Source organism: Kribbella sp. NPDC050241 (assembly GCF_044459685.1).
Taxonomy (GTDB): Bacteria; Actinomycetota; Actinomycetes; order Propionibacteriales; family Kribbellaceae; genus Kribbella.
In genome coordinates this window covers 55,274-110,609 of sequence record NZ_JBITJE010000006.1, presented here as the reverse complement: position 1 = coordinate 110,609, position 55,336 = coordinate 55,274, and the positions used below count along the sequence as shown (strand labels likewise).

Genomic DNA, 55,336 nt, shown 5'->3' with positions numbered 1-55,336 from the left:
CCGAGCGCGCCGGCCATCACGAACGCGGCGGTCGCGTGACCGGACGGGTACGAGAAGCCCGCGGCGTCGGCCAGCATCGGCACCGGCCGAGGCCGCTCGACCAGCGCCCTGAAGACCTGGACCAGCACCAGTTCGGCGACGGCGGAGGTCAGCAGCCAGACCGTGAGCAGGCGAGCCCGGCGGTGCCAGAGGTACGCCGCCACGACCACGAGCACTGCCCGCGAGGTCCACGGCAGAACCACCGCACCGACCACCTGCCAGACGTCCACCATGCTCTCGTGGGCGGCGCCATACGCGGCGGCCCGGGCGGCGGTGGATTCGTCCCAGCGCTGCAGTGGCGGCCAGCCACCGGCCACCAGCAGGGTGATCACGGTGAACGGGAGCGCACCCAGGACGACCGTCAGCGCACGGCCGACGGTAGTGGGTGGATGGTGGCTCATGACCCGCTCAAATCCCCCTCGATGATCACGTGTTGCCACCACATCATCCCGAATACACTTCGCCGGTTCTGACACGCCCCGATACCCTCGTCGTGTGATTGACGCGAAACTGCTCCGTGAGAACCCCGATGTCGTGCGCGCGGCCCTGACCAAGCGCGGTGAGAGTGCTGACCTGGTCGACCAGATTCTGGTCGCCGACAGTGAGCGTCGATCGTCCATTTCCGCCTTCGAGGCGCTCCGGGCCGAGCAGAAGGGCCTCGGCAAGCAGGTTGCCCAGGCCAAGGGCGACGAGCGGGCCGCGCTGCTGGAGCGCACCAAGACGCTGGCCGCCGAGGTGAAGGCGAACGAGGCCGCCGCGAACGAGGCCGGGAACCGCTTCGACGAGCTCGCCCGCGCCCTGCCGAACCTGGTCTCCGACGAGGCCCCGGTCGGCGGGGAGGACGACTTCGTCCTGGTCGAGGAGGTCGGCAAGCCGCGCGACTTCGCCGCCGAGGGCTTCGAGCCCCGCGACCATCTCGAGCTGGGCGAGTTGCTCGGCGCGATCGACATGGAACGCGGCGCGAAGATCTCCGGCTCGCGGTTCTACTTCCTCAAGGGCGCCGGCATGCTGCTCCAGCTCGGCATGCTGCAGCTGGCCATCCAGCAGGCGGTCGAGTACGGGTTCACCCCGATGATCACGCCGACGCTGGTCAAGCCCGAGGTGATGGGCGGCACCGGCTACCTGTCGGCGCACGACGACGTCTACCGGCTCGACGAGCCGGAGCTGTACCTGACCGGTACGTCGGAGGTCGCGCTGGCCGGGTACCACATGGACGAGATCATCGACCTGTCGAACGGTCCGGTCCGGTACGCCGGCTGGTCGTCGTGCTACCGCAAGGAAGCCGGGTCGCACGGGAAGGACACCCGCGGGATCATCCGTGTCCACCAGTTCGACAAGGTCGAGATGTTCTCCTACTGCAGCCTGGACGAGGCCGCCGACGAGCACCAGCGGCTGCTCGGCTGGGAGAAGGAGATGCTCGACAAGATGGAACTGTGCTACCGGGTGATCGACACCGCGACCGGTGACCTCGGCATCTCGGCGTACCGGAAGTTCGACTGCGAGGCGTGGGTGCCGACGCAGGGCCGGTACCGGGAGCTGACCTCGACGTCGAACTGCACCGACTTCCAGGCGCGCCGGTTGAACATCCGGCACCGCGACGCCGACGGCAAGACGCAGCCGGTCGCGACGCTGAACGGGACGCTGGCCACCACCCGCTGGATCGTCGCCATCCTGGAGACGCACCAGCTGGCCGACGGCTCGGTCCGGGTGCCGACCGCCCTGCGCCCGTTCCTGGGTGGCCGTGAGGTCCTCGAACCGGTGGGCAGATGACAAACGGCCCGCGGCCCGTGGCCGCCGCGCCGACAGTAGTTGCTCTGGACATCGATGGGACGTTGATCGACCACGACGAACAGCTGTCCGAGGCGGTTGTCGATGCGGTCCGGCGGACGGCCGCCCAGGTTCCGGTGATCCTGGCGACCGGCCGGGCCTGGTCGACCACCCGTCCGGTGGCCGAGCGGTTCGGTCTGCCCACCGGCGGATTCGTTGTCTGTAGCAACGGTGCGCGCACACTCGAGTACCCGGACGGCCGCGTGGTGGACGAGCGGACTTTCGACCCGACGACGGTGATCGCGTCGGTGCGCAAGTACGCGCCGAACGCCCGGATGGCCGTCGAGGAGCACGACGGCAGCTACCTGGTCACCGCGCCGTTCCCGGACGGCGACCTCGGGATCGGCGCGCAGATCCGCGTGGTCGGCGCCGACGAGCTGGCGCCGGAGCCCGTGACCCGGTTGATCATCCGCGACCCGGAGCAGTCCGAGGCGGACTTCGTCCAGCTCGCCGAACGGCTCGGTCTGCACGGCGTCAGCTACTTCGTCGGCTGGACCGCGTGGCTCGACATCGCGCCGGAAGGCGTGGACAAGTCGACCGGGCTGAAGGTGGCGCTGGCGCAGCTCGGGCTGGAGCCGGACGGCCTGCTTGCGATCGGGGACGGACGCAACGACATCGAGATGCTGACGTACGCCGGCCGCGGGATCGCGATGGGGTCATCGCCGGACGAGGTGAAGGTGGCCGCCGACGAGGTGACCAAGTCGGTGCAGGACGACGGCGTCGCCGCGATCCTCAACCGCTGGTTCTGACCCTTTCGACCAGCATCGAAAGGCTTGGCAGGCGCAACTTGCTCTCAGCAACCGAAAGGCCCGGAAACCCTCTGTACACAGGGTTTCCGGGCCTTCGCGTTCAGTGTCCGATCGTCCGCTGGCGGGCCGAAGACCGGATCAGGCGACGCGGCTACCGCCGGTCCGGCGCGGCTGGAGCTGCTGGTCGACCACCGTGTCGAAGGCGTCGAGCACGGCGCTGACCTGCGGGCGCGGGCGCGGCGTCTTGGCGGCCGGGCTCTGGCCGCGGCGGGCGCGGCGCAGGTGGCGCTTGACAGTCGACAGCGAACATCCCAGCCGCATGGCCAGCGACTCCAGGCTGTCGTTGGGGTACTGCGTGCGCAGCCGCAGCACCTCTTCGTGGCTGACCGGCCGGCGGGTGCCGCGGGCCCCGGCGAGCTGGTCGAAGTCGTCGGCCTGCACCTCGACGTCGAGCAGGTTCCGGATCGAACGGCGTTGTGCAGCAGTGGTTCCGGCGACGAAACCGCTCACGTCGTGTTCGGCAACTGCGCTGTACAAGCAGTCGGTGAACAGCGGGCACGAGGCACAGAGGGTCTTGGCCTCGCGGACGAGCTGTTCGTACCGCTCGCGGGTGCGGCGGGTGGCGGATGCGGGCGGCGGCTCTTCCATCAAGCGGTGCTGGAAGATGTCCGACCGGGCGATGCATCCGGTCGTTGCCCCTTCCGTGGTGGAAGATATGTCCACAGCCGCTCGGGCGCTAGTGCCCCCCGGCCCGGCTAGATTGGCGCTGTTGACGGTCATCGTGGCTCCCCAAGTCATCAGGACCCGAATGAACGAGCGATGAATGCCGCCCGATCACGTGGATCCACTAACTGATGGACCGACGAACTGTTTGCCGATCCACCGTGTCGTCCCGTAAAGGACGTACCGATCCATAACTGTTGACGCCGCCGCTGTGGTTTTGGTTGCAGCCAATTCCGCAACGGTTTCCCGGCGTTTGTGTGCTTCAGGGTCGGTGGGCGGCATCAGTCGCGCTGATCCAGAACAGACGTACGACGCGGCCGAATCGCCCCCGGTTCCCCGCCAGACACCGCATGAAATCACGCGTCCTCGGGGCTGCGCAGGGGAACTTGCTGCCTTTGCAGCATCCTGCCGTAACGGTCTGGTGACGTTGTCAAAAGCTCAATCAGATTGGTCAGAAACCTCTGAAACCGACGTCCATTCGCTTGCGCAGAACGCGGTCGGAGGAGTAATGAGGCCACCGGATACGGTGGGTCGGGTGACGGCATCCCAGCATCTCCGCCTGCCCCGGCTGATCGCCACCGACCTCGACGGAACGTTGGCGCGCAGTGACGGAACGATCTCCGACCGGACCCGGTCGGCGGTGCTCGCGGCACAGCAGGCCGGAAGTGTTTTCGTGATGGTCACCGCCCGGCCACCTCGCTGGCTGCACGACCTGTCCGACCTGGTCGGCGATCACGGAGTCGCAATAGTTGCCAACGGCGCCATTCTGTACGACGTCGTGCGGCGCACGGCGATCCGGACCCGGTTGATCGATCCGGGCGTCGCACTCGAGGTGGCGCAGGCGATCCGGGCCGAGATTCCCGAAGTGGAGTTCGCGATTGAGCGATCGGACCGTTACGGACAGGAGCCGAACTACGTCAATCGCTGGCCGGTGCCCGACGATGCGCTCGTGGCGGCCGTCGAGGTGTTGCTGTCCGAGCCGGCCGCGAAGCTGCTCGTCCGTCATCCGAGCTGGCACTCCGACGAACTGCTCGCGCGGGTCGCGCCGGTGGTCGGCACTCGCGTCACCGCCAGCCACAGCGGCGGCACCAACCTGGTGGAGATCTCCGCGAGCGGCGTGTCGAAGGCCGCGATGCTGGCCGATTTCGCTGCTGTGCAAGGGATTTCGGCCGCCGAGTCGATCGCTTTCGGTGACTCGCTCAACGATCTGCCGATGCTTGCGTGGGCCGGTACGTCGTACGGGGTGGCCAACGCGCATCCCGACGTACTGGCGGTGGTGGACAAGGTGTGCCCCGCAAACGACGAGGACGGCGTCGCCGCCGTCCTCGAAGAATTGTTCCGGTCTTGAGTTGTTTCACCCTTTGACACAAGGGACTACAGGTACATCCCGCCGCTGCCGGGTCCGTCGGTGCTGCCTGCCTGTGGTGCACCGGGGAAGCCGGGCGCCTCTTCGGCGGGAAGCTGCTGTCCGCCGGGCAGTGCGCGACGCATGCCCTCCAGCTGCTGCCGGGCTGCCATCTGCTGCGCGAACAAGGCGGTCTGGATGCCGTGGAACAGACCCTCGAGCCAGCCGACCAGCTGGGCCTGCGCGATCCGCAGCTCGGCCTCGGTCGGCACGGTGTCGTCGGTGAAGTCGAGGCTGAGCCGCTCCAGCTCCTCGACCAGCTCCGGCGCCAGTCCGCTCTCGAGCTCCTTGATGGAGGCCTCGTGGATCGACTTCAGCCGTTGCCGGGACGCTTCGTCCAGCGGTGCGGACTTCACCTCCTCGAGCAGGTTGCGGATCATGTTCGCGACCCGCATCACCTTGGCCGGCTGCTCGACCAGTTCGGTCACCGACCGCGGTTCGTCGTGGTCGCTGTCGGAGCGCGGCGGCCCCTCGACGGCCATGCCGTCCGGCCCGACGATCAGCACCTTGCCGTCCTCGGTCCGTGCCCCGGCCATCGGAACTTCCTGGCCCTCGCTGCTGTCGGTCATTTCCCCATCCTAGATCGGCCGGTCCGGGGCCGACGCGCGCCTGACGATCCGAGTGCTGGATGCCGAGGACACGCGGCGCTGCCTAGGACGCACGGGCGCGATGCCGGCGGACCGCGTCCCGGTTCGCGCAGGCGGGGCTGCAGTAGCGTTGCCGGCCGGTCCGCGACAGGTCGGCGTACACGTTTTCGCATCCGTCGGTTGCACAGCGTCCCAGGCGACTGATCCCGCGGCCCGCCAGGTGGAGCGCCGTACCCGTGCTGATCAGGGTCGCGACGAGGCGTCCCACCGGCACCTTGTCAGGCCGGTAGTGCACGTGCCAGCCGTCGCCTGCGTGGTTGGTGAGCCGCGGATGCTCGGTGTATTTGGCCAGCATCGCGTTGACCAGACCGACGCGACTCTGCTCGTCCGTCGCGTCCACGACCTCCAGCCACTCGTCCAGGGCGATCCGGACGGCGGCCAGGTCGGCGGCGGTGACGCGGCGCTCGCGAACCAATCGGTTCTCGACACCGCTCTCCTCGCAGCGCTCGGCCAGTTCCTCGGGTGTGGTCGCCGGCCGGGTGACGAGGTTGACCGCCAGCAGGACCGCATCGGCGCCGTAAGGGTTGAGATGCATAATGGCATTACATCACGATGGACGCATGACGACCAGAATCGATGTCCATCGCCACCACTGGAGCGTGGTGTCCTCCCATCAGGTCAGCGACGGCCTGGTGGTCTACCAGCGGTGTGCTTGCGGCCGATGGAGGGTCACAAGCACACCGCCGTCCCCCGTTGCGTGCGCCTAGCGCAGGGCACTAGTCGATCCGGCTGACCATGGGGAGGCGCGAACGCGTCATCAGCCAGGCGAGCAACCCGGCGAACAGCGGTACGACGATCACGATGCCGCCGAGTTCCGCCCAGGGCACCATGAAGTGCGGTGCACCGAACGCAGCGTGTGCCGTGTAGCCGTAGAGCGCGCCGACGCCGACACCCAGCAGGCAGCCGAGCTGTCCGAGCACCCAGGCCTGTGCTGCCGCCAGGTTCCGCCGTCGGCGCGGCTGTGCTCCGATCGCGGCCAGCGTGGCCAGGTCCGCCCGTCCTTCGGCAGCGGACAGCGACACCGAGATCGCTACTCCAAGCAGGGTCACCACAGTCGCGGCTCCGAGGATGCCGAGCAGAAGGAGCCGTGCGGGGCTCTGGTAGCCGCGCTCGACCTGCAGGATCTCGTCGCTGCCCAGGAACCTCGCGACTGCGCCCAGTTCGTCCTTCGTGGGCTCGCGGGTCAGCTCGTAGTGGACCTGGTACACCGAGATCTTGCCCAGCTTGCGGGCCGCGTCCTGGCTGATCAGGGCGCTCTGCTGCAGGTAGCTGACCCTTGGCGGGTTCGCGGCGTACGCCGCGACCAGGGTGCCGACGATCTGCTCCTGCCCGGACTCGCCTTCGCCGCTCACCTCGGTCTTCTGTCCAGGACCGAGCGTGCCGAGCGGGAGGATCACCTTCCCGGCCCGCAGTTCTGCGGCGGCCTTGGCGCCGTACTCGCCGAAGCGGGCGATGTACGCCGGGTCGACCGCGAGCAGGCCGTACGACGTGGATCCCTCGGTCTGCCCGCTGGCGGCGAAGAGTTGCGGGATGTAGCCGTACTCGTTGGCCTTTGCCTCGGGCAACGAAACCGTGCCGAGCTCGTACTGGTGTCGTACCGGCAGCAGTGCACCGACGCGCTCTGCCGTGCTGCTGGAGTACTGCACCGAGTCCGTGCCGCCGGTGCCGAAGCGGATCGACGCGTCGCCGTTGTGTGCGTCCGCCGTGTAGGTCTTCGCCTCGGCCGCGATCGCGTTGGATCCTGCGAAGGCGACGGCCGCTGTTCCAGCCACGGCCATCATGATCGCGGCCGTGGCCGGACCAGTGCGGTGGCGGTGCCTGGCGGCGTCCCGGACCGCGAGCCGTGCGCTGAGCGGCAGCACGCGTGCGAGCCGCGAGAACTTCCCGACCAGACTCGGCAGCATCCAAACCAGTGCGGCGATGGTCGCGGTGATCCCCAGCAGCACCAGAGCGATCGGACCGGTCGGTGTGACCGTTGCCCGGTACGGGTCCTCCGGTGTCACGGCTCGCTGCGCTTCCTGCAATGCCGCGGCGATCAGGGCACTGCCGATGAACACGCACGCGATACCGGCCACCAGCAGCACGACCGCAGGCTTCCGGATCCGCGCTTGCTTCGCACTCACGGCGAACCGCCCGGCAAGCGCCGAGACCGGCGACTGCCGGCTAGCACTCCGCGCCGGTACGACGGCCGCCGCCAGACCGGCCACCAGACCGAGCAGTGCGATCAGTCCGACGTTCAGCCACGGGACCTGCCAGGCGGTGAACACCGCTCCGGTCAGCTTCTCCCACAGTGGTTCGCCGGCGAGGACCAGCACGGCCGCGGTGACGAGTCCGCCAACCACACCGACCAGACCGGCGAACAGTCCTTGCATCAGTACGATCCGCCGGACGTCGCGCGGAGTACCGCCGGTCGCCATCACCAGTCCGAGTTCCCGGGTCTGCCGGCGGGCTCCGACGGCGAACGCCGTACCTGCGAGAAGAACGATCTCGAGCACGCCGAAGCCGATGATCAGGGCCATCGCGGCGTAGGGGCCGATGTCCGTGCTGCCCGTGCCGTACGGGTTCGGCGGCGGGTCGACGATGTTTGCTCTCGGCAACAACAGCATGCCGTGGTCGATGAGCTGTGGCACGAGCGCGTCCGGGTCGGCGCCGGCGGGCAGCTTGACCAGGTAGCTCACGGAGATGGTCGGATCAGGCCTGGCCAGGCTGGTGTCGGGGGTGGCGAAGATCGTCTCGGCGCCCTGGAGCGTCATCCTGCGCGCGATCCCGACCACGGTGAAGCTCTGACCGCTCGCGCTCACCACCGTGCCGGTCGGGCCACTGATTCCGAGGCGGTCGGCGAGTGCCGGCGAGATCGCGATCTCGTCCGCGGTCGCGGGCAGCCGGCCCTGATCGACCTTCACGGTGCCCTGGGTCAGCGGGCTCTTGCCGTCACCGGTGACCACGCTGACGGAGGTCTTCGAGTCGCGGCCGTGGATCTCCGCGGTGCCGCTGTCGGTGAACTGGCGGGCCAGCGTGGTCCCAGGCGGCAGCAGTCGCAGCGGATCGAACTTGCCGGGCGTCCTGACCGGTTCCTCCGCGCCGGCGGCCGGCGGCGGCTCGCCCATCTCCAGCAAGGGCGAGCCCGGTAGCTTTGTGAGCTTGGCGTACTGAGTCACGGTGAGTTGCGCATCGGCTTGGCCGAGGGTGATGTTGGCGAGCGTTTCGCCTTCCGGGCTGGACGTCTTGAAGATCACGCCCATCCAGGTCGCCGCGAGCACCGGCAGACCGATCAGCGCCGCGACCAGGAACGTCCGGCCGAGCGACTTCCTGGCAGTACGGCGAGCGATGCGCAGCGGCGGGCGCCAGCCGCCCATCAGTGGCTCTCCTGCAGCAGCGCGTCGGCGTCGGACAGCGGCCCGGACTGGCCTACCAGCACGCCATCGCGCAGGTAAACGACGCGGTCGGCCCAGGCGGCGTGGCGGGCGTCGTGGGTGACCAGGACGCCGGCGATGCCGTGCTGGTCGCAACGGTCACGGAGGAGCTGGAGGACCGCTTCGCCGGTCTCGGAGTCCAGGGCGCCGGTGGGTTCGTCGGCGAGCAGGAGGCGGCGTTCGCCGACGATCGCGCGGGCGATCGCGACGCGCTGGCGCTGGCCACCGGACATGTCGTCGGGAAATCGGTCGGCCAGGTCACCGATGGCCACCTCCGCGAGGGCTGCTTCGGCGTACTTGTGGGCAGTGCGGGAGCGGGTGCCGTCGAGTTCGAGTGGGAGAGCGACGTTCTCGGCGGCGGTGAGGGCGGGGATCAGGTTGAAGTCCTGGAAGACGTAGCCGATCCGGCGGCGGCGCAGGGCGGCGACGGCGTTGCGGCTCAGGGTGGCGAGATCGTTGCCGTCGACAAGGACTTCGCCGGAGGTGGGTTGGTCGAGGCCGCCGGCGCACGTGAGTAGCGACGACTTGCCCGAGCCGGACGGACCCATGACCGCGACGAGCTCTCCGGCCGGCACGGCCAGGTCGACACCGCGCAGTGCGTGGACGGCCTGCTCGCCCTGGCCATGGGTTCTGGTGAGATTCCGGATGTCGAGAATGACGTTCATTTCTTGGCCCCCGTGTGGTGTTCCTGTTGGTCCGGTACGTCGGTGGTGTTCGGCTTCGCGGCCCGCGTCGTACCGGCGGCCCGGTGGCGCAACAGCATCGCCTCGCAGTGGTCGAGCCAGCGGATCTCCGCCTCAGCGCCGAAGATCATCGACTCCAGGACCAGCAGCCAGGAGATCTCACCGCCGCCGCGCTTCAGCCGCGTCAGCTCCTGCAGCGACTGCATGGTCGACATGCGTTGTCGCTGGACGACGGCACTGACGTCCACGCCCGGCACCGAGAGTGCGAGCGCCAGCTTGATGGCCAGTTCGTCGCGTGGCCGCGACTCCCGTGTCACTGGGGTCTCGAACCACTTGGCCAGCTCGGCCTGACCGGCGTCGGTGATCTCGTACATCGACCGGCCGTCCACCTCGGCCTCGCCGGACGCGGCGCGGACGAGCCCGTCGCGCTCCAGCCGGGTGAGGGTCGTGTAGACCTGCCCGATGTTCAGCGGCCACGTCGCACCGGTCGCTGCTTCGAACTCCCCGCGCAACTGGTACCCGTACTTCGGCCCCTCGCGGAGCAAGGCCAGCAAACCGTGCTTGATCGACATGGATACTGAGTATGCATACTCGGTATCCTCCGGTCAACTGGCCTGGCCCCGCCGACCGGCTGGCTCCTCGGAGCGGCGCCCTCAGTCCGCCGGCCGGCTCCTGTGAGTGGCCCACTCAGTCCGCGCGGATCAGGCGGCGGACTAGTCGGGTGGTGACGGCGTCGACGTCGTACGGGCGGCCTGTTCCCGGGGTCAGGTGGTCCAGTGCGAGGCCCTCGATGGCGAAGTGGAGTAGGCGGACCTCCTCGGCGCCGCCGGGCAGTCCGGCGTTGACATGGAACGAGACGTCGGCGTCGAAGCCCTGCCTCAGCGTGCGGGACAGGATCTCGTGCAGTCCTGGCCGACGGGCTGCTTCGAGGCGGAGTTCGAACAGGGCCAATGTGAGTTCGGGTCGGCCGAGGAGGCGCTCGACGATGTACCGGAAGTAGTCGACGACCAGGTCGATCGTCGGCTCGCGCTTCGCCAGCGGTTCGAGTACTGCTTCGTCCGGCGCGAGTCGCTCGAAGATCCGCTCGCCGAGGGCGCCGAGCAACGCATCACGGGTCCGGAAGTAGTTGGACGCCGTACCGGCAGGGAGTCCGGCCGCGGCGTCGACGGCTCGGTGGGTCAGGCCGCGGGCGCCGGCCTCCGCGAGGACGGCGAGGCCCGCGTCGGCGAGCTGAGTACGGCGTTCCGGGTTCCGGGGCATGGTTGACAGGTTAGCAGGTATCCACTACAACTGTCGTACATAACAACAACAACTGTAGTAGTCAGGAGAGCGTATGCAACCCGCGGCATTCGGCGCGACCGTGGTCACCGACCGTCCGGCGGAGGTCGCCGCCTTCTATCAGCAGTACTTCGACCTGCAGATCGCGATCGACCTCGGCTGGTTCATCACCGTGCGCCGGGGTGAGGCGGACTGGGAGCTTGCCATCTGTCAGCGCGGCCACACGACGGTCCCTGCGGCCGTGTCCGCTCTGACCGAGAGCACGAATGTCTTCGGGTTTGTCGTCGATGACGCCGACAAGGTTGCCGCTGCGCTCACGGAGGCAGGCGTTCCGCTCGAGACGCAGCCCGTGACAGAGGTGTTCGGCCAGCGACACTTCTTCGTGCGGGACCCCGAAGGCAGCTGGCTCGACGTCATCCAACTGGTCGCCCCCGACCCCGACTGGCTGGCCGCCAACCTCCCGACCACCTAACCCACCACGGCGACCGACCACCTAACCCACCACGGCGACCGACCACCTAACCCACCACGGCGACCGACCGCCTCTGGTGGGTTAGCCAGGCAGATCGTGGGTTAGCCAGCGGCGTGCCGTGGGCCAACCCACCGTCCGATGGGTCAGCCAGCCAGATGGGGAGGGGGTCAGGTGGTGAGGAGAATCTTGCCGAGTTGGGTGGAGTCTTCGAGGTCCTGGTGGGCTTGGGCCACCTGCGCCAGGGGATAGGTGGTGTGGATGATCGGGCGCACCTTCTTCTCGGCGATCAAGGGCCAGACGTGGCCGACGACGTCCGCGATGATGCGGCCCTTGTCGGCGACCGAGCGGGGACGGAGGCCGGCTGCCATGACTTGCGCGCGGCGGCTCATCAGGCGGCCCAGGTCGAGCTCGCCCTTCGCACCGCCCTGCATGCCGATCACCACGAGGCGGCCGTCGTACGCGAGGGACTTCACGTTGTCGGTCAGGTACTTCGCGCCGATGATGTCGAGGATGACGTCCGCGCCGGCGCCCGCCGTCGCTTCCTTCACCACCGACGCCCACTCGGCTTCCTTGTAGTTGATCGCGACGTCCGCGCCGAGCCGGGTGCAGAACTCCATCTTGTCCACGCTGCCGACCGTGGTCAGTACGCGCGCGCCGTGCGCCACCCCGAGCTGGATCGCCATCGTGCCGATGCCGGACGCGCCGCCATGGACGAGCAGCGTCTCGCCGTCCTTCAGGTGCGCGGTCATGAACACGTTGGACCACACCGTCGCGACCACCTCGGGCAGTGCGGCCGCGCTGATCAGGTCGAGTCCGTCGGGAATCGGCATCACCTGCGGCGCCGGTACGACGACCTTCTCGGCGTACCCGCCACCCGCGAGCAACGCGCAGCACTCGTCGCCGACGGACCAACCTTCGACCTCGGACCCGACCTCGGAGATCGTCCCGGACACCTCGAGCCCGATCGTCCCGGGTGCGCCCGGCGGCGGTGGATAGAACCCCTGCCGCTGCAGGAGGTCGGCCCGGTTCACGCCCGCGGCGACGACGTCGATGACGACCTCGTCGACGGCCGGGGTCGGATCCGGAATCTCGCCAACCGTCAGAACCTCGATCCCACCGGCACCTTCACACACGACAGCTCGCATGCCCCACACCGTACCCGCGCAACCACCCCAACCCCCGCCCCCGTCCGCGCCCAGCCCCAGCCCCCGGTCCCGTCCGCGCCCAGCCCCCGCCCCGTCCGCGGTCAGCTTCGACCACGTCCGCGTTCAGGTGCCGACCGAGTCCGCGTTCAGCTACCGACCACGCCCACGGTCAAGGAGGTGAGCACGTACTCGGTCAGCTGTCAGGTGGGGCTGTCAGGTGGTGACGAGTTCGGCGAGGTCGGCGGCGATGCTGTTCAGGTGAGTGGTCTCGCCTATTGAGGCGAACCAGTCCCAGAGCTCGAGCGAGTGGTAGATGCGATACAGCAGCACGCGTTCCTGCCAGTCGTCCGGCAGCGGGCCGTACCCGTCGACCAGGCCGGCGAGCTTGTCCGCGTCGTCGTGGATCGAGTACGACACGGTCTTCGCGAGATCGATCAACGGATCGGCAGCGATCGCGTTCTCCACGTCGATGAACCCCGTCACCCGCCAGGTCACCGGATCCACAAGCACGTTGCCCTCGTGGAAATCGTTGTGGCACAACGTCGCCGCCTGATTCGCCGCGAACAGTCCGGACCGCTCGTCGACATACCCGCGGATCTTCTCCCGCAACGCCGTATCCCCGCCGAGCTCCTCGAACTCCCCGAGCTTCTTGGCGAACTGACGCCGCATGTACTGATCGTTGTCCGGCAACGGATCAAGGATCCGGTCGGTCAAATACCCGTACGCCGGCTGCGGAGTCCGATGCACCCGCGCCGCCAACTGTCCGAGCTGCTCGTACGTCGCCCGCCAGTCCGGCGGCTTCAGCTCCGACAGTGGTACGCCGTCCAGCTTGGTCAGCACCGTGAACGCGTCCAACTCCCCGGCCGGCTCGGCGTGGACGACACGCGGGATCGACCCGTCGAGCTCCGCGGCGAGCAGGCCGTACACATGTACTTCCTTGGCCTGCTTCCACGCCCACTCGGGCGCGTAGACCTTGACGATCACCGGATCGTCGTCGGTCCGCCGCACCTCGAAGACCGTGCTCAGTTGTCCGCCGGTTCGCTGGACCACCTCGGCAATCTGACTGTCCGGGCAGGCTCTCGCGACCATCGCAACAACATCCACAGCCTCACAGTAGAAGTGCTGTCGAACGTTTTTCAGTCGTCGAAGTCAGCCCAGGTGTCGACGTCGTCGCCGGCCCGAGTCGGGTCGGACCACACCAGGTCCAGCTCGGCCACCAGCCGCCGTACCGACTTGTCCCGCGGATCGCCGATCCGCCGAATCGCCTCGGCCAACGCGGTACGCCGGTACGCCGTCGCGAGCTGCTGGACACGACCGTCGGTATCCCGGAGCCCGTGGCCGTCATGGTCCCCGAGACCGTCGACGAGACGCGCGACGTCGGCCTTCGTCAGCCACGGCAAGTCACAGCTCAGCACCAGGACGACCGCAGCGGAGCCGTGGGCGAGTCCGGCCGCGATCCCTGCCACCGGGCCGCCGGACGGTGGATCCTCGACCGTCCAGCCAACCTCTCGGCAGGTCGTGCGGACCGGGCCGACCACCACGGTCGACACGGCGGCATCAGTTGCCGTCAGCACCCGGTCCAGCAGCGTCACGCCGTCGAGCACCAGCATCGCCTTGTCCACTCCACCGAACCGGGTCGAACCACCCCCAGCGAGCACCAGCGCGTCGAAGTCCACGGAAGCAGTGTCGCCGGGTCAGTCCTTCGGCATCAACTCCTCTCGGTTCCTTCGCAGTACCTCGCGCTCCTCGGGCGTCAGCGCGGCGATCGCCTCCTTCCGCTCCTCGGCCAATGCCTCCAACTCGGCAGCGGTCAGGTCGGCCACGGCTCGGAGCCGGCTCTGCGCCAGCTCCTGGAATTCCTCGCGTGTCAGTGCACGGGACATCGCAGTCATCACCTCGATCAGTTCCAGAAGTGCCTGGGCCGACGGCTCGTCGGCCCGCTCCAATCCACCGAGGACCCCGAGCAGCTTGCGTTTCACCTCGGACGCGGCGGCGAGCTGCTCCTCGACGACCTCGAGCTGTTTGCGGATCAGCTCCCGCGGATCCGTCAGTTCCCCGTCGAGGATCTGCCCCACCTCGGCGAGCGTCAGCCCGAACCCGCGCAGCGCGACCACCCGGTGCAGGCGGCGGACGTCGTCGGCGTCGTACCGACGGTGGCCGGACGCGCTCCGATCGCTCGGGCACAGCAGGCCGATCTCGTCGTAGTGATGCAGGGTGCGGACGCTGAGGCCGGTGACTTCCGCCAGCTCGCCGACCCGCCAGGTCCTCTCGTCGGTGTCCATGTCGTCGACCGTAGGTCCTCACGTGGCGTGAGGTTCAAGTCCGGATCTTCTGCGGCACCATGGAGGGGTGAAGATCGCCGTGGTGCAGACCGCCAGCAGCTACGACAAGGCCGCCAACCGCGACCTGGTGACGCGCGTCGTCGCCGATGCGGCGCGGGAGCAGCCGGACGTGGTCGTGCTGCCTGAGGCGATCATGGCCGACTTCGCCGTCGAGGGCGGATCGGTCGGGGAGGCTGCCGAGGCGCTCGACGGCGAGTTCGTGGACACACTGCGCAAATGCGCGCAGGAGCACCGCGTGGCGATCGTCGCAGGGATGTTCGAGCGCAGCTGCGACCAGCACCGGCCGTACAACACGCTCCTGGCGGTAGGCGCCGACGGCTCGCTGCTGGGCGCCTACCGGAAGATCCACCTGTACGACGCCTTCGGCTACAAGGAGTCGGACCAGCTGACTCCCGGCGATGTCGCACCGGTCGTGGTGAAGGTCGCTGGGCGCTCGCTGGGCCTGATGACGTGCTACGACCTGCGCTTCCCCGAGCTGTCCCGCGCACTGGTCGACGCCGGCGCCGAGGTCCTCGTCGTACCGGCCGCGTGGGTTCGCGGACCGCTCAAGGAGCACCACTGGACTACTCTGCTCACGGCCAGGGCTGTGGAAAACACCTGCTACGTGGCAGCCGCCGCTCAGAACGGCAAGAAGTACTGCGGCCTCAGCCAGGTCATCGACCCGCAGGGCATCGCGCTCACCGCAGTAGGAGAGGCAGACGGGTACGCGGTGGCTGAGGTGTCCGCCGACCGCTTGACCGACGTGCGGCGGCGCAACCCGTCGCTGCTGAACCGTCGCTACACCGTGAGCCCTCGCTGACGCCCGGTGCGCGGACTGCCCGGCCGGAATCGCTGCGAGCGGGTTAGCCTCCTGGGGTGGCGGATGGGTTCGATCTGGATCATCACGGGGACCTCGAGGTCGGGGACGGCCTGGTGGACCTCGCAGTCAACGTGCGGACCGGCACTCCGCCCGCCTGGCTGGTCGAGGAGATCACAGCCAGCCTGAGCGACCTGGCGGCGTACCCGAGACAGGACGCAGCGGTGGCAGCGGTCGCCGCGCGCCACGGTGTCTCGCCTGACCGAGTGCTGCTGACCGCAGGGGCGGCAGAGGCGTTCGTGCTGATCGCTCGGGCGTTCCGGCCGCGACATGCGGTCGTCGTTCATCCGCAGTTCACCGAGCCCGAGGCTGCGCTGCGGTCGGCTGGGCACGTGGTCGACCGGGTCGTTTTACGGCCGGAGGACGGGTTCGTCCTGGACCCGCGCGCGGTCCCTGCCGACGCTGACCTCGTCGTCATCGGCAATCCGACCAACCCGACGTCCGTACTGCACCGCGCCGACGACCTGCGCGAGCTGGCCCGGCCGGACCGGATTCTGGTGGTCGACGAGGCGTTCATGGACGCCGTACCGGGCGAGCCGGAGTCGCTGGCCGGCGCCTCGATCCCCGGTCTGGTCGTGATCCGCAGCCTGACCAAGACGTGGGGACTCGCGGGCCTCCGGGTCGGCTATGTGCTTGCGGCAGCCGGGTTGGTCGAACAACTGGCCGCTGTGCAGCCACACTGGCCGGTGTCCACTCCTGCTCTCGCCGCGGCTATTGCCTGCAGCAACGAGCGTGCGGTCGCCGAAGCGGCTCAGGCCGCGCTGGACATCGACCGGCAACGTGTCCATCTGCTCGACAGTCTCGGTCCGGTTCCGACGTACGGCGTGCCGCGTGGACCGTTCGTCCTGGTGCATGTCGAGGGAGGCGCCGTACTGCGGGAAGCCCTGCGAGAGCGTGGATTCGCGGTCCGTCGGGGTGACACGTTCCCGGGCCTCGGACCGGACTGGCTGCGCATCGCCGTCCGGCCGGAGGACGTCACTGACGCCTTCGCGAAGGTGTGGCGCGACCTGACGACCTGACCCCCGTTCGGAGCCGTGCGGCGTTCGCCGTCGAACCGATTGGTCGCCGTAACCCGCGAGGGGTTTAGTCCACCTGCACTTTGCGCACAGGATGGTCGCAGAGTGCCCTGCTCGCCCCTCCGGCACTCGTCTGGTCATTCGCGAAGGGAGCAGCACAATGGGTCTGAACGACGACGACATGACGACTTCGTCCGACGGTGGCGAAGGTCTGGCGGACGGTGGCGCGACCGTAGGTGGGACGGATGGTGGTGCCGACGGCGGCGCGGATGGTGGTGCCGGAGGCGCTGAAGGACCAGCGGACGGCGGTGCGACGGCTGGCATGAGTGACGGGGGTGCGGATGGTGGCGCGGGCGGCACTGAAGGACCGGCGGACGGTGGAGCATCGTCTGGCGTGAGTGACGGTGGTGCTGACGGTGGTGCTGATGGCGGTGCGGACGGTGGCGCTGGTGGCGGCGAGGGACCTGCGGACGGCGGAGCCTCACCTGGCATGAGTGATGGTGGAGCTGACGGCGGCGCGGATGGTGGTGCCGGAGGTGGCGAGGGTCCGGCGGACGGCGGTGCCGATTCCAACGCGACCGACGGTGGTGCCGACGGCAGAGCCAGTGGAGGTTCTGGAAGTTGGTGACAAAGGTGCCGGGAGCCGGTTCGCAGCCTGACGAGCGTCCGGCTCTCCGGCGCTGCGTGGCAGGTGACCTGGACGAGTTCGCGACCTCCTACTGGGGTTCGCGGGCTCTGCTGTCCCACGGCCCGGACCTGCCCGCGCCGTACGACGACCTGTTCGGCCTGGAGGCTGCGGACGAACTGCTGTCGCGCCGCGGCCTCCGCACGCCGTTCCTGCGGATCGCCAAGAACGGTGCGGTCGTCGGCGACGGACAGTTCACCGGGTCGGCAGGTGTCGGAGCGGAGGTCGCCGACCAGGTGCGCGACGACAAGGTCGCCGCGCTGTTCGCGGGCGGCCACACCGTCGTACTGCAGGCCCTGCACCGCACCTGGCCCGCTCTGGTCGACTTCTCCACCCAGCTGTCGGTCGACGCGGGTCACCCGGTGCAGATCAACGCGTACATCACCCCTGCCGAGTCACAGGGGTTCTCCGCGCACTACGACGTCCATGATGTGTTCGTACTGCAAGTGGCGGGCGAGAAGCACTGGACCGTCCACGAGCCGGTGCATGTGGACCCACTCCGCAACCAGCCGTGGACGGATCACTCTCAAGCGGTCGCAGCCGCGGCTCGTGACAAGGCACCGGTCGTTGACGAGGTGTTGAGGCCCGGTGACGCGCTGTATGTACCGCGGGGGTTCCTGCACTCGGCCAAGGCTCTGGGTGGCGTCAGTGCTCATCTGACGGTCGGACTGCACACCATGACTCGTTACCTGCTCGTGCAGGAGCTTGCCGCGGCTGCCGCGAACGAGCCATCGCTGCGCCGTGCTCTGCCGCTCGGATTCGATCCGGGCGACCCGGAGCAACTCAGAGCAGTCCTGCCCGAGGTGGCGGACCTCTTCGCCCAGCAGATCCGATCGACGACTCCGGAGGACCTGGCTGCCCGGCTCCGGCGCCGTACCTGGTCTGCCAACCGCCCTGCGCCACTCGGACCCTTGGCGCATGCCGCCTCCATCGCCTCGTTGGCCGTGGGTACGACGGTCCGCCTCCGGACCGGTCTGCGCTGCCGGGTCGTGGTCGGGGATCCGGTCGTGCTGCAACTGCCGGACCGGACGATCACGCTACCCGCAGTCACCGGCGATGCTGTCGTGCAACTGTGCGCGGGGAGCGACCACAAGGTCGGCGACCTGCCCGGTCTCGACGAGGCCGACCAGCTCGTCCTCGTCCGCCGCCTCCTCACCGAAGCCGTCCTCGTCGCCGACGCGTAAACTACAGCCGGTAGTTGCGGAGGGCAACGGTGACGTGGGGTGAGCATGGCTGGCGTGGTGATTGACGGTCGCTACCGGGCCGACACGGGCTGTGCCGCAATGGCGGACCGCCGTGGCGACTCGCTGGTCGCGACCGCGCCACCCGCGGAGCGCTGGCTGCTGATCGAATCCCGTGTCGCTTGGCCGCGGGACGCTCTGGCCGCCCTCCGGCCCGAGGGATTGGATGCGGAGGTCGCGCGGCTCTGCCGGCAGCTGGGGTACCGGCCCGCGCTGATCAGACGCTACGGACGGTTGGACCGATCGGCTCCGCGCCGGTACGCGCTGGCCGACTGCCGGCCGGGGCGCGAGTCGGTCCGGTGGGGCGAGCTTCCGTCGGACGAGCATCTGCTGCACGTCATGCGCGGCGACGCTGAACCAGGACCGGTCAGTCGTGAGCCGGTGTACCTCGTCTGCACGCACGGACGGCACGACGCGTGTTGCGCCGTACGTGGCCGGCCTGTTGCGGCTGCGTTGGCCGGTGCGTATCCGGAGCGGACCTGGGAGTGCAGTCACGTCGGAGGTGACCGGTTCGCCGCGAACGTCGTCGTACTGCCGCAGGGGTTGTTCTACGGACATGTTCCGGTTGCTCGCGCGGTCGAGCTCGCCAAGCATCACGACGAAGGGCGGGTGGTGCCGGATCTGCTGCGTGGATCGGGTGCGTTCGTCCCACCGGTCCAGGCCGCGCAACACTTCGCCCGCGCGGCAGGGCACTCACTACTCGTCGATGAGCTTCGTCCCAGAGCTGTTCGTGGACTGGTCGGCCATCACTGGCAGGTGGATCTCGCGTTGCCCGACGCCGATCTGCTCACCGTCGAGGTGTCGGCGCATCTCGACTCGGTCGACGCCAAGCTGACGTGTGCGGGCACCGCGCCGGCCACGGTCCGCCGCTTCCAGTTGCACAGCATCACGTCCAGCTGACCGCGTCCGGCGCTCGCCGCTGCTGTTCGAGCAGTCCTTGGACCAACGCCAGCGGAGCCCATCCGCCTCGGCCGCGGCGGGTGAGTGTGTACGTGCGGAACATCGGCACCGGATCGCGCAACCGGCGTACCGAGATGCCAGGGGCCTTCAGGCTGCCGGTCGGCAGCAATGCGACGCCAAGGCCCGCGACGATCATGTCCCGGACCAGCGGGAGGCTGTCGGCGCGGTGCGTGATGCGTGGCTCGAAGCCCGCCAGCGAGGCGATCGCGCGCACGACCTGTTCGTCCCCGGCGTGGCGGGAGTTCACGATCCAGTCGCTGTCCGCGAACGCAGCGGCCACCTCCGCCGCCGTTCCCGAGGTACGCCGGGAGCGAGAGGGTACGCCGAGTCCCCACGTCGCCTGCCACAGCCGGGTTGTCTGGAGGCCAGGGTCGACGTTCGCAGGTGCCAGGTTGTAGTCGTAGCTCACCGCCAGGTCGACCTGATCACGCTCGAGCAGCGTCAGCGCCTCGGGCGGCTCCTGCTCCTGAATCTCCAGCCGTACGTCGGGATGCTCGGAGGCGAGCCGCTGGACGACGGGCAGCACCGTGTCCCGGATCGCGGTGTGGAACGCGGCCACGCGAACCGTTCCAGCCGGTTTCGCCGAGGGGTCGAGGTCAGCACGGGCCGCCTCGACCGCGGCGACGATGTCCACCGCGTGCCCGGCCAATCGCTGCCCGGCTGGGGTGAGCCGGACGCGGCGTCCGTCGGGCTCCAGCAGCGGCGTGCCGACCTCGTGGGCGAGCGCGGCGATCTGCTGGGAGACCGTCGAGGTGGTCACACCGAGGGTCTCCGCGACGGCTCGCATGGACCCCAGCCGGGACAACGCCAGCAGGAGCTCGAGACGGCGTACATCCATGGCTCTATTGTTCAGTGATCCCGAACGGTATGTCCATGATTCTCACGTGGACGCGAACGGATTCGCGAGCTTCACTGGAGTGCATGAGCACCCGTGAGAGCCGCACCGGCGTGGCGTTCGCCGTCATGTCGATGAGCTGCGTCCAGCTCGGCCTCTCCGTATCGGTCAGCCTGTTCGACCGCCTCGGCCCCGAGGGCGCGGCGTGGCTGCGGTTGTCCTTCGCGGCCGTGATCGTGCTGGTCCTGTTTCGTCCCCGCCTCCGCTCGTTCGATCGCCGCTCCCTCCTCGCTGCCGTCGGCTTGGGGATCGCAACCGGCGGCGTGACTCTTCTCTTCATGGCAGCGGCCGCCCGGATTCCGCTCGGCGTGGCCAGCGCCCTGGAGTTCCTCGGCCCGCTGAGCGTGGCCGTCGTACGCAACGCGCGGCGACCCGCCACGGTCCGAACCCCTGGACTCCGCGGCCTCGGCGGAAGGCGGGCCGGGCTGGTGTGGCCTGCACTGGCGTTCGTCGGAGTGATGCTGCTGACCCAGCCGTGGCGGTTCGTCGGCGGCTCGGCGTCGTCGGCGCATGGCTCGGCTGAGGGTGTGCCGGTCGGCGGGTCGCTGGATGTGCTCGGCGTCTTGTTCGCACTGGGCGCAGCGGTCTGCTGGGCGGCGTACATCCTGCTCACCCAGCACGTGGGCGACAACGTCTCCGGCCTTCAGGGGTTGGGCGTGTCGATCCCGGTCGCTGCCGTGGTCGCGACAGTCGTTGCCGGGCCGAGCACGATCCCGCTGATGACCTGGGATCTGGTCGCCATCGGCTTTGGCTTGGCACTCCTGCTCCCGGTCATCCCGTTCACCCTGGAGTACTTGGCCCTCCGCCGCCTCGACGCAGGCGTGTTCGGCACACTCATGAGTCTGGAACCAGCGCTGGCCCTCCTCGTCGGTTGGCTCATCCTTCATCAGATGCCGGGCCTGCTCCCCGTCTTCGGCATCGCGTTCGTCGTCCTGGCCGGCATGGGCGCAGAGCGCACTTCCGCGCCCCACCTCCCGAGCCCACCACAGTCGACCGAACAGCCGGGCGTACTCAGTCCGGGCTAGGTAGCTCCCGGTCCGACTGATGGCTGCCGTAGAAGGTGGATTGGCGGCTCATGATGTCGCGCATCGGCGTTCCGCGGGGGACGTTGTAGACGGTGCCGGGGAAGTCCAGGTCGCGCTGGATGGGCCAGAACTCTTCGTGCCGATCGGGAGCGAAGAGTTGGGCCGGGTCGCCGACGGCGATCCATCCGATCGGGAGGATCGTGCCGGGTTCCAGGCGCGAGTTCACGTGCAGCACGCTGTTGATCCGGAGTTCCGCGCCCGCGCCGGCGACAGAACCGGGGAACAACGCGGCGCCCGTGGCGATGAAGACCTCGTCCTCGACCGTGGCGCCGTTGACGTGTGCATGGGGACCTACCAGGACTGCGTCGCCGAGCAGGGTGGGATGACTCGCCCGGCCGCGCACCAGGGCGTTCTCCATCACCACGCTGTTCGCACCGACCTGGATCTCACCGTTCTCCGCAGTCAGTACGGCACCGTGCAGGACTCTGCTGCCCTCGCTCAGAACGACGGCGCCACAGAGGACGGCGGATGGTGCGACATAAGCGGATTCGGGCACGACCGGTCGTCGGCCGCGGTGTTCGAGCAGCATCGCGCGCTGTCCCTCCGTTGAGCATCACCTGTCCTTCGTGAGCCTGTACCCGATCGTGTGCGGATCTCCACAGCTCGGGCCTTCATTACCCGGGCGGCGGTGTCCGGAGAGCCGGTCCACATCGGAGGTGGGAGGTTCGGCCGGCCGGACGTCCGGGGTGGAGAACCGCGAACTGGGAAAACATTAGAACAGATGTTCGATCGCCTGCAACTGCTGTGCGTCAGACTTTCTGGCGGGCGTCCTGCTCTAGGTGTGGGTGTGATTTGACGACGTGTTCGATGGTGGCCAGGAAGGCGTCGCGGGCGGGGTCGTCGTACCCCCGCAGCCAGGCCAGCGCCGTTGATGAGGGTGGTAGGTCCTGGATCGGGATGATCGGGATGATCGGGATGATCGCGATGCCGGGGTGACGGAAGTGCTCGGCGAAGGGGGCCACGGTCGGGTGGATGAGCCGTCCCTGGGCGATGAGCAGAAGCAGCTCGGAGCTGTCGTTGATGTGGATGTCGGCGGACACGATCGGGCGGCCGCTGGGTGTGTGGGTGGGACAGCTGGCCTCCGCCAGCTCTGGCGGGTCGGCCGGTCGTCTCACGGGATAGTCCGCGAAGTCCTCCACCGAGACCTGGCTTCGACTGGCGAGCGGATGGTCAACGGCCACCATCACGACGCGTGGATCGCCTCGGGAGAGCAGGGGGCCGATCACGATGTCGGGTTGGTCGAGGGGCAGTCGAGTCACCGACAGGTCCACCTCGCGCCGACGTAGTGGCCCCAATCGGTCCGTCAGGGGGGTCGCGACCAGTCGTACGTCGGCGCCGGCGTACGACTGCTCGAAGAGCTTGACCGCCTCGTTCAGGACGAGGCTCCCGGATGCCGCGTTGAGGACGCCGATGCGGATCAGCCCCGGTCCGGCCGCCCGTCCGCGGGCCCGTGCGAGCGCGTTGTCCAAGTCGGTCACGATGGGTGCGAGTTCGTCGTGGAGGGCTTGTCCGGCCGCGGTCAGGGTGACGACGCGGCTCGTGCGGTCGAACAGGCGTCGCCCGCCGAGCTTGCGTTCCAGCGCTCGCAGCGTCTGGCTGGCTCGCGACGTGGTGAGGCCGAGCCGCTCCGCGGTGCGCCCGAAGTGCAGCTCCTCGGCGAGAACCATGAACAGGGTGAGTTCCCGCAACTCGACGTCGGCCATCGTGAACTCACGTTACATGGTGCGTGACCCAAGCCGGCGTTGATACCGGCTCAGCCGGCTGCGAGCGTCAGGACAGGAACGAGAACCAGCAACGAGAGGAAGTCATGCGGAACGTCATCCTGTACATGTCGATGTCGCTGGACGGGTTGGTCGGCAGCGACCGTGAGCACCCAGGGGTCGCGATCCCTGAGGGCGCTGAGCTGAAGAAGTGGAAGCTGGACCGGATCAGTAAGGCCGGTGCACACCTCATGGGCCGTGTCACGTACCAGGAGATGTCGTCGTACTGGCCGCAGTCCGACGACCCCTACGCGTCGCCGATGAACGCCATCCCCAAGGTCGTGTTCTCGAATACGCTCAGCGACGATGAGGCCACCTGGCCCGAAACCCGGGTCGCGCGGGGCGACCTCGCAGTCGAGATCGCCGACGTCAAGGCAGAGCCCGGTCCGGACGTGATCGTCTGGGGTGGTTGCAGGTTGGCCGGCGCGCTGGCCGCGGCGGACCTGATCGACGAGTACCGCCTGCTGGTCCAGCCGCTGATCCTGGGCCGCGGGGAGGCGCTGTTCGACCAGCTGCCGGCGGCGCGGCACCTTGAACTGATCGAGGCCACACCGTTCCCCGGTGGCGTCGTTGTGCAGGTCTATCGACCGCAGCGCGGCTGAGGAGGGCGAGTCTGGTGGTGCCTGGAGCTGGACGAATGGCCGTGCAGCGGTGACCCGACGCAGGGCGCTCAGGGTCGGCGTGCTGACGCCGCATGTGTCAGCGGGACCCGAGGTTGAGCTGCCGGAGATGGCGCCAGCGGGTGTCGATGTCGTGGTCGCGCGCACCTTGTCGCGTCCCTCTGGAAATGTGCCCGAGGCTCTGCAACGTGCGGTCGCACGGCTCTGTGAGGCGTCGGTCGACGTCATCGCCTATGCCTCGACGACGACCGGCTACGCGATCGGGCGCGCCGCCGAAGTAGAGCTGGTCGAACGCTTGCGCCAGCGGTCGAATGTGCCGGTCGTGACCAGCGGGATCGCGGCCACGCAGGCGTTGAGGGCCTTCGGCGTACGCCGGGTCGCCGGGGTCCATCCACCATGGTTCGACGACGAGATGAGTGACCTCGGCGCCGCGTACTTCCGCGGTCAAGGATTCGATGTCGCGGTCTCCACCGCGGCGTCGATTCCCAAGGACCCCGAGCAGGTGCGGCCCGAGCACGTGATCGACTGGGGCAGCAGCCATGTGGACGCCTCGACCGAGGCGATCTTCATCGCAGGCAACGGCTTCCGTGCTGCCCAGGCCATCGAGACGCTGGAATACCGCACCGGGCAACTGGTCCTGGAGGCGAACCAGGTCCTGCTCTACTCGATCCTGGCCGCGACCCGGACGACACTCCCGATCGACGGCTACGGGAAACTCCTCCGCGTCAACGCTCCGTGGTAGGTCGGAGCAGGTCCTGATATGGCTCGGGTTCGCCGACCGTTGTCGCTCCGGTCCCGCGCCGTACGAACTCGCGTCCGGCCGGCCAGCGCGTCACGAACTGGTCGCCGGTGGCTTCGACGTACCGGACGAAGGTGACGTCGGAGATGTCCACCGCGAACAGGTGGAACTGCCCCGGCTCAGGTCGCCAGCCCAGGCTGGCCGCGACCTCCTCGGCGTACTGGCGCTGCACCGACTCGTCGTCCTCGCCGCGCGCTTGTCCACGGACCTTGAACTCGCCCTCGCTGCCGTCGCGACCGGTGATGACGCTGTGCACCAGGACGCGCGGATCACGGCCGAGATCCTTCGCCTTGGTCGAGCCCCACATCATCGACAACCAGAGATCCTCGGCCATGATCCACGGCTCCACCGGGCTGATGCGTGGTGTGCCGTCGCGCCGGACGGTCCCGACGAGTACGACGCCCGGCCCGAGCAGCCGGTCACGCCCCAGCTCAGCCAATCGCGGCTGCTTCGACTCCAGCTCTGTCCACCGCATGACTCTCCTCTCCTCGAGGAACACGTACCTGTCTGGCCTATCACCGGCCACCGACAGGTACGCGGGAGTCACTGGCGCTGGGTGGTCGAGTGGGGGAAGACCCGATCGAGGATGAGGATGGTGGCAGCCGCGATCAGGGCCAGGGCGGAGATGCCCAGCCACGGCAGCTCGTGCTGGGCCTCGAAGAGCTGAGCGAAGTACGCCGGCGCCAGGATGCTGGCGAAGGTGAAGGAGTACTGCCAGTAGGAGAGGTACTTCCCGTTCCCCACGACCGGCGCCACCGCTGCCGCCAGGGCGTTGCCGGTCGCCGCGTGCAGTACGTCGCCGAACGCGAACACCGCTGTGGCCAGGATCAACCCCGGCACGACCAGCGCGGTCGGAACGTGAAGCAGTGAGGCCATCAGCAGTCCCCACACCGCCCACGCCACCCCGGCAACGATGATCACGTTGGTACGGCGACGCTTCTCGGTATGCCGCACCACCAGGGTCTGCCCGGTCGCCAGTACGACGGACACCGCGGCCAGCAGGACACCGATCAACCACTTGGGTGCCGGCAACGCTTCAGCGACGTACACCGGTAGTCCGACGCCCAGCAGCATCGTGCAGAGGGCCAGCAACGTGTTGGCGCCGATCAGCACCAGGAACGCCTTGTCCTTACGCAGCAGCGGCGCCGGTCCGGTGTCCTGAACGGCGCGACGGTGGTGAGCCGGGTTCAGACGCAGCAGCAAGAAGCCGGCCAGGTAGAACGTCACCGCGTTGACCGCCATGGCGATCAGGAACGGCGCATCGCCGCCGATGGCCAGCAGTGCTCCGGCAGCCAGTGCGCCGAGGCCGAACCCGGCGGCCTGCATCATGCCTCCGAGCCCGAACCACCTGTCCCGGTCGCCGTCGTCGGCGACATCGGCCAGCAGGCTGAAGATCGCGGACCAGAACACGCGCTGGCCGCTGGTCGTCAGCAATGCGCAGAGGAATACGAGCCACACCGACCGGCCGAAGAAGAAGCCGGTGAACGCGAGCCCCTGCGCGAACTGTGCGCCTACCACCAGGTTCCGCGGCCCGACCTTGTCGATCACCACAGCCACTGCGGCCGGTGCTGCGATCGAGAAGAGCGTCGCGACGGTCAGCAGGACTCCCGCCGTCCCGAGTGGGATGTCGACGACCCGCACGAAGAACAGCAGCAGAAGCGGTCCAGCGCAGCCGCCGCCGAACGAGTCGATCGCCAGACCGGCGAGCAGCGGTAGGCGGCCGCGGACGTTCGGGAGGCCGAGGGACGTGGCTGTAGGCATGGCAGAGTGCTCCGATCGCATCGACTCGGCCCACTCGCAGCGCTGGCTACGAGACCACTCCACCAGGGGCGTTTCGCTGACTACAGTTGGGGCTCTCGGCCGAAAACAGTAACAAACGTTTGCCGAGTGCCTCCAGCCCTTTTTCGCCACTCAGTCCGCTGCGACGACCCGACGTACGGACACGTGCCGTAGCGGACGCCACGCGACGGCCGTCATCAGCACCATCGCCACGAAGGCAGTCGCGAACGGCGCAGCCAGTCCGAACCGCTGCGCGAGTACGCCACCCAGCGCGGAGCCGATCGCGGCGCCACCAACCGACGCCAGCAGGTACACGCTGTTGACCCGGCCCATCAGCGGCTCTGGCGTCGCCAGCTGCCTCGCAGTGGTCGACACGATGCCCCACACCACCGCATGGACGCCGAACACCGCCATGGTCGCGCCGGCCACCCACGGACTCCGGGTGAGCGCCAGGATGAGGTGGACCGTCGTTTCGATGACCAGTCCGGCCCGCAGCAGGGCCAGTGAGCCGACCCGCGGCTCGAGCACGTGGTACACCGGCATGCCGAGGACGCCGCCGATCGCTCCGACCGACACCAGCAGGCCGAACTGCGTCTCGGTCAGCCCTAGTCGTTCCCGTGCGTACAGCACCCAGGTCGCGAACGCGGCGCAGAAGGTGATGTTCATGACCAGGATCGAGCACGCCAACGTCCGTACACCCGCGTGCTGCCACAGCCAGCGGACTCCCACGCGTACTTCGGCCCAGATCGCCGTACCTGCGGGCTCGGTCGGCGGCGGACGTACGGCGACTCGTGCGATCAGAGCGGCCGCGGCGCCGAAGGTGACGGCGTTGAACACGAGCGGTACCCCGGCCCCGACCGCGAACAGCAAAGCACCAAGCGGCGGACCACCGAGCTGCTGCAGCACGGTGCCACTGGCGAACAGGCGCGCATTCGCCTTGCCCAGATGCACTTTCGGTACGGCGTCCACCAGCAGTGCACCGGATGCGTTGTCGGCGAGCGTCTCCGCCGTACCAAGGAGGAAGAGGGCGACGTAGATCGCCCACAGGGGTGCAGTGCCGAGTAGTACGGCGGCACCGAGGGCGCCGATGACGATCGCGCGAAAGGTGTCAGCGGCAACGATCATCAGTCGGCGGTCGAGCCGGTCGACGAGAGCACCGCTGAACAGGGCGAACAGCAGCCAGGGCAACTGCTGGATGAAGGCGGCCGCACCGACAGCGGCCGGCTCGGTGGTGATCGATGCGACCAGCAACGGACCGGCGGCGAGCATGGCGCCGTCGCCGAGGTTCGAGATGATCGCGGCCGGCCAGATCTTGCGGAAGTCGGATCCGAGCTCGGACGGCAGCAGCAACGCACGGAGGGAAGGCATACGAGAGCTCCAGAGGGCATGACGGAACAACCGGAACGACCGACGTCACTCCGACGCCGGCAACCGGCCCGGTCAGCGGCAGATCAGCGCGCCGACCGGACGGTGCGTGCCATGTCCTCGAACGACCTGGACATTGCCCTCACCTCCGTCCGTACCCCAGGCGGCCCGTCCGCCTCTGCCGAGACCCTACCGGCCAGCCCCCGCCCCCCGCACGCGCATTGCTATCCTCGACGATCGGCGACCACGTCGCCTGGAGGGTTCGCATAGTGGCCGAGTGCGCTGGTCTTGAAAACCGGTATGGCGGGTGACCGTCATCGTGGGTTCGAATCCCACACCCTCCGCTCATCTCGTCCCGAAAATGGCCCTGACCTGCGGAAACACATGGTCGTGCGGCAGGTGTCCGGCTGAGTCTGGCCGTGTCCGATTGCGAGCGGTTAGTTTCGGTTGATCGTGCAGAATCCGTGCAATGGCCGCCCCGTATGTTCCAGCCCTCGCGACTCGGCACCGGATGATGTGCGGGAACTCTTGAAGTGGGCTGCCGGTAGCAGCAAGCCGCTGGCAGAGCTTGCCAAACCCGGCACCATCCGTGCCGATCTGGATGCGGTTGGAAGCAAGCTGGACGGTAAGGCCGCATCGGTCACCTACACGGCCCGCCGGCGGGCTGTGCTGTGGAACCTGTGCGAGTTCGCCGTCGAGAAGAAGCACCTGATGGTGAACCCGATTACGACGACCAAGTGGACTCGATCGAAGGCCCACAACGCGGACGTCGTGGACCCCGCGACGGTGCCGACTCCCCAGCAAGCCAAAGCCCTATTGGCGGCGGTGGCTGAGCTTCCTGGCAGCGGACCTCGGATGGTCGCGTTCTTCGCCTGCATGTATTACGCCGCACTGCGTCCCGGCGAGGCAGTCGATCTGACCAAGGCCAACCTGCACCTCCCGGAGAAGGGACGCGGCAAGCTGTACCTCACGGGGTCAAATCCGTTCGCGGGCAGCGCATGGACCGACAGCGGGGAGGACCGCGAACACCGAGGACTGAAGCACCGCGAGGAGGGCGCCGGCCGTTGGGCTCCGTGCCCGCCAGAGCTGACCGAGATCCTTCACGACCACCTCCATCGATTCGGCACGAACAAGAACGGGTTGTTGTTCTGGGGCCAGCGAGGTGGAGCCCTTCCGGGGAAGACCTATCAGGCGATGTGGAAGGCCGCTCGGGTTGCAGCCTTCGGTGTCGAGGCGGCCGGAACTTCACGACTGGCAGAACGCCCGTACGACCTTCGGCACGCCGCTGTGTCGACCTGGTTGGCCAGCGGGGTCGATCCGCAACGCGTCGCCGATTGGCCGGGCACTCGCTCGAAGTCCTGATGCGGGTCTACGCCAAGTGCCTGGACGGAGAGGAGGACCAGGCCATGGATCGTATCGAGGCGAAGCTTCGGGGCGAATAGATTCCTAACCCCTGCCATGCGAAGGCGGTTACGACGCTCCCGCTGCTTAAGCGCAGGGTTGCTGAGTCTGGGTCGGGCGGGTTCAACCCCATGAGTGCCCGGTCACACCCCTTCGCACGCTTCCGTTAGGGCACACAGAGGGCACGGCGTCCGTGTGCGTCGAAGGGCGGGCCGGGGACCAGGGGAACTACGGCTCCGAGAAAGTTGCCTCAGCCGAGATACTGTCCTCCATGGACTGGCCTGTAGGACGCAAGGGACGAGTGCTAGCTGGAACGTACGTCGTTGCCTTCGTAGCTATGGCGGCAGGCTTGGCCTGGACGCTGTACAACCAAGCGACCGGTGGTAGGGGAACTCAAGTGATCGTCGGAGCATGCGTGTTTGTCGTCGGCCAAATGGTAATTGCGCTTCTTGCGTTCGGACTTCGAGCGCGAGCCCCGCTCAGTCAGAGCAATGGTCACCCGAGTGGTTACCACGTGTTGTGGCAACGCCTCAGCTTGGGTAGGGAGCTGGGCCCGGCCGGTCGCCTGCTGCGCGGGCATGTGAAGCTCGCGTAGCCAGTTTGGAAGTGCGGCCGCCCGCCCTCCTGGAGGCGATCTCCACGCTTCAAACGCACCCCCGCAACACCCCGTGGGTGACCGCCAGCGACCACCAGTTGGGGCACGTGGAGGGCACAGATCTGGGAGATTCAAAGTTGCTGCTCCGCCGTCAACCTACGTCCACCGAGCCAACTGCCATGTCCGGCGCTGAGCGTGCGCGCAGCCTAGATCCCGGACAAGCGTCGACAGCCGTCCACGGGTCCTGTTAGCAAATCCGTTAGCAATCCCGGACCACGCGCTCAATCAGCCGCAGCCTCAGCCTCGCGCTGATTCATGGCGCGACGGCGTCGGAACTGGTGCCGGATTGTCGAAAGGATCAGGCCAGCGGTCCACCACGTGAAGGCGAATGTGGACGCGAAGACGTACCAGATGAAGTCCGCGACCGGTAGATCTCTCTGCAGGCCGACGACGATGCTGACGGACAGCCCGACGACAATGCCGAACCAGAACAGCGGGTCGGTCCAAATTGGACGATCGAAGAACTGGCGTGGGAACACCGGCACATGATCACATGCTGCGGCGGTTCGGTACAGCGGCTCCGCGCTCACACCTGCCCCGTCCCCCCGATAGCTGCCGTACGATCGAGCGGCCGGGGAGACTGGGCTCCCCCCAAGTTAGACGGCAGGACGGCGGCTCATGACGGTTGCGATCGCGTGGATGAAGACGCGTCCTGCTCCTGGGCTCCGGCGAGGACGGCGCCCCAGCGCCGCCCGCAGCCGGGGCTGCGCGCCGAAGGCGCGATCTTGATTCTTAGGAGGTCAATCCGGCAGAGCGAGCTCCAAGCTGTGTGTCGTATGCCAGTTGATGCTTGACAGTTCCGTGCCACCTGATGGTTGACACCCTCGTCTAGGAGACCGAGGGTACGACGCTCGTCCGCTCATCCCGATGAGCGCGCAGCCTTCAATCGTCAGCGCTCGCCGCTTGGCCGTCGGCCGCGAAGGGCGAGCGCGGCAGCGCCCGCAGCTGCAGCGACGGCCGCGGAGCCACTGCCTACAGCCAGACCGAATCGGTGTTGACCGGCCTGGCGGCACCGGCGCGCGATGTCGTCTCCGTCTGGCGGCTGGTCGCCTCCCGGAAAGTTATCGGCCCCGTTTAGCACAGTGTCGTACGGTGCGAGGCACATGTAGTCGTCCCCTCGGCTGGTGCCGTGAATATCTGGGTTGTCGAACGCCAACCAGATCGCCGCGACGGGCAGGCCAACCGCAAGTGCCGTTAATAGGCGGCGAATTGCCGCGGATCTGGTCACGACAGGGAGCCTGACACACGCGACGGGCCACTGTCTCACAAGCGCTCGGACATGCCGCTGATCGCGCGGTTATGCGATGAGCCGGATGTTGACGACACACCGCCGACGTCAGCGATCGACCTGGGTCACCAGGTCGCGAAGGAAGGCCCATGCGTTTGGGTTGAGCCTGAGCGACCCTCCAATCTCCGCGAACGCCCGGTACTCCGACTCCGTGAGTGGCACGTCGAACTCGTACACGTTCTGGGCCAGGTTCTCGAACGCAACTCCGGGTTCGCCGTTGGTCGCCAGATCGAGAGAGTCTGCGGCTCTCACGTCGAAGGAGTCACCCACTGCAGCCTCGCTGTCATGAGTGGCCCGCCCCCATAGCGAGTGCGCCAGCATCCTCAGGCGTTGCAGGGTGTCGCCGTCCACGAGTGGAGGCTATCGCAGTCGCGTCCAACGTCCGCTCATGCCGCGTTCCGCGCGGTCGTGCCGATGACAACCATCAGCTGGCACACGAATGTCAGGCATCAGCCGTCACAGGACAGGGCTCCAAGCTGTGAGTCCCCCGTCGACAGATGCGCGACGCTCGTCCGCCAGGTGACGTGCGACAGTCTGATTCGCGAACTGCGGCATGAGTGTGCGTTCCCCTACTGGGCGCGGCTGGAGTCGAGAACCGACCTGAGGATGTCTTCCATCTCGTCGAGGCTGTCTTGCTGGCCGTCGAAACTGGTCATGTGGTCGCGTCCGGCCTTGTCGCGGAACGCCAGTCTCCATGTGAACGTCGTTACTCCGTCACGTTCCTGCAGCTCCATCGTTTCGACTGCCTCAACGTCTGGCCAACAGTTGAAGTGCCACGTCTCCACGGTTCGGACCGGCGGCTCGACCTGCAGGTATGTCCCGCTGAACGAGAACACGGTGCCGTCTCCGGTCACGAAGGAGGAGTGGTAGTTGCCCCCGACCCGCAAGTCGATCGAGCACTCCGTCATCCGGTCCGGGGGTGTCGCACCCCACTTGCTCACGTGCTCAGGCCTGGTCAACACGTCGAAGACGAGCGCGATCGGAGCGTCGAACTCTCGAGTGATGACAACCTCGAGCTCGTTTGGGAACGTGATGACTGCAGAGCCGTGCCGATCAGGTGCCACTGTCTTCTCCTTGTCGTTGCAACTCTTCGAGGTAGTCCTCGATCCGATCCAGTCGGTCGTTGATCGCCCGCTCGTACTTGGCCACCCAGTCCTGCAAGGGTTGAAGGTGTTCTGGAGCCAGGCGGTAGAGCCGGCGGCGGCCATCAGCCCGGCATCTGACGAGTCCCACCTCACCGAGCACCCGTAGGTGCCTGGAGACCTGCGGCTGAGACATCGAGAGGTCGCGGACTATCGCCCCAACCGCCTTCTCGCCTGTGAGCAGCACATCGAGGATCGCGCGGCGGTGGACGTCACCGACTGCGTTGAAGACATCCGACGTTGTCGAGGCACGGGCCATCACCCGAACATATCTCCATATGGATATATATCAACACCGCGGACCCGAACGCCGCTCGGTGTAAGACCACTCACTGGCATGTCGGGGCGTTCGCCGACGTGCCAGGATCTCGCCAGGCCTCTCGCCTGTCGCGAATCAGTTGGCGGACACGTGCCGCACATCAGTTGGCGGATCACACAGCAGGACGGGTCGCGGCGATCGCGGACCGACCGACGCTCAGTCACGTTCGCGCGCACATTTTCGGCAACCGTGCAAAATACGTGGAGACGTGCGAGTTGCTGTAGCTTCGCGATCTTGTGTTTGCCCAGGTCAGGGCCGCACTTGGAGTGTGCGGACGCCTTGGCCTTGAAACCGGTAGGGCGGGTGACCGTCCTCGTGGGTTCGAATCCCACACCCTCCGCTTTGTGATGTCTCAGGACATAGGCGACACCCGAACCTACGATTCGTGAGTTCGGGTGTTTGTTGTTTGGGGTGTTTGCGGGTGGGTCCGGGTGGTCTGCCGGTGGGTTGGTCGACCTTGTCGGTGCGGACCCGGTGGTGGGCCTCGCCGGTCCGGTCGGTGCTGGGGCCTTCGGCCCGCCGCGGTGTCCACCTGGTTGGCCAGCGGGGTTGATCCGCAACGCGTCGCCGATTGGATCGAGGCCAAGCTTCGGGGCGACTAGATGAGGGCACGGTCCGGATCGAGAAGGCAGGTGGCTGTGCACCTCGATCGAGCTCGCAGCTCTCGCCGCGTGAAACCGCAAGATCCTGAGCGCGTACTTCCTTCAGGCAACATCAACCGGCCCGCACCCAACTGGCGCTGGGTCTCTAGGTGGCGGCGCTTCGGATTCCGAGGGTTAGGAGTACCAGGGACATGGTCCTGGCGACTGCCTGTTTGAAGCGGGGTTTCTGGAGGGTGCGTGAGGCGCGCCGGATGAGGAAGGTCCAGGTCATCAGCCAGATCATGATCAGCAGCGCGTGGGCAGTGGCCAGGGTGAGGATCTGGCCACCGAAGGATTGCCGGGGTGCTATGAACTGGGGCACCAGCGTCAAGTAGATCGAGGCCGCCTTCGGGTTGAGGACGTTGGCGAGCAACGCTTGGGCGTAGATCGAGTCCACCCGCTTCGGCAGTCGCCGACGCGCGGGTGTGGGTACGGAGTGCAGCCTGGCGGAACGCCAAGTCCACAGGGCCAAGCCGATGAGGTAGGCGGCACCGACGAGCTTGACGGCCGCGAACGCCTGGCTCGAGCGCATGACCAAGGCTGACAGGCCGGCGATCGCCAGAGTGGCGTGGATGTACAGACCGGTGGCGGTGCCGAGGATGACAGGCAGGGCCTGGCGGCGTCCTTTGTCGGTGACATGTTGGATCAGCAGCGCCAGGCTGGCTCCGGGAGTCGCGATCAAGGGGAAGACGGCCGCCAGAAATCCGGCGACCGCGTAGGGATGGACCACGATGGCTCCAGCGCGTTCGAGCAGCATCAGAGGACGACGCGGTAGTGGGTGGTCAGGCGAGCGTTGTCGTCGAGGATGTGGAAAGCGAGGCCGGGCGGCTGCTCGAGGTCTGCAGGTTGGTCGCCCTCCCACGGCAGGCGCAAGGTCCAGGTGATCGCCGGCCCGACGATCAGGGGCCGGGCGGCGAAGATCGACGCCGCTGCGGTGTGCGCGTGGCCGGTGATGACGGCGGCAATCTGCGGATGTGCTTCGAGCAGGCCGGCCAGTTGTCCGGGCTGTTCGAGCATGCCTGAGTCCGCCAGGGGGTGGTGCAGCACGACCGGCGGCTGATGGAAAGCCAGCAGCGCCGGAGCGTTTCGCGGGAGGGCACCGAGGGTGGTCTCGATCCAGCCGATTGTCTGGTCGTCCAGCCGGCCCTCATCGCGACCCGGGATGGTGACGTCGCACATCAGGATGGTCGTGCCCGAGATGTGGTGAACCTGATTGATCGGGCCGTCGCTCGGTGCCTCACCGAGCAATGACTTGCGGTACGCCGGCCTCGCGTCGTGGTTCCCGGGACAGGTGAGGACCGGGAAGTCGGTGGTCAGGATCTGAGCCGCCTCCTCGTACTCGGCCTCCTCACCGTGATCGGCGATGTCGCCGGTGACCAGCAGAGCGTCAACCTGTCGGGGCAGAGCCCTCAGGTAATCCATGACGCGGACGGCCCGTCGGGTCGCCCGATCGCTGCCGTCCAGGTGGAGGTCGCTGATCTGTGCAAAGAGCGCCGTCATGTCGCAGTCTCCTCGTGATCGCCGGGACAACTCCGAAGCCCGGACTCTAATGGAAGTTTTCAGATTGCCGTTAGAGACCGTAGGCTGTTGCGAGCGAGCTGATCAAGTGATTTGACGACGATGCGCCGACGGAAGGGATGGCGAATGGAGCGCTGGCTGGCACTGGAACTGGCGAGCACGATCCGCCACGACGGGCAGGGTGGCGTCGTTGACGATCTCGCCACGATCGAAGGAACAAGTCGCTGGATCCACGCGCAGGCAGAGCTGCTGGCCGGGGACATCTCGCCTGACGATCTGACAGCGGATGAACCTCTCAGACTCGGGATCATCGAGCTCCGGCGCGCCGTACGGGCGTTGTTCGCGCGGACAGTCAGCCCCGCTCCCCCGAGCCCAGCAGATGCGCATCGCCTCATGCCCGCCGACCAGGCGATCGCCCATCTCAACGCGGCGGCCGCCCGCGAGCTGGTTGCCCCGCAGTTGAACTGGCCCACCGACGGAACCCCCACCGCCCGCCTGCTGTCGGTGGAGAACAATGCACAGGTTCGGCTCGTCGCCGCCCTGGCCCGTGCCGCCATCGACTTCCTCAGTGGCCCACAGCGCACGCACCTGCGATCCTGCACCGCGCCACGCTGCGTACGCTATTTCGTCAAGAGCCACGGCCGGCAGGAATGGTGCAAACCCTCCTGCGGCAACCGAGCCCGAGCAGCCCGCCACTACAAGCGTCACCACCACGAATCCGCCGGCGACTCCCTCTCCTGAACAACCACGCCCGCGGGTCTGACCGGAATGGTGACCAGCAAGTGCCACTGCCGTAGAGGCGCCGACGGAGAAGCCGCGTGAGAATTGCTGCCAATGACCTGTCGGATCCGGAGTGAGGTGTTCGTAGTAGGGGTGACGGGCAGCCGGAGAAAGGCCGCCGGACTGACAGAAAGGCGTGGCGCCATGCGGAAACTGATCTACGGCATGAACCTGACCTTGGACGGCTACGTCGCCGCGCCCGGCGACGACATCGGCTGGGGCAGGCCGAGCGACGAGCTGTTTCAGTGGTGGCTCGAGCAGGAGTTGGCGATCGGGCTGTTGATGTACGGGCGCAAGCTGTGGGAGGCGATGAGTTCCCACTGGCCGACCGGCGACCAGCAGCCCGACGCCACCCCGGCGCAGATCGAGTTCGCGCGGAACTGGCGGGACACGCCGAAGGTGGTGTTCTCCTCGACGATCGACAAGGTCGACTGGAACACCCGCCTGTTCACCGGCGACGCCGTAGCGGAGATCACCCGACTCAAGGCCGACGACGGCGAGCCGATGAGGGTCGGTGGCGCCGCGCTCGCTGGGGCGGCCATGCGGGCCGGGTTGGTCGACGAGTACGAGATCGTCACCCATCCGGTGCTGGTGGGCGGCGGCACACCGTTCTTCACCGCGCTGGACAGCTGGGTGAACCTGAACCTGGTGGAGACGCGGACGTTTCCCGGCGGCGTGGTCCAGACCAGGTACGAGACGAGGCGTTGAGCGCGGAGCCGGTCGCTGCTTTGTGGGCCGAACTCGGTGCCCTGTGCCCGCATAGTGCCCGCGCGCCTCTGCTCACGTGCGCCGCGCTGGAGTTTCCCCAGGTCAGGGGCCACACATGGCCTGGGGTCTAGGCGAATTCGTGTGGCGCGGGGATGAAGTTTGTCGGGACCGGTCTGGCGTCTTCAGCCGAGGGAGAGCAGCCGTTCCTCCAGGAGGGGCCCGGCCTGGTCGATGGTTTCGCCCAGATCGAGCCAGGACTGCTCACGCGCCGACGGCTCGTCCATCCCGGCCACGGCCAGACTGAACACTCCCGTCAGCACGTCCCGCCGCCCATCCGGGCGCACCACCGACAGCCCGAACTCCACGGCAAGACCGGTCCGCACCACCTGCGCCTTGCCCGGATCATCCGCCAGCGGCTTGCCACCTGTGAGGAACTTCGGCTCCTTGGTGATCTTCAACCACTCGACCTTGGCCCCTTCGACCTGCTGCGCCAGCATCTCCTCGATCCCGTCGCGCACCGCTCGCCCGGGCTGATCTCCCAGCCAGTCGAGCCAATGATCTGCCTTGGTGAGCAACTCGAAATCGTCCCGCGGGCGCCCGTGTCCCTTGTTGGGCACGAACTCACCGGTGAGCTGCCCCGCCTCGTCGACCCGCCAACCCCCACGAATCGCCTCCGGCGGCACATAACCGTTCGGATCGTCGACCCAGTCCCCATCGATCTCGTAAACCCACCCACCCGGAGTCCGAGCCGCCTCAGCCACCAGCCCGTCAGGCGGTCTACGCCGCCGCTTCAACACGCTCACCCAACCCAGTCTGCCCCAGGGCGGCCGGCTCACTCTCCAGCTAACCTGTCTGCGGAACCATCCCATCCGGAGCCGGAAGTGAGCGCGATCACCGAGGCCGGACCTACTTGATCGGGCTCGGCATGGAGCCGACACCGATGCGTTCGACCGGAGCGCGGCGCAGGCAGTCGACAGGAGACGGCAGTTGCACGAACTCCCGCGAGAAACGCGTCCGTCGGTGGCTCGACATGGATGACGAAACAGCCGTCGCCGCTGTCCTCGTCGCGACGCAACTCAAGCGATTCAGGGAGGTCTGCGAGGTAGCGGGGCCGATCGAGCCGCGGTTCGACGGAGCCACGAAGCATGTGCTCCTCACCGACGATCGCGCCTTTCTGTTCCCTCGCAACCACACGATCGTCGCGCAGCTCGAGCGCGAATGCGACGTCTACGCAACTGTCGACCACCCGCTTGTCTCGAAGCTGCTCGGCCGCTGGGACGAGCCGGCGATCTCGCCGTACCCGTTCTTTGCCGTGACCCGGCTCCGGGGCTCCGTGCCCGGCGACATGTCGCCCGAACACCTGCGAATGTTGGCGGGACAGCTCGGTACGGCGCTTGCAGCGTGCCATGACATCAGTTTCGAGCGCGTCCCACGACGCCTGTGGGCCAACGCCTGGTCGGAACCGCCGCCGACGCCACCGACGGCGACCGAGTGCTACTCGCCTCTCCGTGAACTGGGCGGCGCATGGACGCCGACTGGAACGGCGAGCTGGTCGATCAGCTCGAGTCGGGAACGCCTTGCCGAATCGGTCGCACCTTTCGTCAGCCCGGCAGCGCGAACGACGTTGCTCGAAGCCCTCGAAGCTGTCGACGCAATGGACCCGGTCCTTGCCCACGGCGACCTCTACGAGCGCCACCTCCTGCTCGACGCATCGGGGACATTGACCGGGATTCTCGACTGGGGGTTCGGAGGTGTGCTGTCTCCTCTTGTCGACTTCACGTGCAGCCAGTGGGACAGCGCAAGTTGGGCCGCCGAACGCTCGTACGGTGACCTCCGTCGGCACCTCTGGACGGCGTACGCCGCACATCGTTCGGTGCCGCTGCCGAGTTGGGAGCAGGTCCACCTCGCTCTGACCACGTTCGACATCGTTGCGCTGGCACCGGAGACAAAAACCCACTACTACTGGCAGAAGAGCGCCGAGTGGCAAGCCGCTCGACGGGCTGCGGCGCGAGACTCCTTGCGGGCGCAGCTCAAGTAGGCAGGGACTGACGTCGGAGGCGACACTCAACGGGGGAGAGTTTGGTTGAGCCGCAAGGCGAGCGCTGCTACTTGGCGCCGGGAGCTGGTTCCGGTTTTCCGGAGCACGTGTGAGACGTGGGTGCTGACTGTCTTCTCGCTGATGAACAGAGCCGCTGCGATCTCGGGGTAGGTGCGACCCGCGACCAGGTATGACAGCACCTCCTGCTCCCGCTTGGTCAATGAGTCGAATGGCGATGGTTGGGACGCCGATGGCAGCGATCGCTGCGGCTCATCCAGGCGGATGGCGGCGACGGCGGCGGACTCTTCCAGCCGTTGCTGCAGCGGAAGCGCCCCAACGTCCGTGGCGATGCGGTGTGCTGCCCGCAGCGGCCCGGCGGCGGTTGCGCGGCTATCTCCTTGGTCAAGCAAGGCGGCTGCCCAGCGCCAGGTCGCGACCACTTGTTCCCATTTCATCCCGGCGGCCGCGCAGCGATCGACTGCTTCAGCCCAAATGCCGGAGGTGGGGTCGTCGGCACGGCAGCGCGCGGATTCCGCGAGGTAGAGCGCCCTCATCGCAGGCTGGATCGGGTCGTCAGGCACGAGTACCTCGAACGGCGGATAGGCGATGCTGTCGCGCAGCCGGACGAGGTCGTCGAGACGGGCCTGAGCGGCTTTCTCCCCAGCGGCATCGCGATGGTCCCGGGCGTGCTGCGCGAGGTCGGCTGCGGCTCGCGCACCCCACATCAGCATCCGGTCGTTGACCCGGGGATCGACGGAGTGGGGGAGCATCGTGCGCGAGAGCAGGTCGAGGGCGGCTGCGGGCCGGCCGGTCGCGAGCAGATACTCCGTCAAGATCGGCGGCGCCTCCAGCATGGGACGAACCTCGACTGACGGGATGAGCTCCTTCGCCCGCTTCAGATGGTTCCGCGCCAGGTCCACGTCGCCTCGCCGAACAGCCAGCACGGCAGCGCCAAGACGAACCTTCGCGGCCGCGTTGGGCGGGCCGGTAAGGGACAGGCATTCTCGGAGTACGACGGAAGCCTCGGACAATTCCGCCATCTCCATCAGCCATCTGGAGGCCGACCCACCGAGGTAGACGGCATCGCCCGTTGCGCCGGCCTCGAGCAGCTGGTGGAACGCGGTCAGCTCAACCTGGCAACTCTCGATGTCGCGCCCGCGATAGAGCAGATAGTTGGACCTGCTGAAGCTGCCGCTGCCGATGAGCGACGGGTCGCCTGTCAGTAGGGCGTACCGCAGCGCTTCTGCGCTGTCTCGATCGGATTGCTGCTCGCGCGAGTACGCAAAGGCTCGGGCGTCGTACGCGATCGCCAGGGCTTCGACGGCGCCGGAGCGGTGTGCGGCCCGGACGGCTTCGTCGGTGTGCCGCTGTGCGGACTCGAGGTCGTCGACCCAGGCTTCGCTGTCGCCGAGGTTGGCCAGGGCCATCGCGTACTCCGGACTGTCGGGGAATCCTCGGCTCAGCTCGACGGCCCGGTGCGCGTCACCGAGCGGCTCTGCGGCGATGTTGCCCGTCTCCCAGGCTTGGTCGCTCCACTCGATGAGCACACGGCTTGCGCGCAGCGGGTCGGCAGCCGGGTCGACCAGTTGACTGGCACGAGACCACGCCTCGTAACTCGCTTCGGTCAGGCCGACCTGACTCGTCGTCCGAGCGACGCGCTCCAGCAGGTCGACCTCGCCCTCGGCATCGTTGTCCTCGCGGTGGACGGCCGGCCACAGCCTGGCGGCGCGACGCAGGTGTACCGCCTCCTCCCGGATCGCCTTGATCCTCCTCGCGAGGTCGGCCGCGCGCAGCGAGGCTTCCAGGCACGCGGGCAGGTCGTGCGCGCCCTCGTAGTGCAGGGCGAGATCGCCCTGCCACCGCACTTCGTCGATTCCGGCAGGAGTCCCGGTCTGCAAGGTCTTCGCCCAGGCCGCGTGGTACGGCGCCGCCTCGCCAGGAACGAATGTGGCATACAGGACCTCGGCGAGGAGGGGGTGCCGGAACCAGCAGGTCGTTGAGTCGAGTGCGACGACGATGCCCCGTGCGGTGGCCTCGACAAGCGCGGTGCTGAGTGCTTCGCGGCCGGTCCCGAACGCGGCGGCGACCAGGGTCAAGTCGTCGATGCCACTCGGCCGCCCGGCGACGGCCAGTATCCGGACCACTTCGCGAGCAGACACCGAGAGGCCGTGCCAGGCCGCGAGCAGCGCCCCGGTGAGCTCGGCGGGCGGGTCGGCCGGAAGCTCCGGCGTGCTCGCAGGCAGACCTTGGATCAGGAGTTCGCTGAGGTAGGGGTTCCCGTCGGAGCGCTGGACCACAGCATCTGTCAACCGCTGCTCGGGTCGGCCGCCCATGATCAGGGTCAGTTGCTGCTCGGTCTCGTCCCTGGTCAGGCGTTCCAACCGGACGTCTCTGACCAGCGGCAGCCGGCGCAGGTCGGCAAGCCAACTGTGCATCGGATCTCCGACGGCAAGCTCCTCGTCGCGGTAGGTGGTAATGACGGCCAGCCGCTGGTCACGGAATCCGTTGATGAGATAGGCCATGGCATCGCGTGAGGCGACGTCTGCCCATTGGACGTCGTCCACCACCAGCACCGTCGGCTGGTGCGACGCGATCGCCGTCACCAAGCCATCGAGCAGCGTCAGCAGCCGCACCGGGCTCTCCGCGGCGGTGCCGCCGAGAGACGGCAGGAGCTCCCCGGCACGCGGCACGGCGTCCAGGACCTCCGCAACCAGAGCGGGTGCAGCTGTCTCAAGCCAACCCTGCAGAGCGCTGAACAGCGGGACATAAGGTGAATCGACTGCCCCGAAGCGCACGCAGCGCCCCCACAGCACGGTGACACCGCTCGCCAGGTCACACGCGGTCGAGACCAGCCGTGTCTTGCCCACGCCCGCCTCGCCGTGCACAAAGGCCGCGGAGGGTTCGTTCTGTACCGCCCCCTGGATCACCGCACCGAGGATCGCCAACTCCTCGACCCGCCCGGCGATGCGAGGCGACCGCGACGCGACGCCCATCCCCCCAGTCTGCCCGCCGCGCACCGTCCTGTCTCCAGCCGCCGCTCTGGCGGAGCGGCGGCTGCAGGATCAGTGAGCTCCGGCCGGGTGGCGACGCCGATAGGCCCAGAGCGTCGCCACGGCGATCCCAGCCCCACCGATGGCACCTGCACCTGTCTGCACGACTTCAGCAAGGTTGTCGTCGACCCTGATCGTCGGGCCTGGGTCGTGAACGACCACGACACTTCCGGAGTAGTGCTCCTCGGGGTAGATCACTCGCGCCGAAGCCTGGGCGGAGCCGGCCCAAACGAATCCGCAGGCCAGAACGGGAAGGGCGGCGAGGGAGTAGATGTGCTTCATGGTTCCTCCTCACGGCGACGCTCGCCGTCTTCCTTCACCGTGCGGCCGGGAGCCGCAACGCCACATCGGGCGTAGCCCCTGAGATCAACGGCTGAAACCCCTTAGTTGTCAGAGCAGGCAGACGCAAGCAGCTGTTCCGTCGGATGTGTTGCGCAGGGGAGGATGCGCGCATGGCCGTTCTCCTGCAGCTGACCGTGACGCCCGCGACCCACGAGCAGTTCGACCAGCTCGACGTCCGCGTGGGGGAGTCCATGATGCGGGCAGGTGGTCCGCCGGCGGGTCTCCTCGGACTGAACCCCACGGACAGCACGGTCCTACCGTCTGGTCCTTCGCGCGCCCCTGAACGCCAGCGCCCCTACGGCGTTCTACTTGGGGTGGGCGAGGAGTTGGGTGCCTAGGTCGTTGAAGCACCGTCCCGGGCTGTCCGACTGCCGGTGCCGGCTGCGTCGTCAGCCTGTCTGAGGGCATAAAAAAAGGAAGGTGAGCAGGTGCTCCCTTCCATTATTAATCTATAACGCAGACCGGGGCTTGCCGCAAGCCCCGGTTCATGCTTCACAATCGTCGGCCGTGGCCATAAATCCTTCGGACCTTCGAGGTGAAGAAACCCTGTCCAGCACTGCGTTCGACCTTCCCGAGAACCTCACTGCCAAAGCCGAGCCGGCGCTGATCGCCGGTGACGACAAGCACTTCGCGGCCATCGCGGAGTCGCTGGAGCGGTCGATCGCCGAGTTGTCCGCCCGTCTCGACGAGACCCGGAAGGAGGCCGGCGGCATCGGTCAGGGCGCGATGGACCGCGACCTCGAGGTGCACCGGCTGACCAGTCGGCTGCGCACCCTGCGGCGATTCGGGCTGGACCTGTGCCTCGGTCACATCGTCAGCGCGGACGACCCCGAGCAGCCGGTGTACATCGGCCGGCTCGGCCTGACCGACAGCGACGGCCGCCGGCTGCTGATCGACTGGCGTTCCCCAGCGGCTGAGCCGTTCTTCGGGGCGACGCACGGCAACCCGATGGGCCTGCTCAGCCGTCGCCGGTACCGCTGGACCCGCGGCCGGATCACGGACTACTGGGACGAGGTGTTCACCGCCGACGAGTTCGCCCGGCATGCCGCCGCCCTCGACGACCAGTCCGCGTTCGTCGCCAGTCTGGGCAGCAGCCGGTCGCCCCGGATGCGCGACGTTCTGGGCACGATCCAGGCCGACCAGGACGCCATCATCCGGGCCGGGTCCCGGGGTGCGCTGATTGTCGACGGCGGTCCGGGCACCGGGAAGACGGTTGTCGCGCTGCACCGCTCGGCGTACCTGCTCTACTCGGATCCGCGCCTGGACCAGCGGCGCGGCGGCGTACTCTTCGTCGGTCCGCACCAGCCGTACCTGGCGTACGTCGGCGATGTGCTGCCGAGTCTGGGCGAGGACGGGGTCCAGACCTGCACGCTGCGGGACCTGGTTCCCGAGGGTGCTTCGGTGCCTGCCGAGGCCGATCCGGAGGTGGCCAGGCTGAAATCGTCAGCCGGCATGGTGAAGGCGATCGAGCCGGCCGTCGGCCTGTACGAGGAGGCGCCGACCAAGCCGATGACGGTCGTGACGCACTGGTCCGAGATCCATCTGAGTACGGCGAACTGGGCCGAGGCGTTCGGAGCCGCGGATCCCGGTACGCCGCACAACCTGGCGCGTGACGAGGTCTGGGACGAACTGCTCACGATCCTGATCGACAAGCACGAGGAGGAGTACGAGGACGACGACGTCTCCGAGGAGCTTCTGCGCCGATCGCTGGAGCAGAACGAGGACCTGCGGACGACGTTCGACAAGGCGTGGCCGTTGATCGATCCGTACGACCTGGTCGGAGATCTGTGGTCGGTGCCGGCGTACCTGCGTAGGTGTGCGCCGTGGCTCTCGCCCGAGGAGGTCAGGCTGCTGCAGCGGTCCGACGTACAGGCCTGGACGGCATCCGACCTGCCGCTGCTGGATGCCGCACGGCAGCGGCTCGGTGATCCGGAGGCATCCCGGCGTCGGCGTCGGCGGCAGGCTGCGGCGGCTGCCGAGCGGGAGCGGATGTCTGGTGTGGTCGACAACCTGATCGAGGCCGGTGACGAAGCGTACGGCGGCGGACTGGTGTCGATGCTCCGTGGCGAGGACTTCGTGGAAGCGCTCGTCGACGAGGCCGGGCTGGCGACCGCCGATCCGGATCTGCTGGCCGGGCCGTTCGCGCATGTCGTGGTGGACGAGGCGCAGGAGCTGACCGATGCGGAGTGGCAGATGTTGTTGCTGCGCTGCCCGTCACGCAGCTTCACGATCGTCGGGGATCGGGCGCAGGCCCGGCACGGGTTCACCGAGTCCTGGCAGGAGCGGCTCGAGCGGGTCGGGCTCGATCAGCTCAAGCTGGCGACGTTGACCGTCAACTACCGGACTCCGGATCAGGTCATGGCCGAAGCCGAGCCGGTGATCCGGGCGGCGCTGCCGGACGCGAACGTGCCGACGTCCATCCGCCACGGCGATCACCCGGTCCTCCACGGTCCGATCGCCGACCTCGGCGGGATCCTGGAGAGCTGGCTCGCCGGCCAGCCCGATGGTGTCGCGTGCGTGATCACCGCGGACGGTACGACGCCTGCCGGGGTGCCGGTCGACGCACGGATCCGTTCACTGACACCGGTTCTGGCGAAGGGCCTCGAATTCGACCTGGTCATTCTCGTCGACCCGGAAACCTACGGCGAGGGAATCGAGGGTGCCGTCGACCGGTACGTCGCAATGACTCGAGCAACCCAACGACTCACAATCCTCACCAGCTGAATCTCTCTGAATCGAGGAAGCAGTTGCACAGCACGATCTTGAACGTCACCTTTGACTGCGGTGACTCTGCCGCTCAAGCCCAGTTCTGGAGCGGCGTCACTCGCTGGCCCGCGACGTACGTCGACATGCCGGGCAACCCGTTCTGGGTGGTTGCCTCGGACAACGAGGCCGTGATTCGCCTCGTCTTTGTCCAGGTCCCCGAGCCCAAGACGGTCAAGAACCGGGTCCATCTCGACCTCCTACCCGAGGGAGGCCCGCAGGACGAGGAGCTCGCCAGACTGCAGTCCATCGGCGCCACCATCGTCGACGACCGCCGGACCGCATCCCCCGGCGGCTGGGTCATGATGGCGGACCCCGAAGGGAACGAGTTCTGCCTGGAACACGGCGAATGACTGCTCAGGCTGCGGTGCGGACTTCGCGGAGGGCTTCGGACCAGGTGATGACCTCGTCGAGGACGCCCTTCAGGTTTGCTTCCTGGTGGCCCTGCGGCTTGAACTCGCTGTAGGCGACGAAGTCCGTGGCCAGGTTCAGAGTCACCTGGGGACCGACGTCCGCGATCCGCAGCTGTGCCATCACCTGGCGGAGCTGTTCGACCGCCCTCGCGCCTCCGTCAGCTCCGTAGCTCACGAAGCCGGCCGCCTTGTGGTTCCACTCGGCGTACAGGAAATCCAGCGCGTTCTTGAGGGCGGCTGGGATTCCGTGGTTGTACTCCGCGGTGACGAACACGAAACCGTCGAAGCGTTCGACGATCTCGGCCCAGCGCACGGTATGTGGTTGCTGTCCGCGCCCCATCATGGGCACCCCGGGCTCGTCGAGCAGCGGCAGCTCGATCGCCTTGAGATCGACCAACTCGAACTCGGCCCCGCCATGCTGCCGCGCCTGCTCGTACACCCAGGCGGCGACGCCTTCGCCGAGGCGGCCGGGGCGCGTGCTGCCGAGGATGACCGCAATCTTCGTCACTTGTCTGCCTTTCACCGGATTGCCAACGCGATCGACGCTAGTCGCCGGGCTGAACACTCTCCATGCGTGAGCAGCTCCGAAAAATACGCGAGCGTCTGCGCGTACGCTGTCGAACGTGGACGTGTTGAGCCAGCTCGTCTCGGCGACACGGATGGGCCGACCGAGATCCTTCGTCGTCGAGTGCCATCCGCCATGGGCCCGGCGGTACTCAGCTGTCCCGGGCGCCGGCCTCCACCTGATCCTCGAAGGATCCGTGTACCTCGTCAGCCCGGGAGGCGCGATCACCTCGCTCGCGGTGGGCGACGTACTCCTGCTGCCGGCCGGCTCCGACCACGTCCTCGCCGACGATCCGGCGCGGGAGGTCAGGCAGTTGGTCGACGATTCATCGGGGCAGTACGACGACGGCGTTGTGGTCATCGGACCGGACGGGCCGCGGTCGCCGGGCCCGCGGTCGGTCATGCTGTGCGGCGTCTACTTCTTCGACCAGGGGCGCCGTCATCCCTTGCTCGGCCGGCTTCCCGACGTACTGCATCTGCCGGCACGTCTCGGACGTCAGGGTGATCTCGGTGCCACCGTTTCTCTCCTCGCCGATGAGTTGTCGGCTCGTCGACCGGGGAGTGACGCGGCTGTCTCGTCCCTGCTCGACCTCCTGTTCATCCAGATACTGCGCAGCTGGCATGAGGAACATCCGGATGCTGCCTGGAGCACCGCTCTTGAGGACGTCTTCGTAGGCAAGGCCCTCAGCACGATGCACGACCAACCCGACAGGTCGTGGACGGTCGCCGATCTCGCGGATCTGGTCGGACTGTCGCGTGCGGCGTTCGCCAAACGCTTCACGCACCTGGTCGGCCAGTCACCCGTCACCTACCTCACCTGGTGGCGCATGACCGTCGCCGGCCAGTTGCTACGCAGTACCGACCTCTTGCTCGCCCAGATCGCGGCTCGGGTCGGGTACGCCACCGAGTACGCCTTCGCCGCCGCCTTCAAACGCGAGTACGGCGTCACGCCCGGCTCGTACCGCAAGAACTCCTTGTGAGGTGACTCACACGAGTCGTGCATTTCAGCCGCGGCCCGTGCTGGGGTCGAGGTGAGTGATCGGGCCTCGGTGAAGGGATGCGGACGTGGATGTGGATGGTGCGGCACAACGGCTCGGGTTCGGGGCGGCGGCTCGTGCGTGGCTGCGGGGATTGCCGGTCGGCGAGGACATGCAGCTACCGGATGAGGCCGAGTCGCTGATGAAGTACTGCGGGGTGGCCGCGGCTGATCGTCGCGCGATGCTCGCAGCGCGGCCGGACCCAGTGCGGGATCCGGACTGGTGGGCAGTCATGTCAGCCATGGCTGGTGAGCTCAACCAGAAGATGGGTCAGGCAGTCCCGTCGACAGGTTTCACAGCGTGGCCGACGGTGCCCGCTTCGGCATCGCCGGTGGGGTTGTTCGCCGCTGCGTGGGCGTTGCTGGCCCAGCTGCCTCGGCTGCTCGAGCTGCATGCGCAGCGGGGTGTTCCGGAGTCGGTGAGCGTCGCAACGGTCTCCGCACTGGGAGGTGTGATGGCGACTCATCGTCAGATCACCGGTCGCGCAGGCGTGGGGCTGATGTATCTCTGGGGACCACCTCTCAGGTTCCGCGGTGCGGACTACGAGATCGGCCGGCATGATTTCACCCGAGCGCAGCTCGGACTCGGAGACGGAGTCTCCGGACACGTGCTGATGATGCACATCCCGCCGATCGGTCCGCTGGACTCGCAGGCTTCCGAACAATCCGTTGCCACAGCTGCAGAGTCGTTCGCCCAGTGGTATCCGGAGGAACCGTTGACGGCGTTCGTGTGTACGTCGTGGCTGCTCGACCCACAGCTGTCCGAGTACCTGCGACCGGACTCCAACATCATCCGCTTCCAGCAGCGCTTCAACCTCCTCCCCCTGGTGCCGCCCGACGACCCCGGCGAAGGCGACCGCGAACTCATGCGCCTGGGCCTCCACCTGCCAGTGCCCGAAGGCCCGTTGAACGACGAAGCCCTGGCCCGAGTGCCGCAAGACACCACCCTCCAACGCGCCTACATCACCCACCTACGCTCCGGCCGCCACTGGCACAACCGCACCGGCATCCTCCACTCGGACCTGCCATGGAGCTGACGCGGCGCGCGGTGGAGTTCGTCGGCGGATTGTCGGTGGGCGCCGGACTCGACCCGGGGCTGCGGGTGACGCTGAACTTTCAGTCGGGGGTTCGGGTGGTGGAAGGGCTGGCGTGGGATGGGGTTTATGGGTCGCAGTTCGTTACCGGGACCAGTAATGGTGGGTTGACTGCGCACCGGGGTGGGGATCGGTGGCGGTGGGAGAGCCGGATGTTTGGTGGGGTGTACGACGAGGCTGCGGCGTGCGAGCGGCCGGTGTACGGCGCGTTGAACTTTCAGCGGAAGGCGGTTGGGGGTGCGCCGCGGTTCGGGTCGGCGCATTTGCGGTTGACTGCGGATGCGGTTGATCGGTCGACGTTCTGCTACCCCGACAGCTGCTTCGAGCCGGAGCACTTCGGGGTGGCGGAGCGGTTGGGGTTGATCGCGTTGGCTGAGGCGGACGACTGCGACGTACTGGACGACTACATCGAGGCGCAGGTGCATGGACCGGTACGGCTGGACCGGGATGTCGAGGCGCTGGTGCTGGATCCGAGCTACCGCGGTACTCCGGTCGAGTCGGCGGCCGACCGGCTCGCATGCCCGGTGGAGTGGCACTCCGGCTTCCGGTTGACCGTCGACGAGCTCAGACGACATCCGGAGTACCGCGGACCGCAGTACGTCGAGCTCGGCGCGCGGATCGCGGTGGACGGCGTACTGACACCTCGGGTGATCGATGACGCGGCGGGACAGTACGACGCGCAGGATCTGAAGCGGGTGTGGCACTGCCTGGCGCGGTTCGGACTCGGCGGCTGACATGGTGGGGGTATGGAGCTGAGGATTCCGGTCGAGGGCGGCGAGGTTTGGGCGGAGCATTTGGCGGGGGATGGGGTGGCGGTGGTGTTGCTGCATCCTGGGATCGGTGACTCGCGAGTGTGGGATCCGGTGATGCCGGAGCTGACCGCGCGGCATCGGGTGGTGCGGTACGACGTGCGTGGGTACGGGCGATCGGACGCACCGACCAGTGAGTACTCGCGGCTCGAGGATCTGGTGGTGGTGCTGGATCAGCTGCAGCTCGAGCGGGTCGTGCTGGTCGGGTGCTCCATGGGTGGAGGTACGGCGCTGGGCCTTGCTCTAGCGGATCCCGGGCGGGTGCAGGGGCTGGTGCTGCTCTGTCCGGGGGTGCCCGGGTTCCCGATGCCGGACGAGCCCGAGCTGGACGCGGAGTACGAGGCGCTCGTCGCAGCCGACGATAGTGAAGGCCTCGTGCGGTTCGGGCTGAGGCTCGGCGCCGCGGCCGGCCATGACGACGCGGCGGTTGCTCAGCTGCGAGCGGCCGTCCCGGGCTGGCTGTCGCAAGACAAGTACCTTCGGCCCGATCCGCCTGTCTATGACAGGTTGCAGGAGGTGCTGGCCCCGACCGTGGTGATGGTGGGTGACAAGGACCAACCGATCCTGGCCGCGGTTGCGGGTGCGACCGCGGCGCGGATCCAGGACGCCGAGTTCATCTGGATGCCCGGCGTCGACCACCTCCCGAGCCTCCGGAACCCTGCCCTGGTGGCTGAAACGATCCTCAGAGTGGCCGGCCGTTAGCGAGTTCCCACGAGGCTCTGGTGATGGCGAACCGGCGGTAGAAGGACGGGGCGCCGAGGAAGGGCTCTTCGTGGCCGCGACCGGTCTCGGTCATGCCGAGGGCAGTCAGGATGCGGATCGAGGGCCGGTTCGCGTCCACGGCCTCGGCCCAGATCTCCCGGAGGTCCAGGGCGTCGAAGCCGTGCGCGAGGCCGAGGCGGGCGATGGTGGTGCCGAGGCCCTGGCCCCAGCGGGCGGACGGGCCGACGACGTACCCCAGCTCACGCCGATGCGGCTCATCGCCGTGCAGGTCGACGTACCCGACCACCTCCTCGCCGGCGACTGCCGCGAGACGCAGGAGGTCGGAAGGTGGCCGGGTGACCAGCTTGTGCCAGTGGGCCTCGTGATCGGGCAGTCGGAGCTCGACGGTCCAGCCGGCGTGCTCGCAGAACCGCCGGTCCTGTCCCCAGAGTGCGTACGTCGCCACATCGGACAGGACCAGCGGACGGAGAGACACGGCAGGCTCCATGCCACGAGCCTAGGCACGAGCTGGATACGACAGGTGTTGGTGGACCATCCGCCAGCCGTCGGCTGTCTTCCGGAAGACTCGGGTCGCGCGGTACGTCGTCTCGACGTCGTCGGCCGTGACGTGATCGTTCGACCAGGCGACAGCCAGGGTGCCGCCCACCGTCAAGCCGAAGTCAGGCACCACAAAGCTGATCGGGTTCGGGCTGGAGTCGAGACCCGCCGCGCACACTGAGCGGACGGCCGCCTTCCCGGTGTAGTTGCCGTCGATCTCGTAGGACACGACGTCCTCGGCGACCGGCTCCATCAACGCCTCCAAGTCACCGGCAGCGGTGCCAACAGACCAGCCGTCCAGCACACCGCGGATCTCGTCGGACGCGACCGCGGGCGGTACGTCGTCGTGCGGGAACGAGTGGTGCTCGTGCGTCACGACCCACCGGCCGTCCAGCTTGCGCAGACCGATCGTCAGCCGGAGCCGGAGAGCCGGGTTGGCCTCGAACTCCTCGGCAGTCCCGCACCGCAGCAACGCAAAGGCGAATGCCACGTCCGCCCCCGCCGCCACGTCCAGCGACTCCAGTGCGAACGACGCCCCGGCCTTCTGCCACTCGAAGAACCCGGGCCAGGTCTCGCGATACGCGTCCATCCCGCGCACCCCGTCGTACGGCGGCGGTACGTCGTACATCACGATGTCGTCGGCGTGGTCGGCCAGGACCATGTCCAGGTCGCCGGCGCGGACCGCGGTGACCCAGTTCTCGATCAACGTGCGGATCTCCTGCTCGTCAGTCATCTCTCGTCCGTCCTTCCGAAGGAACTGTCACCGCCTACAACCCGGCGAGCGACGGAAACTCATCGCGACAGCGACGACGGCAGCCCGAACGACGGGAAATCCGCCTCCAGGAACGACACGACCTCGACGATCTCCGGCCCCTGCAGCACCAGTACGTCGAGCCCACCCGGCACGAAGCGCGACCCGTCCCACAGGTACGTCCCGAACGCGAGCTGCCCGTTCGCCCGCGCCGGCAGGAACCGCCACTCCTCCCGCAGCGGCCCTTCGACCAGGAAGGAGCGGATCGCAGCCCGACCCGAGAACCACTCCGGCAGCGGCGGCATCGAGTACTTCGCGTCCTCCGCCAGCATCGCCACGATCGTGTCGACGTCACCCGCTTCCCACGCGGCCACGTACCGGCGTACCAGCTCACGCTCGGCGGCCTCAGGCAACGCCGACTGCTGGCTGGGCACTGCCCGCACCACCGCCCGAGCCCGTTGCAGCGCACTGTTGACCGCGGCAACCGACGTCTCCAGCAGCTCGGCCACTTCACGAGCAGCGAACGCCAGGACGTCGCGCAACAGCAGCACTGCCCGCTGGAGCGCGGACAGGTGCTGCAGCGATGCCACAAACGCCAGCTCCACCGACTCCAGCGCCAGCACTCGCGCCTCCGGACTCAGCGAGGCAGTCCACTCCAGCCGGCTCTGCGGATAAGGCTCTAACCACAGGACCTCGCTCCGGCCGTCGAGACCGATCGGAAGCTCCCGGCGCCCACGCCGTTCGATCAGCGTGAGACAGCGGTTCGTGGCGATCTTGTAGAGCCACGGCCGGATCGATCCGCGGTCGTCGTACCTGCTCAGACCGTTCCACGCCCGCAGCAGCGTCTCTTGGACGGTGTCCTCCGCGTCGGCATCGGATCCGAGCATCCGGTAGCAGTGCGCATGCAGCTCCCCACGCCACGGCCCCACCAACTGTCCGAAGGCGTCCTGATCACCGGCACGTGCCGCATCCAAGAGCTCATGCATTACCTGCACGCTAACGTCCAGCGCTCCAAGGTGTCAGCGGTCTTCCCACTGTCCACGGCCTCGCGACACCGTTCCAGGCAGTCAGCCAATTGCTCCAGCAGCAGACCGGTCCTCAGCTCCAGGGTGACCAGAGCGGCAGCAGCATTCAGCAGTACGACGTCCCGCACCGGACCGGACTCACCGTCGACGAGACCCCGCAGTACCCGGGCGTTGAAGGCAGCGTCTCCGCCGCGCAGCTCAGCCAACGACGACGGTCTCAACCCGAGCGACCGCGGATCGAACACCACCTTCGACGCCGTCCCACCGGACACTACCCACACGCGGGAGTACCCCGTGGTGGTCACCTTGTCGAGCCCGTCGTCGCCGCGAGCGACCAGAGCCGTTTTCCCTTGCTGTGCGAGGGCCTGAGCGATCACCGGCAGCATCTGCGGGTTCGCCACTCCGACCAGCGCGTGCTGCGGGTCCGCCGGGTTCAGCAGCGGTGCCAGCACGTTGAACGCAGTCGGTACTGCGAGCTCACGTCGTACCACCGCCACATGCCGCAAGGCCGGATTGAAGCGAGGCGCGAACAGATAGGTCAGTCCGGCCTCTGCCGCCACCCGAGCAGCGTCGACCGCGGACAGGTCGAGCGGAACGCCCAGATGCTCGACCAGATCGGCCGAGCCACCCGCCGACGAGGACGCGGCCCGCCCACCGTGCTTGACCACGGTCACTCCCGTCGAGGCCGCGACCACAGCGGCCATCGTAGAGACGTTGACCACCCCGGTCCGGTCACCGCCGGTCCCGACAATGTCCACGAACGGTCCGGCGATCCGCACCGGCGTGGCGTGCGAGCGCAGTACCGTCGCCAGCCCGGCGATCTCGGCGGCGGTCTCGCCCTTGGCCCGCAGTGCGATCAGGAAACCGGAGATCTGCGCGGGAGACGCATCGCCCAGCACCAACTGGTCCATCGCCCAGCCGGTGTCCGCCTCGGTCAGGTCGGAGCCGGCCAGGAGGGCGGAGATGAGTCCGGACCAGGTCCGGAGTGTTGTTGCCATCGGCAATCCTCGGGGTGCTGGGCCGCCCACGAGGACATGACAACGGCCGCCTCGCAGGAGACGGCCGGTCGGTTACGCGCGGAAGCAGCCGTCTAGTCGACGGCCCACCACATACCCGCGCGCAGGAACATGCCAGTGACGATAGTCAAGCGACCAGCTCCTGTGCAACGTTCCAGCCGCGGATGTGGTCGACGGTGAAGGTGGGGACCAGGGCGTCGTCGTCGCCGATGCTGCGGTCGGGGAAGTCGAAGACAGCGAGCATGAGCTGCAGCGGGTACGACGGAGCGCCCGCGCAGGTGCGGATCGGGGCGCCGTCCACGAAGAAGTCGGCCTGGCCGGCGGTCCACTCGACGGCGTATGTGTGAAAGTCGCGCAGGTCGATCGGGAGCGGGACCGCCTCGAAGTCCTGCGGCACCGACGGGTCGCGGATGGTCTTCAGGCCCATCCCGACCGCGGCGGACTCGCCGGGGACGACCGCATCGCCGAACACCTCCATCACGCAGATCTCGCCGCAGCGATCCGGACTGTCCTCCAGCCCGACCATCCACAGCGACACCATCGAGCGTGCACTGATGTCGGCCCGCGCCCGGAGCTCGACGTACCCGCCGTTGGGTGTCCAGCCCCAGAACGACGGCTGCTCCTCGCGGACGACCAGCCCTTCGCGGTACGGCTGCTGCCCGACGGTGCTCCCCACCGGACCGGAGTAGCTGCCGGACTGGATCCCGGACACGCGCAGATCTGGCTTGTGGTCCCCGGGACACCACAGTCCCTGGTCCGACGGGATGCTGAGGGTCAGGCAGGAGTCACCCAGGGTGTACGACGCTGCTGACGCCGCGCGGGAGCTCCAGTGCGGCAGGTAGTGCGGCGACCACACCGACTCGTCCAGTGCGGCACCGTCGAAGCGGTCCTCGAAGACCAGATCACCACGGGTCGTGGGCATGCCCCCATGATGGGTCCTCGGACCGTCTTGTCACATCATGGTGGCGCGATCCGTCAGATGAGGTGGACCGGGATGAGGGAGGCCCTGTGTACGACACCGACCAGCTGGCGCGGCAGTTCGAGCAGCACCGGGGACAGCTGCGAGCTGTCGCGTACCGGATGCTGGGTTCGCTCACGGAGGCCGACGACGCCGTGCAGGAAGCGTGGCTGCGGCTGAACCGGTCGGACGTGAGTGAAGTGGGCAATCTGGCCGGTTGGCTGACCACAGTGGTGTCGCGGGTCTGCCTGGATATGCTCCGCAGCCGCAAGTCGCGGCGGGAGGACTCGCTGGACACGTTCGTGCCGGACCCGATCTCGATCCGGCAGGACAACGGTCCGAGCCCGGAGGACCAGGCGGTCCAGGCGGACGCGGTCGGTCTGGCGCTGCTCGTCGTCCTGGAGACGCTGGCGCCGGCGGAGCGGTTGGCCTTCGTACTGCACGACATGTTCGGGGTGAGCTTCGACGAGATCGCGCAGATCGTGGACAAGTCGCCGGCCGCCACACGTCAGCTCGCCAGCCGGGCGCGGCGCCGGGTCCAGGGCGCGCCGGCGGGCGACGGCGATCCGGGTCGCCAGCGGGAGATCGTCGACGCGTTCCTCGCTGCGTCGCGTGGCGGCGACTTCGAAGCCCTGCTCGAGCTGCTCGACCCGGACGTCGTACTGCGGGCCGACGCGGGCGCGGCGTCAGCGGAGTACGCCGGACCGGCGGTGTCGAAGCTGGTCCGCGGTGCACGCGCGGTGGTCGAGCAGGCGCTGCTGTTCACCCGGATGGCGCCGCACACCGAGCACGCATTGATCAACGGCATGCCGGGGACGGTCACGGTCCTGAACGGCCGCGTGATGGGCGTCATGGACATCACAGTCGTGAACGGCAAGATCACCGAGATCAACATCCTCGCCGACCTCAACCGCACTCAGCAGCTCAAGTTGTCGGCCTGACCAGCGACAACACGCGCTCCGCCTGGGCCTCCGCCGTACCGGGAGGATTCCGGGCGGCGCTCGGCCCGCCGGGTCCGATGAGCGTCAGCCAGAACGCGGCCCACAGCGAGCGGGCGGCACGGAAGCGCTCCGGATCGACGGGGAAGCGTGACACCACCGTGCTCCAGTCGGTGGCACGGCTGGACAGATGCTCGACGAGATTGGCGAGCTCCAGCGTCAGGTCGCCGCGCCCGGCGTCCTCGAAGTCGACGATCCGGATCCGGGTCCCGTCCCAGAGGTAGTTCGCCAGGTTCGGATCGCCGTGGCCGACCACAGGATCCTGGACCGCGGTCAGCACCTCCACCACGGCCCCGAGCCAGTCGCCTGCCGCCGAGGCCGCGTCCGCGATCACGCCGCGGCCTTCGCGCAGTTCGGCGAGCGAACGCGACGTCCGGTCGATCACCGCCGGGACGCCGACTGGTGGGAGGCCGTCAGGATCGATCGACCACAGCGCCTCGAGTGCCTCGCCAAGCCCCTCGAGGTGCCTAACGGTGAGCGCACCGCTCAGCGGCTCCCCTGGGAGTAAGGACATCGAGACCCATGGCCGCGGGTCGGACGCGCGCGCCAGCGGAGCCGGTACGAGGTCGGGGGCCTGGCACGACAGCAAGGTGAGAGCAGCCCACTCGCGCGCCGGTTCGTCGCGGGACCAGGACGTGTAGTGCTTGGTGAGGACCGAGTCGTCGGCCTCGACTGTGTGTGTCATCGAGACAAGTTTGCCGGGGGTGTCGATAACGGGACCGGTCCTTCGACGTGTCTGTAGAAGCGGATACGGCGAGGGAGTGGTTCGGATGTCGACACAGGCGCTGGTGCCAGTTGCGAGTGATGTGGTGGCAGGGCTGCTGGGGGCCGGGTTCGACGGCGCCATCCGGCTGCCGGGTGAGGCGGAGTACGACGTACAGCGGAAGTCTGTGGTCCCGACGGTGGACTCGCGGCCACTGGTGGTCGCCGAGGCCTACAGCCGGACCGACGTGCAGGCGGCGGTGTGGACGGCGCGCGAGTAC

58 protein-coding genes and 1 tRNA gene (2 of these 59 cut by a window edge) are annotated in these 55,336 nt (G+C 67.9%); 25 read left to right on the top strand and 34 right to left on the bottom strand.

The window, feature by feature from the left end:
• Positions 1–440, bottom strand: the 5' end (the start) of a protein-coding gene (locus ACIBG5_RS27290; RefSeq protein WP_396394291.1) for a diacylglycerol kinase family protein. Its footprint begins 1,153 nt before the window's first position; the window shows 440 of its 1,593 coding nt (coding positions 1–440); the start codon lies at positions 438–440; the stop codon falls past the left edge of the window.
• Between the two features lie 94 nt (positions 441–534).
• On the opposite strand from ACIBG5_RS27290, the gene serS reads away from it, so the two are divergent.
• Entirely contained in the window at positions 535–1,809 is a 1,275-nt protein-coding gene (serS, locus tag ACIBG5_RS27285; protein WP_396394290.1) for a serine--tRNA ligase, read from the top strand.
• Entirely contained in the window at positions 1,806–2,615 is an 810-nt protein-coding gene (locus tag ACIBG5_RS27280) for an HAD family hydrolase (protein ID WP_396394289.1), read from the top strand. The genes serS and ACIBG5_RS27280 overlap by 4 nt, the downstream gene beginning before the upstream one ends.
• Before the next feature lie 138 nt (positions 2,616–2,753).
• On the opposite strand, the gene ACIBG5_RS27275 is transcribed toward ACIBG5_RS27280, so the two are convergent.
• Positions 2,754–3,395 carry a WhiB family transcriptional regulator gene (locus tag ACIBG5_RS27275; RefSeq protein ID WP_396394288.1) on the bottom strand — a complete coding sequence of 214 codons (642 nt, stop codon included), beginning with the start codon at positions 3,393–3,395 and terminating at the stop codon, positions 2,754–2,756.
• A gap of 478 nt (positions 3,396–3,873) precedes the next feature.
• Between ACIBG5_RS27275 and ACIBG5_RS27270 the strand changes: the two genes are divergently transcribed.
• On the top strand, positions 3,874–4,686 hold the full coding sequence (locus tag ACIBG5_RS27270; RefSeq protein WP_396394287.1) for an HAD family hydrolase: 813 nt from the start codon (positions 3,874–3,876) through the stop codon (positions 4,684–4,686).
• Positions 4,687–4,712: 26 nt separating this feature from the next.
• Here the strand turns inward: ACIBG5_RS27270 and ACIBG5_RS27265 are convergent, their stop codons facing one another.
• The 6 genes from ACIBG5_RS27265 to ACIBG5_RS27240 all read right to left on the bottom strand — a co-directional run bounded on the left by ACIBG5_RS27265 (position 4,713) and on the right by ACIBG5_RS27240 (position 10,746).
• Complete coding sequence (locus ACIBG5_RS27265; protein WP_396394286.1) at positions 4,713–5,312, bottom strand: bacterial proteasome activator family protein; 600 nt, start codon at positions 5,310–5,312, stop codon at positions 4,713–4,715.
• Between the two features lie 82 nt (positions 5,313–5,394).
• Positions 5,395–5,925, bottom strand: coding sequence for a CGNR zinc finger domain-containing protein (locus tag ACIBG5_RS27260; RefSeq protein WP_396394284.1), 531 nt, complete (start codon positions 5,923–5,925; stop codon positions 5,395–5,397).
• 181 nt (positions 5,926–6,106) lie between these two features.
• Positions 6,107–8,746: an FtsX-like permease family protein gene (locus ACIBG5_RS27255; RefSeq protein WP_396394283.1), complete on the bottom strand. Its 2,640-nt coding sequence runs from the start codon at positions 8,744–8,746 to the stop codon at positions 6,107–6,109.
• The gene (locus ACIBG5_RS27250; RefSeq protein ID WP_360437491.1) at positions 8,746–9,468 is read right to left on the bottom strand and encodes an ABC transporter ATP-binding protein; all 723 of its coding nucleotides are present in this window, start codon (positions 9,466–9,468) and stop codon (positions 8,746–8,748) included. Before ACIBG5_RS27250 ends, ACIBG5_RS27255 begins: the two co-directional genes overlap by 1 nt.
• Entirely contained in the window at positions 9,465–10,058 is a 594-nt protein-coding gene (locus tag ACIBG5_RS27245) for a PadR family transcriptional regulator (RefSeq protein ID WP_396394282.1), read from the bottom strand. The genes ACIBG5_RS27250 and ACIBG5_RS27245 overlap by 4 nt, the downstream gene beginning before the upstream one ends.
• A gap of 115 nt (positions 10,059–10,173) precedes the next feature.
• Entirely contained in the window at positions 10,174–10,746 is a 573-nt protein-coding gene (locus ACIBG5_RS27240; RefSeq protein ID WP_396394281.1) for a TetR/AcrR family transcriptional regulator, read from the bottom strand.
• Positions 10,747–10,819: 73 nt separating this feature from the next.
• Here ACIBG5_RS27240 and ACIBG5_RS27235 point away from each other — a divergent pair, with 73 nt between their 5' ends.
• Positions 10,820–11,236, top strand: coding sequence for a VOC family protein (locus ACIBG5_RS27235; protein ID WP_396394280.1), 417 nt, complete (start codon positions 10,820–10,822; stop codon positions 11,234–11,236).
• A 167-nt stretch (positions 11,237–11,403) separates the two neighbouring features.
• On the opposite strand, the gene ACIBG5_RS27230 is transcribed toward ACIBG5_RS27235, so the two are convergent.
• From ACIBG5_RS27230 to ACIBG5_RS27215, 4 genes are all read right to left on the bottom strand, one after another.
• Positions 11,404–12,381: an NAD(P)H-quinone oxidoreductase gene (locus tag ACIBG5_RS27230; protein ID WP_396394279.1), complete on the bottom strand. Its 978-nt coding sequence runs from the start codon at positions 12,379–12,381 to the stop codon at positions 11,404–11,406.
• 213 nt (positions 12,382–12,594) lie between these two features.
• Positions 12,595–13,485: a phosphotransferase family protein gene (locus tag ACIBG5_RS27225; RefSeq protein WP_396394278.1), complete on the bottom strand. Its 891-nt coding sequence runs from the start codon at positions 13,483–13,485 to the stop codon at positions 12,595–12,597.
• A 32-nt stretch (positions 13,486–13,517) separates the two neighbouring features.
• Positions 13,518–14,057 (bottom strand): molybdenum cofactor guanylyltransferase, encoded by a 540-nt coding sequence (locus ACIBG5_RS27220; RefSeq protein ID WP_396394276.1) that lies wholly within the window; start codon positions 14,055–14,057, stop codon positions 13,518–13,520.
• 18 nt (positions 14,058–14,075) lie between these two features.
• The gene (locus ACIBG5_RS27215) at positions 14,076–14,663 is read right to left on the bottom strand and encodes a MerR family transcriptional regulator (protein ID WP_396394275.1); all 588 of its coding nucleotides are present in this window, start codon (positions 14,661–14,663) and stop codon (positions 14,076–14,078) included.
• Positions 14,664–14,730: 67 nt separating this feature from the next.
• Between ACIBG5_RS27215 and ACIBG5_RS27210 the strand changes: the two genes are divergently transcribed.
• The 4 genes from ACIBG5_RS27210 (at position 14,731) to ACIBG5_RS27195 (ending at position 19,421) form a co-directional block, all read left to right on the top strand.
• Positions 14,731–15,522 carry a carbon-nitrogen hydrolase family protein gene (locus ACIBG5_RS27210; RefSeq protein ID WP_396394274.1) on the top strand — a complete coding sequence of 264 codons (792 nt, stop codon included), beginning with the start codon at positions 14,731–14,733 and terminating at the stop codon, positions 15,520–15,522.
• Between the two features lie 56 nt (positions 15,523–15,578).
• Positions 15,579–16,598, top strand: coding sequence for an Rv2231c family pyridoxal phosphate-dependent protein CobC (gene cobC / locus ACIBG5_RS27205; protein ID WP_396394273.1), 1,020 nt, complete (start codon positions 15,579–15,581; stop codon positions 16,596–16,598).
• Positions 16,599–17,219: 621 nt separating this feature from the next.
• Complete coding sequence (locus tag ACIBG5_RS27200) at positions 17,220–18,464, top strand: cupin domain-containing protein (RefSeq protein WP_396394272.1); 1,245 nt, start codon at positions 17,220–17,222, stop codon at positions 18,462–18,464.
• 54 nt (positions 18,465–18,518) lie between these two features.
• The gene (locus tag ACIBG5_RS27195) at positions 18,519–19,421 is read left to right on the top strand and encodes a sucrase ferredoxin (protein ID WP_396394271.1); all 903 of its coding nucleotides are present in this window, start codon (positions 18,519–18,521) and stop codon (positions 19,419–19,421) included.
• Here the strand turns inward: ACIBG5_RS27195 and ACIBG5_RS27190 are convergent.
• Positions 19,408–20,319: a LysR family transcriptional regulator gene (locus ACIBG5_RS27190; protein ID WP_396394270.1), complete on the bottom strand. Its 912-nt coding sequence runs from the start codon at positions 20,317–20,319 to the stop codon at positions 19,408–19,410. The two genes, ACIBG5_RS27195 and ACIBG5_RS27190, sit on opposite strands and share 14 nt — an antisense overlap.
• A gap of 83 nt (positions 20,320–20,402) precedes the next feature.
• On the opposite strand from ACIBG5_RS27190, the gene ACIBG5_RS27185 reads away from it, so the two are divergent.
• Positions 20,403–21,401 carry an EamA family transporter gene (locus ACIBG5_RS27185; protein ID WP_396394269.1) on the top strand — a complete coding sequence of 333 codons (999 nt, stop codon included), beginning with the start codon at positions 20,403–20,405 and terminating at the stop codon, positions 21,399–21,401.
• Here the strand turns inward: ACIBG5_RS27185 and ACIBG5_RS27180 are convergent.
• On the bottom strand, positions 21,388–21,990 hold the full coding sequence (locus ACIBG5_RS27180; RefSeq protein ID WP_396394268.1) for a gamma carbonic anhydrase family protein: 603 nt from the start codon (positions 21,988–21,990) through the stop codon (positions 21,388–21,390). The two genes, ACIBG5_RS27185 and ACIBG5_RS27180, sit on opposite strands and share 14 nt — an antisense overlap.
• A 220-nt stretch (positions 21,991–22,210) precedes the next feature.
• A complete protein-coding gene (locus ACIBG5_RS27175) occupies positions 22,211–23,164 on the bottom strand; it encodes a LysR family transcriptional regulator (protein WP_396394267.1) in 954 nt (317 codons plus the stop codon).
• A gap of 104 nt (positions 23,165–23,268) precedes the next feature.
• Here ACIBG5_RS27175 and ACIBG5_RS27170 point away from each other — a divergent pair, with 104 nt between their 5' ends.
• Both ACIBG5_RS27170 and ACIBG5_RS27165 read left to right on the top strand, forming a co-directional pair.
• Entirely contained in the window at positions 23,269–23,823 is a 555-nt protein-coding gene (locus ACIBG5_RS27170) for a dihydrofolate reductase family protein (RefSeq protein WP_396394266.1), read from the top strand.
• Between the two features lie 127 nt (positions 23,824–23,950).
• On the top strand, positions 23,951–24,583 hold the full coding sequence (locus ACIBG5_RS27165; RefSeq protein ID WP_396394265.1) for a hypothetical protein: 633 nt from the start codon (positions 23,951–23,953) through the stop codon (positions 24,581–24,583).
• On the opposite strand, the gene ACIBG5_RS27160 is transcribed toward ACIBG5_RS27165, so the two are convergent.
• The 3 genes from ACIBG5_RS27160 to ACIBG5_RS27150 form a co-directional block, all read right to left on the bottom strand.
• Positions 24,567–25,115 carry a hypothetical protein gene (locus ACIBG5_RS27160; RefSeq protein WP_396394264.1) on the bottom strand — a complete coding sequence of 183 codons (549 nt, stop codon included), beginning with the start codon at positions 25,113–25,115 and terminating at the stop codon, positions 24,567–24,569. The genes ACIBG5_RS27165 and ACIBG5_RS27160 overlap by 17 nt on opposite strands.
• A gap of 68 nt (positions 25,116–25,183) precedes the next feature.
• Positions 25,184–26,401: an MFS transporter gene (locus ACIBG5_RS27155; RefSeq protein ID WP_396394263.1), complete on the bottom strand. Its 1,218-nt coding sequence runs from the start codon at positions 26,399–26,401 to the stop codon at positions 25,184–25,186.
• 150 nt (positions 26,402–26,551) lie between these two features.
• Complete coding sequence (locus ACIBG5_RS27150; RefSeq protein WP_396394262.1) at positions 26,552–27,787, bottom strand: MFS transporter; 1,236 nt, start codon at positions 27,785–27,787, stop codon at positions 26,552–26,554.
• A gap of 252 nt (positions 27,788–28,039) precedes the next feature.
• Here ACIBG5_RS27150 and ACIBG5_RS27145 point away from each other — a divergent pair.
• Positions 28,040–28,128 (top strand) — tRNA-Ser (locus ACIBG5_RS27145).
• 103 nt (positions 28,129–28,231) lie between these two features.
• Positions 28,232–29,146, top strand: coding sequence for a tyrosine-type recombinase/integrase (locus tag ACIBG5_RS27140; RefSeq protein WP_396394261.1), 915 nt, complete (start codon positions 28,232–28,234; stop codon positions 29,144–29,146).
• 915 nt (positions 29,147–30,061) lie between these two features.
• Here the strand turns inward: ACIBG5_RS27140 and ACIBG5_RS27135 are convergent.
• From ACIBG5_RS27135 to ACIBG5_RS27110, 6 genes are all read right to left on the bottom strand, one after another.
• Complete coding sequence (locus ACIBG5_RS27135) at positions 30,062–30,319, bottom strand: hypothetical protein (protein WP_396394260.1); 258 nt, start codon at positions 30,317–30,319, stop codon at positions 30,062–30,064.
• An 857-nt stretch (positions 30,320–31,176) separates the two neighbouring features.
• Entirely contained in the window at positions 31,177–31,479 is a 303-nt protein-coding gene (locus ACIBG5_RS27130; RefSeq protein ID WP_396394259.1) for a MafI family immunity protein, read from the bottom strand.
• A gap of 218 nt (positions 31,480–31,697) precedes the next feature.
• Positions 31,698–32,192 carry an SRPBCC domain-containing protein gene (locus tag ACIBG5_RS27125; RefSeq protein ID WP_396394258.1) on the bottom strand — a complete coding sequence of 165 codons (495 nt, stop codon included), beginning with the start codon at positions 32,190–32,192 and terminating at the stop codon, positions 31,698–31,700.
• The gene (locus ACIBG5_RS27120) at positions 32,182–32,529 is read right to left on the bottom strand and encodes an ArsR/SmtB family transcription factor (protein ID WP_396394257.1); all 348 of its coding nucleotides are present in this window, start codon (positions 32,527–32,529) and stop codon (positions 32,182–32,184) included. The genes ACIBG5_RS27125 and ACIBG5_RS27120 overlap by 11 nt, the downstream gene beginning before the upstream one ends.
• 807 nt (positions 32,530–33,336) lie before the next feature.
• A complete protein-coding gene (locus tag ACIBG5_RS27115; protein WP_396394256.1) occupies positions 33,337–33,987 on the bottom strand; it encodes a LysE family translocator in 651 nt (216 codons plus the stop codon).
• Positions 33,987–34,730 (bottom strand): metallophosphoesterase, encoded by a 744-nt coding sequence (locus ACIBG5_RS27110; protein ID WP_396394255.1) that lies wholly within the window; start codon positions 34,728–34,730, stop codon positions 33,987–33,989. The genes ACIBG5_RS27115 and ACIBG5_RS27110 overlap by 1 nt, the downstream gene beginning before the upstream one ends.
• Positions 34,731–34,874: 144 nt before the next feature.
• Here ACIBG5_RS27110 and ACIBG5_RS27105 point away from each other — a divergent pair, with 144 nt between their 5' ends.
• Positions 34,875–35,489, top strand: a complete 615-nt coding sequence (locus tag ACIBG5_RS27105; protein ID WP_396394254.1) for a CGNR zinc finger domain-containing protein — start codon at positions 34,875–34,877, stop codon at positions 35,487–35,489.
• A gap of 183 nt (positions 35,490–35,672) precedes the next feature.
• On the top strand, positions 35,673–36,236 hold the full coding sequence (locus ACIBG5_RS27100; RefSeq protein WP_396394253.1) for a dihydrofolate reductase family protein: 564 nt from the start codon (positions 35,673–35,675) through the stop codon (positions 36,234–36,236).
• A gap of 182 nt (positions 36,237–36,418) precedes the next feature.
• Here the strand turns inward: ACIBG5_RS27100 and ACIBG5_RS27095 are convergent, their stop codons facing one another.
• The gene (locus tag ACIBG5_RS27095; RefSeq protein ID WP_396394252.1) at positions 36,419–37,039 is read right to left on the bottom strand and encodes a hypothetical protein; all 621 of its coding nucleotides are present in this window, start codon (positions 37,037–37,039) and stop codon (positions 36,419–36,421) included.
• A 227-nt stretch (positions 37,040–37,266) separates the two neighbouring features.
• Here ACIBG5_RS27095 and ACIBG5_RS27090 point away from each other — a divergent pair, with 227 nt between their 5' ends.
• Complete coding sequence (locus tag ACIBG5_RS27090) at positions 37,267–38,274, top strand: phosphotransferase family protein (RefSeq protein ID WP_396394251.1); 1,008 nt, start codon at positions 37,267–37,269, stop codon at positions 38,272–38,274.
• A 26-nt stretch (positions 38,275–38,300) separates the two neighbouring features.
• On the opposite strand, the gene ACIBG5_RS27085 is transcribed toward ACIBG5_RS27090, so the two are convergent.
• Together ACIBG5_RS27085 and ACIBG5_RS27080 are read right to left on the bottom strand one after the other, a co-directional pair.
• On the bottom strand, positions 38,301–41,267 hold the full coding sequence (locus tag ACIBG5_RS27085) for an AAA family ATPase (RefSeq protein WP_396394249.1): 2,967 nt from the start codon (positions 41,265–41,267) through the stop codon (positions 38,301–38,303).
• Between the two features lie 69 nt (positions 41,268–41,336).
• Entirely contained in the window at positions 41,337–41,606 is a 270-nt protein-coding gene (locus ACIBG5_RS27080; RefSeq protein WP_396394248.1) for a hypothetical protein, read from the bottom strand.
• Between the two features lie 170 nt (positions 41,607–41,776).
• Here ACIBG5_RS27080 and ACIBG5_RS27075 point away from each other — a divergent pair, with 170 nt between their 5' ends.
• From ACIBG5_RS27075 to ACIBG5_RS27065, 3 genes are all read left to right on the top strand, one after another.
• On the top strand, positions 41,777–42,004 hold the full coding sequence (locus tag ACIBG5_RS27075) for a hypothetical protein (RefSeq protein WP_396394247.1): 228 nt from the start codon (positions 41,777–41,779) through the stop codon (positions 42,002–42,004).
• 169 nt (positions 42,005–42,173) lie between these two features.
• Positions 42,174–44,390, top strand: a complete 2,217-nt coding sequence (helR, locus tag ACIBG5_RS27070) for an RNA polymerase recycling motor ATPase HelR (RefSeq protein ID WP_396394246.1) — start codon at positions 42,174–42,176, stop codon at positions 44,388–44,390.
• A gap of 38 nt (positions 44,391–44,428) precedes the next feature.
• Positions 44,429–44,782: a VOC family protein gene (locus ACIBG5_RS27065; RefSeq protein WP_396394245.1), complete on the top strand. Its 354-nt coding sequence runs from the start codon at positions 44,429–44,431 to the stop codon at positions 44,780–44,782.
• A gap of 4 nt (positions 44,783–44,786) precedes the next feature.
• Here ACIBG5_RS27065 and ACIBG5_RS27060 read toward each other — a convergent pair whose 3' ends face one another.
• Complete coding sequence (locus tag ACIBG5_RS27060) at positions 44,787–45,350, bottom strand: NADPH-dependent FMN reductase (protein WP_396394244.1); 564 nt, start codon at positions 45,348–45,350, stop codon at positions 44,787–44,789.
• 115 nt (positions 45,351–45,465) lie between these two features.
• Here ACIBG5_RS27060 and ACIBG5_RS27055 point away from each other — a divergent pair, with 115 nt between their 5' ends.
• From ACIBG5_RS27055 to ACIBG5_RS27040, 4 genes are all read left to right on the top strand, one after another.
• Positions 45,466–46,386, top strand: coding sequence for an AraC family transcriptional regulator (locus ACIBG5_RS27055; RefSeq protein WP_396394243.1), 921 nt, complete (start codon positions 45,466–45,468; stop codon positions 46,384–46,386).
• An 85-nt stretch (positions 46,387–46,471) separates the two neighbouring features.
• The gene (locus ACIBG5_RS27050; RefSeq protein ID WP_396394242.1) at positions 46,472–47,479 is read left to right on the top strand and encodes an acyltransferase domain-containing protein; all 1,008 of its coding nucleotides are present in this window, start codon (positions 46,472–46,474) and stop codon (positions 47,477–47,479) included.
• Complete coding sequence (locus ACIBG5_RS27045) at positions 47,470–48,270, top strand: DUF3626 domain-containing protein (protein WP_396394240.1); 801 nt, start codon at positions 47,470–47,472, stop codon at positions 48,268–48,270. The genes ACIBG5_RS27050 and ACIBG5_RS27045 overlap by 10 nt, the downstream gene beginning before the upstream one ends.
• 12 nt (positions 48,271–48,282) lie before the next feature.
• Positions 48,283–49,047: an alpha/beta fold hydrolase gene (locus ACIBG5_RS27040; RefSeq protein ID WP_396394239.1), complete on the top strand. Its 765-nt coding sequence runs from the start codon at positions 48,283–48,285 to the stop codon at positions 49,045–49,047.
• Here ACIBG5_RS27040 and ACIBG5_RS27035 read toward each other — a convergent pair.
• The 5 genes from ACIBG5_RS27035 to ACIBG5_RS27015 form a co-directional block, all read right to left on the bottom strand.
• On the bottom strand, positions 49,028–49,555 hold the full coding sequence (locus ACIBG5_RS27035) for a GNAT family N-acetyltransferase (RefSeq protein ID WP_396394238.1): 528 nt from the start codon (positions 49,553–49,555) through the stop codon (positions 49,028–49,030). The two genes, ACIBG5_RS27040 and ACIBG5_RS27035, sit on opposite strands and share 20 nt — an antisense overlap.
• A 9-nt stretch (positions 49,556–49,564) precedes the next feature.
• Positions 49,565–50,338, bottom strand: coding sequence for a YybH family protein (locus ACIBG5_RS27030; protein ID WP_396394237.1), 774 nt, complete (start codon positions 50,336–50,338; stop codon positions 49,565–49,567).
• Between the two features lie 59 nt (positions 50,339–50,397).
• A complete protein-coding gene (locus ACIBG5_RS27025) occupies positions 50,398–51,342 on the bottom strand; it encodes a sigma-70 family RNA polymerase sigma factor (protein ID WP_396394236.1) in 945 nt (314 codons plus the stop codon).
• On the bottom strand, positions 51,342–52,379 hold the full coding sequence (trpD, locus tag ACIBG5_RS27020) for an anthranilate phosphoribosyltransferase (protein WP_396394235.1): 1,038 nt from the start codon (positions 52,377–52,379) through the stop codon (positions 51,342–51,344). Before trpD ends, ACIBG5_RS27025 begins: the two co-directional genes overlap by 1 nt.
• Before the next feature lie 145 nt (positions 52,380–52,524).
• A complete protein-coding gene (locus ACIBG5_RS27015; protein WP_396394234.1) occupies positions 52,525–53,319 on the bottom strand; it encodes a glycoside hydrolase family 16 protein in 795 nt (264 codons plus the stop codon).
• Between the two features lie 86 nt (positions 53,320–53,405).
• Between ACIBG5_RS27015 and ACIBG5_RS27010 the strand changes: the two genes are divergently transcribed.
• On the top strand, positions 53,406–54,296 hold the full coding sequence (locus tag ACIBG5_RS27010) for a sigma-70 family RNA polymerase sigma factor (RefSeq protein WP_396394233.1): 891 nt from the start codon (positions 53,406–53,408) through the stop codon (positions 54,294–54,296).
• On the opposite strand, the gene ACIBG5_RS27005 is transcribed toward ACIBG5_RS27010, so the two are convergent.
• A complete protein-coding gene (locus ACIBG5_RS27005; protein ID WP_396394232.1) occupies positions 54,280–55,038 on the bottom strand; it encodes a phosphotransferase family protein in 759 nt (252 codons plus the stop codon). The two genes, ACIBG5_RS27010 and ACIBG5_RS27005, sit on opposite strands and share 17 nt — an antisense overlap.
• Before the next feature lie 85 nt (positions 55,039–55,123).
• On the opposite strand from ACIBG5_RS27005, the gene ACIBG5_RS27000 reads away from it, so the two are divergent.
• A protein-coding gene (locus ACIBG5_RS27000) for an FAD-binding oxidoreductase (protein WP_396394231.1) crosses the window boundary here: on the top strand, positions 55,124–55,336 show its 5' portion. It continues 1,071 nt past the right edge of the window; only the first 213 of its 1,284 coding nucleotides appear in the window; it begins with the start codon at positions 55,124–55,126; its stop codon lies off the right edge, out of view.

Excerpts from the sequence above, each read along its gene's own strand:
- ACIBG5_RS27280 (WP_396394289.1), top strand. The coding sequence starts at position 1,806 with ATGACAAACGGCCCGCGGCCCGTGGCCGCCGCGCCGACAGTAGTTGCT.
- ACIBG5_RS27275 (WP_396394288.1), bottom strand. The coding sequence starts at position 3,395 with ATGACCGTCAACAGCGCCAATCTAGCCGGGCCGGGGGGCACTAGCGCC.
- ACIBG5_RS27265 (WP_396394286.1), bottom strand. The coding sequence starts at position 5,312 with ATGACCGACAGCAGCGAGGGCCAGGAAGTTCCGATGGCCGGGGCACGG.
- ACIBG5_RS27260 (WP_396394284.1), bottom strand. The coding sequence starts at position 5,925 with ATGCATCTCAACCCTTACGGCGCCGATGCGGTCCTGCTGGCGGTCAAC.
- ACIBG5_RS27255 (WP_396394283.1), bottom strand. The coding sequence starts at position 8,746 with ATGGGCGGCTGGCGCCCGCCGCTGCGCATCGCTCGCCGTACTGCCAGG.
- ACIBG5_RS27250 (WP_360437491.1), bottom strand. The coding sequence starts at position 9,468 with ATGAACGTCATTCTCGACATCCGGAATCTCACCAGAACCCATGGCCAG.
- ACIBG5_RS27245 (WP_396394282.1), bottom strand. The coding sequence starts at position 10,058 with ATGTCGATCAAGCACGGTTTGCTGGCCTTGCTCCGCGAGGGGCCGAAG.
- ACIBG5_RS27240 (WP_396394281.1), bottom strand. The coding sequence starts at position 10,746 with ATGCCCCGGAACCCGGAACGCCGTACTCAGCTCGCCGACGCGGGCCTC.
- ACIBG5_RS27235 (WP_396394280.1), top strand. The coding sequence starts at position 10,820 with ATGCAACCCGCGGCATTCGGCGCGACCGTGGTCACCGACCGTCCGGCG.
- ACIBG5_RS27230 (WP_396394279.1), bottom strand. The coding sequence starts at position 12,381 with ATGCGAGCTGTCGTGTGTGAAGGTGCCGGTGGGATCGAGGTTCTGACG.
- ACIBG5_RS27215 (WP_396394275.1), bottom strand. The coding sequence starts at position 14,663 with ATGGACACCGACGAGAGGACCTGGCGGGTCGGCGAGCTGGCGGAAGTC.
- ACIBG5_RS27190 (WP_396394270.1), bottom strand. The coding sequence starts at position 20,319 with ATGGATGTACGCCGTCTCGAGCTCCTGCTGGCGTTGTCCCGGCTGGGG.
- ACIBG5_RS27185 (WP_396394269.1), top strand. The coding sequence starts at position 20,403 with ATGAGCACCCGTGAGAGCCGCACCGGCGTGGCGTTCGCCGTCATGTCG.
- ACIBG5_RS27180 (WP_396394268.1), bottom strand. The coding sequence starts at position 21,990 with ATGCTGCTCGAACACCGCGGCCGACGACCGGTCGTGCCCGAATCCGCT.
- ACIBG5_RS27175 (WP_396394267.1), bottom strand. The coding sequence starts at position 23,164 with ATGGCCGACGTCGAGTTGCGGGAACTCACCCTGTTCATGGTTCTCGCC.
- ACIBG5_RS27170 (WP_396394266.1), top strand. The coding sequence starts at position 23,269 with ATGCGGAACGTCATCCTGTACATGTCGATGTCGCTGGACGGGTTGGTC.
- ACIBG5_RS27165 (WP_396394265.1), top strand. The coding sequence starts at position 23,951 with ATGGCGCCAGCGGGTGTCGATGTCGTGGTCGCGCGCACCTTGTCGCGT.
- ACIBG5_RS27160 (WP_396394264.1), bottom strand. The coding sequence starts at position 25,115 with ATGCGGTGGACAGAGCTGGAGTCGAAGCAGCCGCGATTGGCTGAGCTG.
- ACIBG5_RS27155 (WP_396394263.1), bottom strand. The coding sequence starts at position 26,401 with ATGCCTACAGCCACGTCCCTCGGCCTCCCGAACGTCCGCGGCCGCCTA.
- ACIBG5_RS27150 (WP_396394262.1), bottom strand. The coding sequence starts at position 27,787 with ATGCCTTCCCTCCGTGCGTTGCTGCTGCCGTCCGAGCTCGGATCCGAC.
- ACIBG5_RS27120 (WP_396394257.1), bottom strand. The coding sequence starts at position 32,529 with ATGGCCCGTGCCTCGACAACGTCGGATGTCTTCAACGCAGTCGGTGAC.
- ACIBG5_RS27115 (WP_396394256.1), bottom strand. The coding sequence starts at position 33,987 with ATGCTGCTCGAACGCGCTGGAGCCATCGTGGTCCATCCCTACGCGGTC.
- ACIBG5_RS27110 (WP_396394255.1), bottom strand. The coding sequence starts at position 34,730 with ATGACGGCGCTCTTTGCACAGATCAGCGACCTCCACCTGGACGGCAGC.
- ACIBG5_RS27105 (WP_396394254.1), top strand. The coding sequence starts at position 34,875 with ATGGAGCGCTGGCTGGCACTGGAACTGGCGAGCACGATCCGCCACGAC.
- ACIBG5_RS27100 (WP_396394253.1), top strand. The coding sequence starts at position 35,673 with ATGCGGAAACTGATCTACGGCATGAACCTGACCTTGGACGGCTACGTC.
- ACIBG5_RS27090 (WP_396394251.1), top strand. The coding sequence starts at position 37,267 with ATGGATGACGAAACAGCCGTCGCCGCTGTCCTCGTCGCGACGCAACTC.
- ACIBG5_RS27085 (WP_396394249.1), bottom strand. The coding sequence starts at position 41,267 with ATGGGCGTCGCGTCGCGGTCGCCTCGCATCGCCGGGCGGGTCGAGGAG.
- ACIBG5_RS27080 (WP_396394248.1), bottom strand. The coding sequence starts at position 41,606 with ATGAAGCACATCTACTCCCTCGCCGCCCTTCCCGTTCTGGCCTGCGGA.
- ACIBG5_RS27075 (WP_396394247.1), top strand. The coding sequence starts at position 41,777 with ATGGCCGTTCTCCTGCAGCTGACCGTGACGCCCGCGACCCACGAGCAG.
- ACIBG5_RS27045 (WP_396394240.1), top strand. The coding sequence starts at position 47,470 with ATGGAGCTGACGCGGCGCGCGGTGGAGTTCGTCGGCGGATTGTCGGTG.
- ACIBG5_RS27040 (WP_396394239.1), top strand. The coding sequence starts at position 48,283 with ATGGAGCTGAGGATTCCGGTCGAGGGCGGCGAGGTTTGGGCGGAGCAT.
- ACIBG5_RS27035 (WP_396394238.1), bottom strand. The coding sequence starts at position 49,555 with ATGGAGCCTGCCGTGTCTCTCCGTCCGCTGGTCCTGTCCGATGTGGCG.
- ACIBG5_RS27030 (WP_396394237.1), bottom strand. The coding sequence starts at position 50,338 with ATGACTGACGAGCAGGAGATCCGCACGTTGATCGAGAACTGGGTCACC.
- ACIBG5_RS27025 (WP_396394236.1), bottom strand. The coding sequence starts at position 51,342 with ATGCATGAGCTCTTGGATGCGGCACGTGCCGGTGATCAGGACGCCTTC.
- trpD (WP_396394235.1), bottom strand. The coding sequence starts at position 52,379 with ATGGCAACAACACTCCGGACCTGGTCCGGACTCATCTCCGCCCTCCTG.
- ACIBG5_RS27015 (WP_396394234.1), bottom strand. The coding sequence starts at position 53,319 with ATGCCCACGACCCGTGGTGATCTGGTCTTCGAGGACCGCTTCGACGGT.
- ACIBG5_RS27005 (WP_396394232.1), bottom strand. The coding sequence starts at position 55,038 with ATGACACACACAGTCGAGGCCGACGACTCGGTCCTCACCAAGCACTAC.